The sequence below is a fragment of the Microvirga sp. 3-52 genome, assembly GCF_018383585.1.
Taxonomy (GTDB): domain Bacteria; phylum Pseudomonadota; class Alphaproteobacteria; order Rhizobiales; family Beijerinckiaceae; genus Microvirga.
Window position 1 is genome coordinate 1 of record NZ_JAHAMK010000025.1, and the last position, 57,671, is coordinate 57,671.

Annotated in this window: 50 protein-coding genes and 1 pseudogene (1 of these 51 running past the window's edge); 23 read left to right on the forward strand and 28 right to left on the reverse strand. The window is 63.6% G+C overall.

Going from position 1 to position 57,671, the window contains the following annotated elements; translation table 11 throughout:
- The first annotated feature begins 340 nt into the window (after positions 1-340).
- From KHP60_RS17630 to KHP60_RS17655, 6 genes and pseudogenes are all read left to right on the forward strand, one after another.
- Positions 341-1,692 (forward strand): annotated as a pseudogene (locus KHP60_RS17630) (transposase).
- Positions 1,693-2,024: 332 nt separating this feature from the next.
- Positions 2,025-2,231: a hypothetical protein gene (locus tag KHP60_RS17635; protein ID WP_213565641.1), complete on the forward strand. Its 207-nt coding sequence runs from the start codon at positions 2,025-2,027 to the stop codon at positions 2,229-2,231.
- Between the two features lie 725 nt (positions 2,232-2,956).
- Positions 2,957-3,586: a nitrile hydratase subunit alpha gene (gene nthA / locus KHP60_RS17640; protein WP_213565642.1), complete on the forward strand. Its 630-nt coding sequence runs from the start codon at positions 2,957-2,959 to the stop codon at positions 3,584-3,586.
- Complete coding sequence (nthB, locus tag KHP60_RS17645; RefSeq protein WP_213565643.1) at positions 3,583-4,242, forward strand: nitrile hydratase subunit beta; 660 nt, start codon at positions 3,583-3,585, stop codon at positions 4,240-4,242. The genes nthA and nthB overlap by 4 nt, the downstream gene beginning before the upstream one ends.
- Positions 4,211-4,612, forward strand: coding sequence for a nitrile hydratase accessory protein (locus KHP60_RS17650; protein ID WP_213565693.1), 402 nt, complete (start codon positions 4,211-4,213; stop codon positions 4,610-4,612). Before nthB ends, KHP60_RS17650 begins: the two co-directional genes overlap by 32 nt.
- Positions 4,613-4,735: 123 nt before the next feature.
- A complete protein-coding gene (locus KHP60_RS17655; protein WP_213565644.1) occupies positions 4,736-5,653 on the forward strand; it encodes an arginase family protein in 918 nt (305 codons plus the stop codon).
- 435 nt (positions 5,654-6,088) lie between these two features.
- Here the strand turns inward: KHP60_RS17655 and KHP60_RS17660 are convergent, their stop codons facing one another.
- The 10 genes from KHP60_RS17660 to KHP60_RS17705 form a co-directional block, all read right to left on the reverse strand.
- On the reverse strand, positions 6,089-7,384 hold the full coding sequence (locus KHP60_RS17660; RefSeq protein ID WP_213565645.1) for a M20/M25/M40 family metallo-hydrolase: 1,296 nt from the start codon (positions 7,382-7,384) through the stop codon (positions 6,089-6,091).
- 156 nt (positions 7,385-7,540) lie between these two features.
- Positions 7,541-9,151 (reverse strand): amidohydrolase, encoded by a 1,611-nt coding sequence (locus KHP60_RS17665; RefSeq protein WP_213565646.1) that lies wholly within the window; start codon positions 9,149-9,151, stop codon positions 7,541-7,543.
- A 387-nt stretch (positions 9,152-9,538) separates the two neighbouring features.
- A complete protein-coding gene (locus tag KHP60_RS17670; protein ID WP_213565647.1) occupies positions 9,539-10,228 on the reverse strand; it encodes a PRC-barrel domain-containing protein in 690 nt (229 codons plus the stop codon).
- 538 nt (positions 10,229-10,766) lie between these two features.
- Complete coding sequence (locus KHP60_RS17675; protein ID WP_213565648.1) at positions 10,767-10,967, reverse strand: hypothetical protein; 201 nt, start codon at positions 10,965-10,967, stop codon at positions 10,767-10,769.
- 87 nt (positions 10,968-11,054) lie between these two features.
- Positions 11,055-12,572, reverse strand: a complete 1,518-nt coding sequence (locus tag KHP60_RS17680; protein ID WP_213565649.1) for a glycoside hydrolase family 43 protein — start codon at positions 12,570-12,572, stop codon at positions 11,055-11,057.
- 218 nt (positions 12,573-12,790) lie between these two features.
- Positions 12,791-13,600, reverse strand: coding sequence for an MIP/aquaporin family protein (locus KHP60_RS17685; protein ID WP_213565650.1), 810 nt, complete (start codon positions 13,598-13,600; stop codon positions 12,791-12,793).
- On the reverse strand, positions 13,590-14,906 hold the full coding sequence (locus KHP60_RS17690; RefSeq protein ID WP_213565651.1) for a family 1 glycosylhydrolase: 1,317 nt from the start codon (positions 14,904-14,906) through the stop codon (positions 13,590-13,592). Before KHP60_RS17690 ends, KHP60_RS17685 begins: the two co-directional genes overlap by 11 nt.
- A gap of 212 nt (positions 14,907-15,118) precedes the next feature.
- Complete coding sequence (locus tag KHP60_RS17695; RefSeq protein ID WP_213565652.1) at positions 15,119-15,898, reverse strand: alpha/beta fold hydrolase; 780 nt, start codon at positions 15,896-15,898, stop codon at positions 15,119-15,121.
- Between the two features lie 168 nt (positions 15,899-16,066).
- On the reverse strand, positions 16,067-16,435 hold the full coding sequence (locus tag KHP60_RS17700) for a hypothetical protein (RefSeq protein WP_213565653.1): 369 nt from the start codon (positions 16,433-16,435) through the stop codon (positions 16,067-16,069).
- 137 nt (positions 16,436-16,572) lie between these two features.
- On the reverse strand, positions 16,573-17,487 hold the full coding sequence (locus tag KHP60_RS17705) for a LysR family transcriptional regulator (RefSeq protein WP_213565694.1): 915 nt from the start codon (positions 17,485-17,487) through the stop codon (positions 16,573-16,575).
- A gap of 106 nt (positions 17,488-17,593) precedes the next feature.
- Here KHP60_RS17705 and KHP60_RS17710 point away from each other — a divergent pair, with 106 nt between their 5' ends.
- Positions 17,594-18,763, forward strand: a complete 1,170-nt coding sequence (locus tag KHP60_RS17710; protein WP_213565654.1) for a mandelate racemase/muconate lactonizing enzyme family protein — start codon at positions 17,594-17,596, stop codon at positions 18,761-18,763.
- A gap of 16 nt (positions 18,764-18,779) precedes the next feature.
- On the opposite strand, the gene KHP60_RS17715 is transcribed toward KHP60_RS17710, so the two are convergent.
- Together KHP60_RS17715 and KHP60_RS17720 are read right to left on the reverse strand one after the other, a co-directional pair.
- The gene (locus KHP60_RS17715; RefSeq protein WP_213565655.1) at positions 18,780-19,187 is read right to left on the reverse strand and encodes a cupin domain-containing protein; all 408 of its coding nucleotides are present in this window, start codon (positions 19,185-19,187) and stop codon (positions 18,780-18,782) included.
- A gap of 43 nt (positions 19,188-19,230) precedes the next feature.
- Positions 19,231-19,959: a GntR family transcriptional regulator gene (locus KHP60_RS17720; RefSeq protein ID WP_409366297.1), complete on the reverse strand. Its 729-nt coding sequence runs from the start codon at positions 19,957-19,959 to the stop codon at positions 19,231-19,233.
- 253 nt (positions 19,960-20,212) lie between these two features.
- Between KHP60_RS17720 and KHP60_RS17725 the strand changes: the two genes are divergently transcribed.
- The 4 genes from KHP60_RS17725 (at position 20,213) to KHP60_RS17740 (ending at position 26,317) form a co-directional block, all read left to right on the forward strand.
- The gene (locus KHP60_RS17725; RefSeq protein ID WP_213565656.1) at positions 20,213-21,190 is read left to right on the forward strand and encodes a tripartite tricarboxylate transporter substrate-binding protein; all 978 of its coding nucleotides are present in this window, start codon (positions 20,213-20,215) and stop codon (positions 21,188-21,190) included.
- 74 nt (positions 21,191-21,264) lie between these two features.
- Positions 21,265-22,347, forward strand: coding sequence for a tartrate dehydrogenase (locus KHP60_RS17730; protein WP_213565657.1), 1,083 nt, complete (start codon positions 21,265-21,267; stop codon positions 22,345-22,347).
- A 65-nt stretch (positions 22,348-22,412) separates the two neighbouring features.
- Positions 22,413-23,489, forward strand: a complete 1,077-nt coding sequence (locus tag KHP60_RS17735) for a tartrate dehydrogenase (protein WP_213565658.1) — start codon at positions 22,413-22,415, stop codon at positions 23,487-23,489.
- Positions 23,490-23,893: 404 nt separating this feature from the next.
- Complete coding sequence (locus KHP60_RS17740) at positions 23,894-26,317, forward strand: penicillin acylase family protein (protein ID WP_213565659.1); 2,424 nt, start codon at positions 23,894-23,896, stop codon at positions 26,315-26,317.
- A 131-nt stretch (positions 26,318-26,448) separates the two neighbouring features.
- On the opposite strand, the gene KHP60_RS17745 is transcribed toward KHP60_RS17740, so the two are convergent.
- On the reverse strand, positions 26,449-27,648 hold the full coding sequence (locus KHP60_RS17745; RefSeq protein ID WP_213565660.1) for an aminotransferase class V-fold PLP-dependent enzyme: 1,200 nt from the start codon (positions 27,646-27,648) through the stop codon (positions 26,449-26,451).
- Positions 27,649-27,775: 127 nt separating this feature from the next.
- Here KHP60_RS17745 and KHP60_RS17750 point away from each other — a divergent pair, with 127 nt between their 5' ends.
- Positions 27,776-28,579, forward strand: coding sequence for an IclR family transcriptional regulator (locus KHP60_RS17750; protein ID WP_213565661.1), 804 nt, complete (start codon positions 27,776-27,778; stop codon positions 28,577-28,579).
- A 20-nt stretch (positions 28,580-28,599) separates the two neighbouring features.
- On the opposite strand, the gene KHP60_RS17755 is transcribed toward KHP60_RS17750, so the two are convergent.
- The 7 genes from KHP60_RS17755 to KHP60_RS17785 form a co-directional block, all read right to left on the reverse strand.
- Positions 28,600-29,088, reverse strand: coding sequence for a RidA family protein (locus KHP60_RS17755; RefSeq protein WP_213565662.1), 489 nt, complete (start codon positions 29,086-29,088; stop codon positions 28,600-28,602).
- A complete protein-coding gene (locus KHP60_RS17760) occupies positions 29,085-30,068 on the reverse strand; it encodes an ABC transporter ATP-binding protein (RefSeq protein ID WP_213565663.1) in 984 nt (327 codons plus the stop codon). Before KHP60_RS17760 ends, KHP60_RS17755 begins: the two co-directional genes overlap by 4 nt.
- Complete coding sequence (locus KHP60_RS17765; protein WP_213565664.1) at positions 30,065-31,078, reverse strand: ABC transporter ATP-binding protein; 1,014 nt, start codon at positions 31,076-31,078, stop codon at positions 30,065-30,067. Before KHP60_RS17765 ends, KHP60_RS17760 begins: the two co-directional genes overlap by 4 nt.
- Positions 31,075-32,298 carry an amidohydrolase/deacetylase family metallohydrolase gene (locus KHP60_RS17770; protein ID WP_213565665.1) on the reverse strand — a complete coding sequence of 408 codons (1,224 nt, stop codon included), beginning with the start codon at positions 32,296-32,298 and terminating at the stop codon, positions 31,075-31,077. Before KHP60_RS17770 ends, KHP60_RS17765 begins: the two co-directional genes overlap by 4 nt.
- A gap of 4 nt (positions 32,299-32,302) precedes the next feature.
- Entirely contained in the window at positions 32,303-33,166 is an 864-nt protein-coding gene (locus tag KHP60_RS17775) for an ABC transporter permease (protein ID WP_213565666.1), read from the reverse strand.
- Positions 33,166-34,107: an ABC transporter permease gene (locus KHP60_RS17780; RefSeq protein WP_213565667.1), complete on the reverse strand. Its 942-nt coding sequence runs from the start codon at positions 34,105-34,107 to the stop codon at positions 33,166-33,168. Before KHP60_RS17780 ends, KHP60_RS17775 begins: the two co-directional genes overlap by 1 nt.
- 64 nt (positions 34,108-34,171) lie before the next feature.
- Positions 34,172-35,695 carry an ABC transporter substrate-binding protein gene (locus KHP60_RS17785; RefSeq protein ID WP_213565668.1) on the reverse strand — a complete coding sequence of 508 codons (1,524 nt, stop codon included), beginning with the start codon at positions 35,693-35,695 and terminating at the stop codon, positions 34,172-34,174.
- Positions 35,696-36,078: 383 nt separating this feature from the next.
- On the opposite strand from KHP60_RS17785, the gene KHP60_RS17790 reads away from it, so the two are divergent.
- Positions 36,079-36,369 (forward strand): hypothetical protein, encoded by a 291-nt coding sequence (locus KHP60_RS17790; protein ID WP_213565669.1) that lies wholly within the window; start codon positions 36,079-36,081, stop codon positions 36,367-36,369.
- Between the two features lie 272 nt (positions 36,370-36,641).
- Positions 36,642-37,028, forward strand: coding sequence for a hypothetical protein (locus tag KHP60_RS17795; RefSeq protein ID WP_213565670.1), 387 nt, complete (start codon positions 36,642-36,644; stop codon positions 37,026-37,028).
- 102 nt (positions 37,029-37,130) lie between these two features.
- On the opposite strand, the gene KHP60_RS17800 is transcribed toward KHP60_RS17795, so the two are convergent.
- A complete protein-coding gene (locus KHP60_RS17800; protein WP_213565671.1) occupies positions 37,131-38,018 on the reverse strand; it encodes an NAD(P)-dependent oxidoreductase in 888 nt (295 codons plus the stop codon).
- 616 nt (positions 38,019-38,634) lie between these two features.
- On the opposite strand from KHP60_RS17800, the gene KHP60_RS17805 reads away from it, so the two are divergent.
- The 4 genes from KHP60_RS17805 (at position 38,635) to KHP60_RS17820 (ending at position 43,421) form a co-directional block, all read left to right on the forward strand.
- On the forward strand, positions 38,635-39,954 hold the full coding sequence (locus KHP60_RS17805) for an ABC transporter substrate-binding protein (RefSeq protein ID WP_213565672.1): 1,320 nt from the start codon (positions 38,635-38,637) through the stop codon (positions 39,952-39,954).
- Between the two features lie 195 nt (positions 39,955-40,149).
- Complete coding sequence (locus tag KHP60_RS17810; protein WP_213565673.1) at positions 40,150-41,037, forward strand: carbohydrate ABC transporter permease; 888 nt, start codon at positions 40,150-40,152, stop codon at positions 41,035-41,037.
- On the forward strand, positions 41,034-41,933 hold the full coding sequence (locus KHP60_RS17815) for a carbohydrate ABC transporter permease (RefSeq protein WP_213565674.1): 900 nt from the start codon (positions 41,034-41,036) through the stop codon (positions 41,931-41,933). The genes KHP60_RS17810 and KHP60_RS17815 overlap by 4 nt, the downstream gene beginning before the upstream one ends.
- 207 nt (positions 41,934-42,140) lie before the next feature.
- Complete coding sequence (locus KHP60_RS17820) at positions 42,141-43,421, forward strand: family 1 glycosylhydrolase (protein ID WP_213565675.1); 1,281 nt, start codon at positions 42,141-42,143, stop codon at positions 43,419-43,421.
- Between the two features lie 31 nt (positions 43,422-43,452).
- Here the strand turns inward: KHP60_RS17820 and KHP60_RS17825 are convergent, their stop codons facing one another.
- The 7 genes from KHP60_RS17825 to aldA form a co-directional block, all read right to left on the reverse strand.
- Positions 43,453-45,141, reverse strand: coding sequence for a GMC family oxidoreductase (locus KHP60_RS17825; RefSeq protein ID WP_213565676.1), 1,689 nt, complete (start codon positions 45,139-45,141; stop codon positions 43,453-43,455).
- A 41-nt stretch (positions 45,142-45,182) separates the two neighbouring features.
- Positions 45,183-46,271 (reverse strand): mandelate racemase/muconate lactonizing enzyme family protein, encoded by a 1,089-nt coding sequence (locus KHP60_RS17830; RefSeq protein WP_213565677.1) that lies wholly within the window; start codon positions 46,269-46,271, stop codon positions 45,183-45,185.
- Positions 46,272-46,311: 40 nt separating this feature from the next.
- Entirely contained in the window at positions 46,312-47,289 is a 978-nt protein-coding gene (locus tag KHP60_RS17835; RefSeq protein WP_213565678.1) for an ABC transporter permease, read from the reverse strand.
- 8 nt (positions 47,290-47,297) lie between these two features.
- Positions 47,298-48,299: an ABC transporter permease gene (locus KHP60_RS17840; protein ID WP_213565679.1), complete on the reverse strand. Its 1,002-nt coding sequence runs from the start codon at positions 48,297-48,299 to the stop codon at positions 47,298-47,300.
- Positions 48,292-49,821 (reverse strand): sugar ABC transporter ATP-binding protein, encoded by a 1,530-nt coding sequence (locus KHP60_RS17845; RefSeq protein WP_213565696.1) that lies wholly within the window; start codon positions 49,819-49,821, stop codon positions 48,292-48,294. Before KHP60_RS17845 ends, KHP60_RS17840 begins: the two co-directional genes overlap by 8 nt.
- Positions 49,822-49,896: 75 nt before the next feature.
- On the reverse strand, positions 49,897-50,877 hold the full coding sequence (locus tag KHP60_RS17850; RefSeq protein WP_213565680.1) for an ABC transporter substrate-binding protein: 981 nt from the start codon (positions 50,875-50,877) through the stop codon (positions 49,897-49,899).
- Between the two features lie 74 nt (positions 50,878-50,951).
- Entirely contained in the window at positions 50,952-52,424 is a 1,473-nt protein-coding gene (aldA, locus tag KHP60_RS17855) for an aldehyde dehydrogenase (RefSeq protein WP_249688898.1), read from the reverse strand.
- A 351-nt stretch (positions 52,425-52,775) separates the two neighbouring features.
- Here aldA and KHP60_RS17860 point away from each other — a divergent pair, with 351 nt between their 5' ends.
- The 5 genes from KHP60_RS17860 to KHP60_RS17880 form a co-directional block, all read left to right on the forward strand.
- A complete protein-coding gene (locus tag KHP60_RS17860) occupies positions 52,776-53,534 on the forward strand; it encodes an FCD domain-containing protein (RefSeq protein ID WP_249688899.1) in 759 nt (252 codons plus the stop codon).
- A 533-nt stretch (positions 53,535-54,067) separates the two neighbouring features.
- Complete coding sequence (locus KHP60_RS17865) at positions 54,068-55,639, forward strand: TIGR04028 family ABC transporter substrate-binding protein (RefSeq protein ID WP_249688902.1); 1,572 nt, start codon at positions 54,068-54,070, stop codon at positions 55,637-55,639.
- An 86-nt stretch (positions 55,640-55,725) separates the two neighbouring features.
- Positions 55,726-56,670, forward strand: a complete 945-nt coding sequence (locus KHP60_RS17870; RefSeq protein ID WP_213565682.1) for an ABC transporter permease — start codon at positions 55,726-55,728, stop codon at positions 56,668-56,670.
- Complete coding sequence (locus tag KHP60_RS17875) at positions 56,667-57,578, forward strand: ABC transporter permease (RefSeq protein WP_213565683.1); 912 nt, start codon at positions 56,667-56,669, stop codon at positions 57,576-57,578. The genes KHP60_RS17870 and KHP60_RS17875 overlap by 4 nt, the downstream gene beginning before the upstream one ends.
- Positions 57,575-57,671 carry the 5' portion of an ABC transporter ATP-binding protein gene (locus tag KHP60_RS17880; protein ID WP_213565684.1) on the forward strand. 1,568 nt of this gene lie beyond the right edge of the window, so only the first 97 of its 1,665 coding nucleotides appear in the window; it begins with the start codon at positions 57,575-57,577; its stop codon lies beyond the right edge, outside the window. Before KHP60_RS17875 ends, KHP60_RS17880 begins: the two co-directional genes overlap by 4 nt.

The window sequence follows — 57,671 nt, forward strand, 5'->3', positions numbered from 1 at the left end:
CAAGCCGCCCGCCCGCAGCAAGCACGAACTCAAACGAACCGTCATCAGCCATATGCGCCGGCTGACAAAGCTGCCCGAGAGGATCCGAAGCTACTTCGGGCATCAGCCATTCCGCTATGCCGCGTAGTTCAAGTTCTCCCAAGCCAGATCAATAATAGCGGGCGGCTTCGAGCTCATTCCTCCGACGGCATTCGCTGCTCATGGCCCTTGGTGATGGTGGCAGCCCGCTGTCCTACCAGGTAACACGGTCAGCTCTTGGCAGATTTCGTTGAAAAAGTCCTCGTGATTGGCGGCGGATCGTGATTCCCTGATCGGGCATTCTCAGCCGGAGGATCGGGCCATGATGGGCGAGCGTCTCGTGATACAGGAGAGCCTGTTCTACGAGTTTCAGCTCGAGGATCATGTTCCCTGCGATCACCTGCTGCGGCGCATCGACCGCTTCCTCGACTGCTCAGAGCTGCGCCAGCACCTGGCCGGCTTCTACAGCTCCACGGGACGGCCCTCGGTTGATCCCGAGCTGATGATCGGCATGCTGCTGATCGGCTACTGCCTGGGCATCCGCTCCGAGCGACGTCTGTGCGAGGAGGTGCACCTCAATCTCGCCTACAGGTGGTTCTGCCGTCTCGGGCTGGAGGGCAAGGTGCCCGACCACTCCACCTTCTCCAAGAATCGGCACGGACGCTTTCGCGAGAGCGACCTGTTCCGTCACCTGTTCGAGGCGGTGGTGCAGCGCTGCCTGGACGGAGGGCTGGTGGGTGGCGAGGGCTTTGCGGTCGATGCCAGCCTGATCCACGCCGATGCCAACAAGCAGCGCTCCCTGGCCGGATCCGACTGGAGGGCCCAGGGCCGCACCGGGGCAGCTCCACGAGCCGTGCAGGAGTATCTCGCCACGCTCGACGAAGCCGCCTAGGGCGCGGCCACAGACGTTGAGCCGAAGTCCAGCCGCCCAGTGGACCGGTGCCCTGCGTGGCCCGGCGTTCTTTGCCTATGCCGACAACTACCTCATCGACCTCAAGGCAGCCGTGATCGTCGATGTGGAGGCCTCCCGGGCAGTGCGCCAGGCCGAGGTGGGGGCCGCCGCACCATGCTGGAGCGCACGGCTGATCGCTTTGGCCTCAAGCCCGAGCGGCTGGCGGCTGACAGCGCCTATGGTTCGGCCGAGATGTTGCATTGGCTGCTAGACGAGCAGAAGATCGCGCCGCATGTTCTCGTCATCAACAGATCCGAGCGCCAGGACGGCACCTTCTCGCGAGCAGACTTCGCCTATGACCCTGAGGCTGATGCCTACACCTGTCCTGAGGGCAAGATCCTGACGACCAGCGGCACGGTTGTGAACGAGGGTACAACGCGCATCTACCGGGGCAGCACGTTCGTTTGCGGTCCCTGTCACCTCAAGGAGCAGTGCTGTCCCAACACGCCAGCCCGCAAGATTCCGCGCAGCATCTATGAGTATGCCCGCGAGGTCGCACGTTCCTTGAGGGGCACACCGGCCTTCGAGCGGTCACGACAAGGGCCCAAACGCATCGAGATGCTGTTTGCGCCTCTCAAGCGGATCCTCAAGATGGGACGTCTGCGGCTACGCGGTCCGTGCGGCGCTCAGGATGAGTTCTGCTGACAGCCACCGCCCAGAACCTGAGGAGTCTTGCCAAGCTGATCACCCCATCAGAGCCTCAGATGACCAAAGCAGGCTGAGGAAGGGCCGGGAACGACTCGGCGTGCCCGTCGCTTCCGCAAACAAAGCTTCGCCGCCGCGTCAGACAATTTGAGCGCCGACTTTGTCGACGCAATCGGCACTTCTCGGAAGTAAGCCGAATGTCAGCTCTGGCACGGAACATCGGATGTTCCTGACAGGCGGGAGATTTCCTTGGCTGCCCGATACGGACGTTTGCTTGTCCTGGCGGCGCTTTGATTCGCTCTAGACCCACCTGCCTTGGGATCATTCGTGAACTGTGGTCTCTCGTCCCTTGAGGAGGTATGCTCATGCCCAAGTGGTGGATGAGCTCTCATTGAGGAGGCATTTTCCTATGTCAGGCCATGCAATCCACATCAAGGTTGACGGCAGGACCTATTCCGGAACCTACGCGGTCGACCGCAAGATGCTGACCGTTACAACAACGTATGGCAGGAAGTCGGCCGAGATTGCCCCCAGGATGGCGCACGAGACCCTGGCCCACCAGCTCCTTCAGGAACTGGTGCAGCAGGAGAGGTCACGCAAGGGCTCGACGCTCTGACACAAGGTGATGCCCTCCTATGCGGCGCGTCGTCCGGCACTCTGTTCTGGGCCTCCTCGGATGGGTCGGCATGCTCGTCCCGACGCTAGCAGACGAGACAGCGGCATGGGCTGCCCTCGGCCCGGTAACGGACGGCCCAACTCTTGGCACGGCTGGGTTGGACGATGAAGTAGAGGCCGACCATGGCTCCGTCCGGAATCTCCAGCCTCTTAGCCGGATCCGGCTTGAGGTTTTAAATGATCTTATGGTTCAGAGCGTGTGCCATCGATCACTTCCAAGGCCCGCTGCCAACGCGCCTCCAGATTAGGCTCTGGGTAGCTGGGGTAACGATAAAAGCCTGATAGTGGGTGATTTGAGAAGTTAGTGTCATGGCCGCACAAAGCGCAATATAACTCTGTTGGACATGAGTTTTGTGCGACTACATCGTTATAGAATGTGAGTTAGTGTTTTGCGGTGTGCACTAACTTTTAATCAGAGGGTCCTGGGTTCGAGTCCCAGCGCGCTCACCAAGTCTTCCAGAGACTTAGGTCCTATGTGGCCCTCTGGCAGGCCATGACACCAAAAGCCGGTAATCCCATAACATGCAACAGGCGCACTTTGTGTCTGCGGCTAGCCTGGTCCTCAGGGCCGATGCCTTGCAGCCGGTTCCGCGTTCCATGGCTGGCGTCGCGGTCGACCTCCGGTTAGCATGCTGTCCGTGCAGGGATCCGGGGAGAGCCGTACACATGAGCCAGCACCGTCACCACCACGATCATGACGACCATAGCCATCTCTCCGCGATCGAGCTGCGGGTGCGCGCGCTCGAGTCGCTTCTGCTCGAGAAGGGTTATGTGGATCCGGCGGCCATTGACGCCCTCGTTGAGACCTATGAGGTCAAGGTGGGACCGCGCAATGGCGCCCAGGTGGTGGCAAAAGCCTGGGCGGACCCTGCTTACCGCGAGTGGCTGCGCAACGATGCTTCGGCCGCGATAGCCGCCTTGGGGTTCATCGGCCGTCAGGGCGAGCACATGGTAGCGGTCGAGAACACGCCCGAGGAGCACAACATGGTCGTTTGCACCCTGTGCTCCTGCTATCCATGGCCGGTGCTCGGGCTGCCTCCGGTCTGGTACAAGTCCGCGCCTTATCGCTCGCGAGCCGTCCTCGACCCGCGTGGCGTCTTGGCCGAGTTCGGCGTGAACCTGCCGGAGTCGACCCGGATTCGGGTCTGGGACTCCACGGCAGAGATCCGGTACTTGGTCATTCCCATGCGCCCTGAGGGGACAGAGGACATGGGCGAGGAGGGTCTTGCGCAGCTCGTGACGCGCGATTCCATGATCGGCACCGGCATGGCCCTGCGTCCGGAGGCCGCGCGATGAACGGCGGTCAGGATCTTGGTGGGATGATGGCCTTCGGCCCGATCGCCGTTGAGCAGGATGAGCCCTGGTTCCATGCCGAGTGGGAACGACGGGCCTTCGGCCTGACCCTCGCGATGGGTGCCACTGGCAGCTGGAACATCGACATGAGCCGCCATGCCCGCGAGTCCTTGCCGCCTAGCGAGTATCTCACCTCGAGCTACTACGAGATCTGGACCAAGGGCGTCGAAAAGCTGGTGGTTGCGGCGGGCCTCGTCTCTCCGGAGGAACTGACGCGCGGCCAATCCCTTTCGGAGGCGGCGTCGATCAAGCGCATCCTCAAGGCGGCGGACGTGCCGGCCGTGCTCGCCCGGGGCGGCCCGGCAGAGCGCCCGATCGAGCAGCTTGCGCGCTTTGCCGTCGGCGACCAGGTCCGCACCCGCAACATGCATCCAAAGGGCCACACGCGTCTGCCGCGCTATGCCCGTGGGAAGATCGGGGTCGTGGAACTGATCCATGGCGCCCACGTGTTCCCGGATTCGAATGCTCGGGGCGACGGCGAGCGGCCACAGTGGCTTTACACCGTTTGCTTCTCGGGCCGGGAGCTCTGGGGTGAGGAGGCCGATGCAACTCTCACCGTGTCTATCGATGCATGGGAGAGTTATCTTGAGCCAGCATGAGGAGATTGTGCGGGCCGCGGCCGAGATCGCCCCGATCCCGCGCGGCGATGATGGAGAACCTGTTTTTCGAGAGCCTTGGGAAGCCCAGGCCTTCGCCATGACGTTAGCTCTGTACGAGCGGGGGCTGTTTACCTGGAAAGAGTGGGCTGCCGCACTCTCGGTCGCGATCAAGGGCGCCCAGGCGGCAGGGGACTGTGACGACGGTTCGACTTACTATCAGCACTGGCTGAGTGCGATCGAGCAGTTGGTCAGTGACAAGGGCATCGCAACCGAGCAGGCGCTGGCTGAGCGCCGTCGCGCATGGGACCGTGCGGCGCACGCGACGCCGCACGGCGAGCCGATCCTGCTCGAGAATGATCCGCTCCGCTGATCATCGAGGAGCGTAGGGCGTGGAGGCGGTGAAGGGCCGCCTGTGTCGCCATCAGGCTTCACCAGTGACCCAGAGCAAACCTCCACCCTTAGGCTAAATTCCAGCTAAACTTCTGTACGCACCATGCTCCGTCGAAGCATTCTCATTCGCGCCCCATCGAACCTGGGCCTGCGGCCACGCGCGCCAGGTCACGAGCCGGGAACCTGGCGGGCACCCCAGGCACTGACGGAAGCCGGCCTTGTCGATGCGCTCCTGCCGGTCCGGATCGTCGATCTCGAGCGTCCCCCCTACCGAACCATTCCCGATCCCGGGACGCTCCTTCGCAACGGCATCGCGATCCGCGAGTTCAACCTGCAGCTGGCAGAGACCGTGGCGGCTCTGAACGACGATTCCCTGGCCTTCCCGATCGTCATCGGCGGCGACTGCTCCATCCTGCTCGGAGCCCTGGCAGGACGGCGCCGGCGCGGACCGCTGTCGCTGGTTCACATCGACGGCCACAGCGACTTTCGCCATCCTGGCAACTACGATGCCTCTGCGGTTCCGGGGGCTGTGGCCGGGATGGATCTCGCCCTGGTCACCGGACGAGGAGAGCGTCTCCTGACCGAGTGGCCGCTGGTTGATGGGCCCCTGGTTCCCGATGAGCAGGTTGTGCAGATCGGCGAGCGCGAAAGCCGGAATACAGATTTCGCCTGGCCCGACATCAACGACACTGCCATAACCCGCTTCGACGTGTTTACCGTCCATGAACTCGGCATTGCGGAGGTGATAGCGCGCACGCAGGCGACGCTCCGGCAGCAACCATCGTGGGCGTTCTGGATCCACTGGGATGTCGATGTTCTCGACTGCTCCGTCATGCCGGCAGTCGACTCACCGGGATCCCCTGGGATCGCCGAGGAGGATCTCGTCCGGCTCCTGCGGGTGCTGGTGGAGGATCCGCGCTGCGCCGGGATGACAATGACCATCTTCGATCCCGACCTCGACCCCGAAGGCCGGCACGCAGCCCGGCTTGTCTCCGTGGTCCGACTGGTCTTTCAGACGTGATGCGTCGGCTCTATGGGTGAGGCGCGAGTTGCCCTGATGAGCCAGGCGGCGCAGTCACACCAACACTCGTGCGGATGGCTTTGACGGTCGAGTGATTGCGGCATGACGGAAGTCGCGAATAAGCCGTCTATATGCTTCCGGAGGAAAGAGGTCGCTGGTGAAGAGCCTCGTCCGATCTGGCCTTTGAAAGAAAGCTGACATTCGCCACGAAGCCGGGATGTGAAAGTCTGACCCTGAATCGACTTTCGCCATTCAAATCGAAATGTGCGCTTCTGCTACAACCTATCCCGACTGTTGAAGAAGAACCGGTATAGGATGCACGTGCTTCCCATGATTCCAAGACCAAGAACGGTGGCGGGGACAGCCTGCCAATGGTAAGTCTTTCGCAGTTAGCGGCGCGCTGGACCGGGTGCATGCACCCGGTCCAGCTGTCATCTACTGTGCTCCTGCGACGGCCAGAACCGTCGTGAGGACTGTCTTCTTCACGGCGTGGTTGCTTTCCAGTTCCGTGTCGATCCACTCGTCGAGGGAGTGAGACCGCTCGGACTTGCCGACACGCGGGATCGTCAGTGCCGGAATGCCCAGGCTCATCGGCATGTTGGAGTCGGTCGAGCCGCATTCATATGTCGGCTTGCTGCCATTCGCCAGGAACGCCGCCGTGGTCAGTTGAACGAGATCCGTCTTCTCGTCCGTGCGTCCCGCCGGTCGATCACCCACGAGCTTGATGTCCGCCGTGATCGTCCCCTCTTTGTTGGATCGCGCGAAGTTCTCCGTCTCCAGGGACTGATTCACGATCGCGAGAAAGCGCTTTTCGAGCCGGTCCAGCTCCTTTGCGTCCTCGGAACGCATGTCAAACTCCATCCAGACTTCGTTCGGAATGGCGTTGACCGACGTTCCCCCCTGCGTCACGCTTGCCGAATAGGTGGTCTTTGGCTTCGTCGGGGTTTGGACCTTGTAGAGTTCGACCACAGTCTGAGCCATGGCAGTCATGGGATTGACGAGACCGAAGGCACCGAAGCTGTGCCCGCCGGGGCCCTTGTAAGTCACGCGGTATCGCTTCGATCCGACACCACAGTTTGTGATTCGGGTCGTCCCACCACCGTCAAGAGAGAAGAAGTACTTGGCCTGATCCTTGTACTTTCCCTTTGTGAAGAAGTACCGGACTCCGCGTAGGTCGCCGAGGCCCTCTTCACCGACGTCTCCCAGGAATACGATGTCGCTCTTCGTTTTGATTCCAGCGGCATCCATTGCGCGCACGATGCTGAGCAGGGTGGCGAGACCACTGCTGTCGTCGCCGACGCCTGGGGCGGCCAGGCGCGTGCCGTCGCGCTTGACCTTGACGTCCGTGCCTTCCGGAAACACGGTGTCGAGGTGGGCAGAGACGACTACCAGTGGCCCGCATCCGGTTCCTATCCGCACGCCGATGGCATTGCCTTCCGCGTCGATCTCGACGTCGGTCAAGCCATGGGCCTTGAGCATCTCTGCATAGGCTTTTGACCGCTCCTGCTCCTTGAACGGCGGAGCCGGGATCTCCGTCAGCTTGATTACCTCGTCGATCCAGCGCTCGTGGTCCTTCTGAAGCGCGTCGGCGGCCATCTTGAACGACTTGCTATCCATGATGCGCTTTACGGTCTCAGTATGGGCCGGCGCGACTTCCTGCGCGACGACAGGGCCTGCCGACAACGTTCCGACGGTTAGCGCATACAGAACTGTTCTCAACACCATTTGCATGCAACCTTCCTCCTTTTTGCTTCATCTCGGCCCTATTGTGCGACGGAGCCATCTTCGGCGGTGGTATGTCCGAGTGAGGTCCTAGCGGCGGACTCCGAAGTCCGCCGCCCATTGCTTCATTGTTCCGCGCAAAGGGACCGTTGGAGCGTCGTCGTCTCAGTTCTTCGGCTTTTCCAAGACCGGGAACTTGATCCCCAGCTGATCAAGATACGTCGCGTATTTGGATGGATCGTAATAGTACTTCTGCATCTCGGGCCGGTACTGCGCCATGATGTCGGCGTTGATCTGCACCTGTGGCTTGTCCTCGGCCGAGATCGTCGGGACGTACTTCTGGTTCTTCTGCTGCTCATTCGCGAAATATTCCTTCGCCTGCACCAGCAGCTCCGGTTTCGACAGCAGGTCGACGGTGGTCATCGCGATCACCTTCGCTCCGGCAACGACGCCCTTGTGCGCGATCGGAGTGGCCATCGACATCGCATTCGACCAGTGATGACCCGGCAGGTTGGGGATGTTGGAGGGATAGTTCAACGTGATCGTCGGAACAGTCCAGGAGATGTCGCCGATATCGTCGGAGCCGCCGCTCTCGGGCTTCGCCAGCGGAGGCTCAAGCTTCTTCACTTCGGACGCAAGCCCTTCCTCCTTGCCCTTGACCGTGCGCTGCACCGCCTTGGCGAAGGCCTGCTCGTCTTCTGTCCATTGTGGCAGTCCGACCTGCTGGATGTTGGCGTAAGCCGCTTCAGCGATCGGCTTGTTGAAGTGACGTGGCGCCGCTGTGCCGATGATTTTTCGAGTGACGCTGGTGTCCGTCATCTTTGCCGCAGCCTCCGAAATCGTGTTGGCGATCTCGAAGTTCTTGCGGATGTTCTCGAAGTCCTGCTCGCGGATGAAGTACCAGACGCTGGCAACCGACGGGACGACGTTGGGCTGATCGCCACCGTCAGGGATCACATAATGGGACCGCTGTTCGGGCCGCAGATGCTCGCGGCGCATATTCCAGCCGATGTTCATGAGTTCGACGCCATCGAGCGCGCTGCGTCCGCGCCAAGGAGCTGCGGCCGAGTGGGCGGATTCGCCGCTGAATGTGTACTCGACGGACACGAGTCCCGTACCCATCGCCTGACCCCAACTGGTCTGGAGATTGTTGCCCACATGGGTGAAGAGGACGGCGTCCACCCCGTTGAACACGCCGTCACGGACCATGTATGCCTTGCCCCCGAGAAGCTCCTCAGCCACGCCCGGCCAAAGCATAAGGGTGCCTGGGATCTTCTCCCGCTCCATGATCTCCTTCAGGGCGAGCGCGGCGACCACGTTGAGCGCCTGGCCGGAGTTGTGGCCCTCGCCATGCCCGGGGGCTCCTTCGATCATGGGTTCACGATATGCAACTCCTGGCTTCTGGGACGCCTTCGGGATGCAGTCGATGTCGCTGCCGAACGCGATGACTGGGCCGCCCGAGCCCCATTTGGCCACCCAGCCGGTGGGCAGGCCCGCGACATTCCGTTGAATCGTGAAGCCGTTCTTCTCGAGGATCTCAGTGATGTGCTTTGAGGTCTCGAATTCCTGGAACGCGAGCTCGCCGAAGCTGAAGATCGAGTCGTTCATCTCCTGTGCGAGCTTTGCGCGGGCCTCGACGCCCTGGGCAACTTGCTTCTTCAACTCCGCGACACGTTCGACGAGAGCGGCATTCTGCTCGGTTGTCTGGGCGAAGACAGGCACGGTGGTCGTGAGAAGGGCGGTGAGTAGCAGACTGGGCAGCAGGCGGTGTTTCATCAAATCCTCCCGGGTCTTCCATTCGGTGCCGGCAAATCAGGCAGCGCAAGCACCATCCGATCAGATCCCGCGCGGACATGCTTTGGCGCGGAATGCAGACCTGTCATCAGATAATTACATGGCTCCTGCTGGAACTTTTTTCTGAGTTCATGAAGTCGCGCATACTCAGACCAAGCGTCGAGATGCCAAGGATCCGACGGTGCTCTCCAGATGCTGAACGCCTCTCCACCTGCGGCGGCAGAAGCAATGGAAGCCGTCAGCGACCAATCTGCTGGGAAGGAGTTTCCCAGAAGAAGTCCCGGTTCAAGCGGACGACCTGAGCATGCTTAAGAAGCGCAAGGGGCTGGCAACCGACAATAAGTCCCTGCCAGCCCTGGTTTGCCGCTCCTACTGCCGTGGTGCGTTCGGGGGCGTGTTGCCGGGAGTATTGACGTTCTGGGGCGGCGGATTGGTGTTGCCTGCGGCTCCTGTCCGATTCTGCTCGTTCGCGTAGCGGAACTCGGGTGCGTTCTGCAGGTCCGCCTTGGTCATCCTGACCATGGCCCGCGCAGGCGTGCCGGGATCGTTGACTGCACCGGTCGTAGCGCCGGCGTTGCCAGTCGGAGCGGAGCCCCCGGTCATGCCCCCCGTACCACCTGCGGCGGTGCTGCCGGTTGTCATAGGTTGACCCGCTCCGCCGGTTGCGGTGCTCGGTACCGTCGTGTCGGCGGTTCTTGCGCTACCCTGGTTGGCGTTCGCGGAGGCCTGTATCTCCTGACTGGACATCCACCGGATCTGGTCGAACGGGATGGCTACATCTTTCTGAGCGATGCCCAGGAAGCCACCGACGCCGACGACGAGGCCATGGATCTTGCCTTGGCGGTCCACCAGAACCTCATCGATGTCGCCGATCTTCTGATTGTCCGCTCCATAAACATCAATGCCCATCAACTGCAAGCCCCGCATGAGATCCGGTGGCATCTGCGTCATGACCTGACCGGATCCAGCCGGCTGGGTGGGAGCCGATGTCTGGGCTAGGGCAGCGCTGGCGATCAGCGCGGCTGTGGCAAGGCCTGCTGCGAATGGTGTCTTCCGCATGATTTCCTCCGTACGATCAAGAACACCGCAAGTGGTGCCCCGAAAGTCAACGGAAGTGCAGGGGAGGGAGTTCAGACCCATTGAGCGCCGCGTGCATTGACCGGTATCGAAATCGCGCCTGGCGTTGTCGGCGGGTCTGACGACATGGAAAAACTGGTTCAAGCATTTCAAGAAATGAGACGGCTCCTGTGAACCCCTGTCGAGATTACTGACCGTTATCGATTTCGACGGACCTGCAGACGCCCCCGATAGGGCACTGAACGACATCAGACGTTCTTACCCAGGCGGGACGGGAAACCTCCTGAAGCGCGCAGAAGCTTCCATCGCGAACGTAGCGATTGAAGGTGCTCGGTCCCGTGTGTAGCACGGCGGAGCCTCGGGAGGAGACGATCCCTCTGGCTTGAGCACAGGTCATGGTGAGAGTGATGGAACCCGATTGGGCCATGGCGCTGGTCGACAGGCACGCGAGGGCGAGGGACATAAGGATGAATTTCATTTTGCAACTTCCGCTGATCCGTCGAGTCTCCTCCCAACAACCTTACTTCCGCTCGGTTCCGGACTTGTACTTTTGGGAGCCCATGTGATCGGTCTGATGGGCGCTCGCCTGAATGAGGAGCGACAGGAACAGAACGAGCGGGAGCTGCGGATCGGGCTCGACGGTGGGGAGGCCGGGAATGGGAGCCAGCGCCCTCCCGCCGATGAGGGCGACAGCATGCGGTACGTTGAGGTGGCAGGCCATTGGAGCGAGCGCCGTCAGGCGGCGAGCAGGTCCGGCACGCCCTCGAACAATTCCATGCGGCCTTTGATGCTCATGCGCGGTCGATCATCATCGAAGCGTCACGCTCTCCTGGTCAAAGCTGATCGTCACTGCGAGCAATGCGCGAAACTTCTTGTATCCGGCCTGCCCGGGAAAGAAGGCATGCAGAAAGAGCCACGGGTTCCCGTCCGGCCCTTGGGCCACGGAGGGATGGCCAGGTCCCATCCACTCTTCCGTCGAGCGCAGAAGCGGCCCCTGCATTTTCCGATAAGGCCCCAGCGGCGAGGAAGCGACCGCAACGCCGGTTCCGTACTCCGGAGTCGAGAAATCGTTCCCGGAGTAGAACATGTAGAACCGGCCTGAATGCTCCACGATCCAGATCCCCTCGATGAGGTGCGCTTCCCAATCCTGATCGTTCTCGAGCACAACCACCTTGTTTCCGATGAGGCCGTGAGCCTGCGGGTCGAATTCCTGCGCGTAGACCGGCGTGCGCAGAGCCGCAAGAATGCCTTCGAGAGCCTGCCGTGTATCCTCAGGCAGCTCGTGTTCCAGCAGCGATCGGAGCCGCTGCCGGAATCGGGAGAAGTCCGACACGACCGCTTCGATCAAGACCTGCTGCACGAGGAAGCGCTCCATGGGTTCCAGAGTGCGCACCCACGGCCAGATCACCAGGGCAAGCGAGGCCGTTCGTTGATCGTCGGCCAGGGGAAAGAGTATCTCGACCATGCCTGCATGGTCATGCAGGAATGCGCTCAGCAGGCTTGGCCAGAGGTCGTTCGTGTCCTCTTTCCAGAACAGGAATGTCCGACCAGTGCTGTCGACGAAGAGGTGGGGATCGATCACGCCGCCGGTGATCAGAGGTGCATCGTCGCTCTCAAACGGGCCCTCTGGCCGTGATGATCGGGCCAGCCCGATCGCAAGCGAACGGCCCTTCTCGCGCGCTGCGAAGCACAAAAGGAACTGGCCCCCGGCCATATGCATCTCGGGAGCCCAATAGTCGCTGACGTTCAGGCCATCCTCGGCCCAGGAGGGCTTTTGTCCCTCCGGAAAGGCAAACCCGGACAACTCCCAGTGATCGAGGGTTCTGGAACGCAGGATCGGGAACGAGTTTGGAGCGTCATTAGAGGTCACGAAGAGATAGTACCAGTCGCCAGTGCCGGTGCGCTCGTCCGGAACTTTGGTGACGGCAGGATCGCCGTACCCGTACCAGATCTCGGGCGTGACATTGCTGTCGAGCAGAACCCGGTAGGGGGCCGAAAAGGAGGGCAGTTCTCCGCCCTTGCGGTTGCCGGGGAGGCGGGAGCCGAAGGTGTGGGAGATCCTTTCGAACAGGTCGAGGTAATCGTCTTGTTCTCGCCCGGCCAGTTCGTGCCGTAGGAACACCATCGCCCTTGCCGCGGGATCAGGACCGTTCAGCTCGAAGACTCGGCTGGCATTGCTGGTCCTGATCCGGACTTCGAAAGGGAACGGCGTAGCCGCGGGCGCCTTGAGCATGATGTCCTGCTCAGGGCTCTCAGGTCCCCCGTCTCCCATGACGTCCTCCTCTCCGCTGGCGCTCGAAGCGCACTTGGTTGTTCGGTTCCTCATCAACCAAGCTCATCCCGTGCTCCTTCCCTTAACGCCGAACCGGTGCGCTTTGCTCAAGAGCGGGTGTTGCCGCGATCAGACGCACCGAGCCGACCAGGCAAGTGGGGCGGGAAGCGGTTCTTACCAGATCCCCGCTGGGAGGTCGGATCTGGCCCGCTCCACGTCTTGGGCTGGCCAACAGCAAATATCCGTTGAGTTGGGCCATCGCTCCCTGATGATCAAATCCCAACCTGGAAATGGAACAAGCGTGCGACCGTCACGCGGGGGAGGCGGACCGCCTCGAGTCGGACGAGACCGGCGTACAGGATCGCACCAAAAGAAGGCCCCAACATATAGATCCACGGGTCTATGGGGACATTGGCCACGAGCGCCGGCCCGAATGAACGCGCCGGGTTTGCACTTGCGCCGGAGATCGGAGCCTCCAGCCACACCAACACGCAGAGGACGGCAGGCATCACGAGTGGGGTGAAACGCCGTGTGCGGGGGTGAGCGGCTGTCGTGAGAATGGCCAGAATGAGCAGAAACGTCACTGCCGCCTCGCCCAGCATGGCGGCCCAGGCGGGCACGCCGGGCCCAGGCTGCGTTGCGCCGAACGCAATGCTCTGTCCCATCGCCCCCCAGGCCAAAAGCGGCACGGCTCCGATCACGCTGCCGGCAAACTGAGCCAGCATGTAAAGAGCCGCATCGCGCCACGCCAGCTTGCCCTCCAGCCAAAACGCAAGCGTTACGGCAGGGTTGATGTGCGCTCCGCTGATCCGGCCGATGGGCGAGAGAGCAATGAGGGCGCCCACCGAGCCGAACAATCCTCCCGTCAGAAACAAGCGCAACCCTTCGCCAGGGATCAGCGTCGATCCGGGGCCGCCCTGCCCGAACATGAGGATCACGATGGACACCCCGAGCAGAACCAGAAGGGCTGTGCCGATGAACTCGGCCAAATACAGGGCAGGGTGCAGCCGGGAAAAAGGAAAAGGGTCGCCGTGCAACGGCCGGTCGCGAGCAGGCCGCGCCGGCTCACGCTCATCCCGCATGATCGGTCATCGTCGGCGATGTCGTAGCGCCATGGCGCAGGTCCTGAGCCGCTTCCTGCTGGGATGTGGCATGTGCACTGCCGTACTGACTCGGCTGAATGATCGGAAGCGTGAGGCACACGCTCTGCGTTGGCAGCACCCGGCGCCATCTCTGGATCAACAATTGATAGGCCTTGCCCACCGGTCGGATATTACGATCCAGATCGTAGAGGCCGAGCGGATTGACCCGGCCGTTGTCTTCACGCAGGGCCGTGTCCCAATCGACCTGATCCGTCAGTGAGTACCAGGTGAAGCCGACGATTGGGACGCCGCTGTTGCGGACCCGCAAGACGTTGGCCCATTCCTTCCGCAGCCAGGTTGCTGCCTCGTCACCATTCGCCCCCTGTGCCAGGTTCGTCTCGGTGTGCATGACGGGGAGGCGGTAGCGATCGTAATATTGCCGGGTGATCTCGGCGTATCCGAAGATTTCTCCTGCGGCCCAGGTCCGGCCGTCGGGCGCGACCCGATGTTCGTTCGTGACGTAGTAGTCGTTCCCCATGATGCAGTGCTGCCGCAGATGGTGGGTCAGGAAGAACTGGTACTCGTCGCGCGTCAAGCCATTGTCCAGGAGGAACTGGTACATCTCGGAGTCGACGCGGCGGCCATAATTGAGGTCAAGCGAGAGAAACCGGCGCGCATTCAGGGTCTCGGCGCCCCCGATCGCATCGGGCTCGTCGGCATGGAAATACTCGGACGACTCGCTCTGAATGAAGATCGCATCGGGGCGGTTTTCGAGAATTGCCGCCATGGCCAGGACATTCGCCTTCACGATGTGCTTGAGCGCCGTCACGAAAGCTGTGTCGGTGGCAAGCTGCTCATTCCACCAGCCGTACGCCGCCGAGAAGGTCGCGCAAATGAACATCTCGTTTACGGGCGTATAGAGTTGCACCCACGGAAACCGCTGAGCAAATGCGCTCGCATATTCGGCGAACAGGGTCGGGAAATCGGGGTTCTGAAAATTGCCGATCCAGTCGGGCACACCGAAATGGCAGAGATCGACGATGGGAACGACGTCGTGGGTCTTCAGCACGCCGAACGTCTCATCCGGAAAGCTCCAGTCGTACCGGCCGTGGCCCAGCCAGACCCGGTGGATCGGCGGGCCGTATCGCAGGTAATGGATGTCGAGTTCCTTCAAGAGCTCGAAATCCGTTCGCCAATGCTTGTAGTGGCCGCACTTCTCCATTTGGTCGACGCGGGTGCTGCCGTTCTTGATCGTCGGATAGCTGTTCTCGATGCCTGTCGCGAACATGAACCAGGGAGCTGCCATTGCGGGCCTCCAAGCAGGGCCCACCAAGCCCCTTGAGCAAAGTGGTCAGGCGGGTTCGCCTGACCTGACGCAGGATACTGGCCTTTCACGAAATCATACGTCGATTGCAGCCCAACGCAAAGGCGGGCTGCAGCGGTCGGCTGCCTCATATGGCGTACTCCGACCCGTCATCTCAGAGCGCTGAACCAATCGGCGCCTCCGGTCCGGGCGGATCATCCCGTTCCTGGTGCGGCGGCGCGCTGGGCGACGAAACTCCGGATCGCCGATGCGACATCCTGCGGGGCCTCGAGCGGGAGGAGGTGCCCGGCTCCGGCAATCTCGATGCGGGAGGCATTGGCGAGATGGGGCAAGACGTCCGTTGTGATCACGTGAGGCGGAATGACCGGGTCGTCACTCCCGCCCATCACCAGGACCGGACAGGAAACCTGCCCGGCCTGCGCCGTGATGTCTTCACGGCTGCCCTGCGCAAGCCACCAGCGCCATGCCTCAGGCGAGGTCAGCAGGTTGTCCTGGATGTAGACTGCAATGTCAGCCGCCGAGATGGTCCGCCGCGTGATCGTGCGAACGGTTTGCTCTGCCGAGGTGCGGTCACCATGCGTCGCGAGCAGGCGGGTTCGCTCCCGCTCGTCCATCGGTTCGGGCGAGGGAGGCGAGGGTGCGACGAGAACCAGACCTGCCAAACCCGAAGGCTTCATGGCTGCGCAGGCGAGCGCCAGCTTGCCTCCCATCGAGTGGCCGACGAGAACGTAGCTGTCGAGGCGACGATCCGAGATGTGCGTCGCGACCGCCTGGGCCGCCGCATGCACGCTGTAAACCGGCAGTGGCGACGAGAGGCCGAATCCGGGAATGTCGATGCGCAGGCACCGGCCGGTGCTCGCGAGATCTCCGGCAACATGGACCCAGGAATGCAGGGAGCCGGCGAAATAGTGAAGAAACACGAGTGCAGGAGTTCCGCCGCCCTGGTCCTCGTCGTGCAGGATAAGCTCGCTCATGTCGTCACCATCGCCGCTCGAGCCATCGAGCCCTCCGATCCCTCCCGTGAGACGAGGGGTGGTGGGGCTTAGGGAGAGTGAAGCACTTGCGGCGTATCGCCAATGGCTATTGCGTGGATCCGCGCCTTCGCTCTCGTCCCGGGAAGCACGGGCTGTAAAGGTTCGGTCTCACGCCTGGGGCGCGGACAGGGCCTGCTGCAGCTGAGCGGGATCGATCATCACCTTCAGGACCGTTCCACCAAAGTCCAGAACCAGAACGGGTTTGTCTCCGCTCTGTTCGATCCGTGTGCTCAGAGGCTGCACCGGCACGCTTCTGGCATGGTTCGGCCCGGAATCTCCGGAAAACGTCCTGGGCGGCTTTCCCCGGTGGGTTCGCACCATTTCGTTGAGCAGGTCCGTCACGATGGGCGTGGAATCGACCGTGCCGAGAAGGACCTCATATTCGCGGCCCGTATCGGCGCGAACCCCCAGAGCCACGATCTCGCCATCGTCCGAGACCTGGACCCGCCAGGCCGTTGAACCAATCCGCTTGACCAAAACCCATCCCTCCCAATGCACCGCCCACCCTGTGCGTCTCGGACCATCGCTCTGTCAATCCCAACGGTTCCAGTTGCGATGCAGAACGACCTCGACCTGGATCCGAGGTTCGGTGAGATGGCCGATCTCATCGGCGGCTAAACGATGTCGCTATCCTGTTTGCAGAAATGCTCCCACAGTTCATCCGCCGCATGGTTGCGGCAATCGGGTGACCTGAAAAGGCGGATCTCGACCGGGATGTCAGAACTGCTCGGCCCGGCCCGCACGAGCCGCCCGCGCGTCAAATCCTCCTCGGCCAGCCCGAGAGGAAGCCAGGCGACCCCATGTCCCTCCCGGGCCATGGTCATCAGTGTGGCGGCCAGGTGCGAGGTGAAAGCGCTCTCCGGCGTTGACGCTTCAGCGCTCCTGCTCTGGTGAGTTGCGAGGATGCGGCCCAGCCCCGAGGCGGGGCTGTAAGAAAGCAGCCGCGCCGGCCTCCCGGGACTTCCGGGAAGTGGCCAGAGGGGGAGGCCTTGTGCATCCGGCGCACAGACCGGGAGCAGGAGATCCTGTCCCACCCGGACGCTCTCGAAGCGGCTGTCGTCAAAGCGCGTCGGCACCTCCGCATGATAGTGACAGAGCAGGAAATGCACTTCGCCCCCCAGCATGATCTGCTCGCAGGCCTCCATGCTGTCGGAGATCAGGTTGAGCGTGCCGAGCGCCTCGAAGCGCATGTGCCGGCGTATCCAGCCGGGAAAGAAGGTGAAGGACAGAGCATGGGTCGCGGCAATGGACAGTGAGCCCGTCTCGCGCTCGCCCACGGTTCTCGTGGTGCGACGGGCGCGATGCAGGTCGCGCATCAAGTCGTCAGCCAAGGGCAGGAAATGAAAACCGGCCCGTGTGAGGTTGGCGCCCTGGGTGCCCCGTACGAAGAGGGGTGTTCCTATCCACTCCTCAAGAGCGCGAATGCGGCGGCTGAAGGCCGGCTGCGAGACGTTCCGGGCCTCAGCGGCCCTGGAAAAGTTCTTCTGCTCCGCCAGAGCCAGAAAATCCTCGAGCCAGTTCAGGTCCATTTCGATGCCGATCACGCATAACGTGAACCGATCTTGGCATTGGCCTATCGGCAGTGTCCAGACTTATGAAAGGTCTCCGCTCCCGCAGCATCCAGAATCAAGAGGCTTGTCCATGCGCATCATCGACGTCCGCGAGATCACCCAGCCGATCGCCTCGCCGATCCGCAATGCCTATATCGACTTCTCGAAGATGACGACGAGCCTGGTCGCCGTCGTGACCGACGTGGTGCGCGACGGTCGGCCCGTTGTCGGCTATGGATTCAACTCGAATGGCCGTTACGGTCAGGGCGGCCTTATCCGCGAGCGCTTCCGCGACAGGATCCTCGAGGCCAGCCCTGAGAGCCTCCTCGATGAGAGCGGCGCCAACCTGGATCCGCACAAGATCTGGGCCACGATGATGAAGAACGAGAAGCCCGGCGGCCATGGCGAGCGCTCGGTCGCAGTCGGCACCCTGGACATGGCGATCTGGGATGCCACGGCCAAGATCGCCGGCAAGCCGCTCTTCCGCCTGCTGGCCGAGCGTCAGGGCCGCGAGGCCAACCCGAGGGTCTTCGTCTATGCCGCCGGCGGCTACTATTATCCGGGCAAGGACGACAGCGCCCTGCGGGCCGAGATGCGCAGCTATCTCGATCGCGGCTACAATGTCGTGAAGATGAAGATCGGCGGAGCTTCCATCGCGGAGGATCAGCGCCGGATCGAGGCGGTGCTCGCCGAAATCGGCTCTCAGGCGCAACTGGCGGTCGATGCGAACGGTCGGTTCGATCTCGAGACCGGGATCGCCTATGCCAAGATGCTGCGCAACTACCCGCTGTTCTGGTACGAGGAGGTCGGCGATCCCCTCGACTATGCCCTCCAGGCCGCGCTCTCCGAGTTCTATCCCGGCCCGATGGCGACCGGCGAGAACCTGTTCTCGCATCAGGATGCCCGCAATCTTCTGCGCTACGGCGGCATGCGGCCGGATCGTGACTGGCTGCAGTTCGACTGCGCGCTGTCCTACGGCTTGGTGGAGTACCTGCGCACCCTCGACGTGCTTGAGCAGTTCGGCTGGTCGCCCTCCCGCTGCATTCCGCATGGCGGGCATCAGATGTCGCTGAACATCGCCGCTGGGCTCGGCCTCGGTGGCAACGAGAGCTATCCCGACCTGTTCCAGCCCTATGGCGGTTTCCCGGACAGCGTGCGGGTGGAGAACGGCCATATCGTCATGCCCGAGCTGCCCGGCATCGGGTTCGAGGGCAAGTCGGACCTGATCAAGGTCATGCGCGAGCTGGCGGAGTGACCGGCGGCTGAGCGCCTTACGTCTCTGGCGGCACGCGGTACTGCTCGTCCGTGACTTGCTCCAGCCATGTGACATGGGTGCCGTCCAGGGCCTCCTGCATGGCGATGTGGACCATGCCGGCGGTGGGCGAGGCTCCGTGCCAGTGCTTCTCACCCGGCGGAATCCATACGGTGTCGCCGGCCCTGATCTCCCTGACCGGCCCGTCCCATGTCTGCACGCGCCCGACGCCCAGGATCACATGAAGCGTCTGTCCAAGCGGGTGGGTGTGCCATGCGGTTCGAGCGCCTGGCTCGAAGGTGACACGGTTCGCCCGGATGCGGGCCGGCGGCGGGGCATCGACGATCGGGTCTTGCCAGACGGTCCCGGTGAAGGCGTCGGCGGAAGCCTGCTTCGTGGGGAACGTCCCTGCGACATGGATCTCCATGAATTCCTCTCCTCAATATGGTGGTGGGCGCCGAGCCGATCCGTCACAGATGCTTGATGCCGAAGCTCTCGATCAGCGGAAGCAATTCGTCCCGGGCATGGATACGATGTTGGCGGGCATGCTGGTGAGCCTGGGCCACTTGGCCCTTCCGGACCGCCTCGGCGATGCTCCTGTGGGCGGCGGCCGATCCGGTGGGCCGGGGCCGGAGCTTGAGCGTGAGCATTCGGGCCCGGTGGGCCTGGTCCGTGATGGTCTGGGCGATCCTGCGGATGCGGCTGTTGCCGCAGCGCTCGACGAGGATGCGATGGAACTGGTCATCGGCGATCGCCCAGCCGTGGAGATCGTTCTCCGCAAGAGCCCGCTCCATGCGGGCGGTCGCTTCTTCGAGTTCATCGGCGATCTGACGTCGGATTTCGTAGGGCATGGCGGCCAGAAGCTCTGCGGCTCTCGCCTCTATCGCGATGACGACGTCGTAGATCTCCCGAATGTCCTCGGGGGCGAGGGGGCAGACCTGGACGCCCCGCTTGGAGAGCACACGGACGAGCCCGTCCTCCTGAAGCCGGATGATGGCCTCGTGGACCGGTGTCCGGCTCATGCCGAGCCGCAGGGCAATTTCCTGCTCCGAGCCTTGATAGCCGGGAGGGAAGACATTGTCGCGGATGGCCTCCTTCAACGCCCGATAGGCGTCCTCGACCAGCGAAGGCTTCCTCGTCGTCTCCTGTGCCGTGCGCAGCTGCATCTTGTCCACCGTGCATCCCTCCCGCTTCATCATGCCTCTCCTGGCGCTTCCATACAAGGATAAATGGATGGTTGACAAAGCTGGGAATGGGGTGCAGCGTTCTTGCATGCCAACTTCCATGGAAGCTGCGGAACGACGGACGCGGCAAGCCGAGCGCTCACGAGAAGCGGGGGCATTCAGGAGGCAAAAGCACACGGCCCGAGGTACATCCGCCAAGGACCAAGCTCCGCTGATAGGCGAATGGTAGCGATTGCCGACAACCAAGACTCAAGGGAAGGAAACGCAAATGAAGAAAGCTCTCTTCGCTCTCGCTGCGGCCATTGGCTTCGTCGCGACGGCTGCACAGGCACAGGGCACCTATCCGACGCGGCCCATCACCCTGGTGGTTCCGTTCGCCGCCGGTGGCACGACCGACGTGGTGGCGCGCCTCATGGCCGACCACATGAGCCGCACGCTAGGGCAGCAGCTCGTGGTCGAAAACGTCACCGGGGCAGGCGGCACCGTCGGTGTGACCCGCGTGTCCAAGTCCGAGCCGGATGGCTATACGATCCTCATGGGCAATCTCGGTACGCAGGCGGCAAGCGTCGGTCTCTATCCCAAGCTGGCCTACGATCCGCGCACCGACTTCGAGCCGATCATGAACTCGGCGGCAACGCCGATGCTCGTGGTCGCGAAGAAGGATCTGCCGGTCAAGGACTTCAAGGAATTCATCGCCTACCTCAAGGCCAACGCCCCCAAGATGAACTACGGCTCCGGCGGCGTCGGCTCGACCTCGCACCTGACCTGCCTGTTCATGGAATCCCTCCTGGGCGTGAAGCCGCAGCACGTGCCGTTCCGCGGCTCGGGTCCGGCCTTGAACGCGCTCCTCGGCGGCCAAGTCGACTATGTGTGCGACCAGACGGTCGCCATCGTGCCGACGGTGCAGGCGAAAGAAGCCAACGGTCTGGTCGTCGCGGTGCAGAACCGCCTCCCGGTCGTCCCGGACGTCCCGACATCGGCCGAGCAGGGCCTGCCGCAGTTCCAGGCCACCGGGTGGAACGCGCTCTTCGCCCCGAAGGGAACGCCCAGGGACATCGTCACGAAACTGAATGTGGCCGCCAGGGCGGCGCTGAAGGACGAGACCACGCGCAAGCGCCTCCTCGACCTCGGGGCCGAGCTCCCGGACGATGCGGGCCAGACGCCCGAGGCTCTCGCTAAGCTCGTGAGTTCCGAAATTGACAAATGGGTTCCGGTCATCAAGGCCTCAGGCGTGACCGGACAGTAACAACCAAGGACCGATGCGGGTCGCTCCGGCACCTGCATCCGTCGGCGCAATCATGAAGGACGAACGGGTTTCACATGGCATCGGATCAAAAGAGGCAGTATCGGCTGGCAGTCATTCCGGGCGATGGCATCGGCAAGGAAACGACCCCCGAGGGCGTGCGGGTTCTTGAGGCCGCCGCCAAGAAGTTCGGCTTCGCCCTGCAGCTCGATCACTTCGACTTCTCCTCCTACGACTACTACGCCAAGCACGGCCGCATGCTGCCGGAGGATTGGAAGGCGCAGATCGGCTCTCACGATGCCATCTTCTTCGGCGCCGTCGGCTGGCCGGAGAAGATCCCGGACCACGTCTCCCTGTGGGGCTCGCTGCTGCAGTTCCGCCGCGAGTTCGACCAGTACATCAACCTGCGGCCGGTGCGCCTGATGCCGGGCGTGCCGACACCGCTCGCCAACCGCAAGCCCGGCGACATCGACTTCTGGGTCGTGCGCGAGAACACCGAGGGCGAGTATTCGTCCATCGGCGGCAGGATGTTCCCCGGCACGGAGCGCGAGGTGGTCATCCAGGAAACCGTCATGACGCGCATCGGCGTCGACCGCGTGCTGCAATTCGCCTTCGACCTCGCGCAGAAGCGGCCCAAGAAGCACCTGACCTCGGCCACGAAGTCGAACGGGATCTCGATCACGATGCCGTACTGGGACGAGCGCGTGGAGGAGATGGCCAGGAACTACCCGGACGTGAAGTGGGACAAGTACCACATCGACATTCTCACGGCCCATTTCGTCCTACATCCCGACTGGTTCGACGTGGTCGTCGCGTCGAACCTCTTCGGCGACATCCTGTCCGATCTCGGCCCGGCCTGCACGGGCACCATCGGCATTGCGCCCTCGGGCAACATCAACCCGAACAGTGATTTCCCTTCGCTCTTCGAGCCGGTTCACGGTTCGGCGCCCGACATCGCCGGGCAGGGGATCGCAAATCCCATCGGGCAGATCTGGGCCGGCGCCATGATGCTGGAGCATCTGGGCGAAGCGGAAGCGGCAGCCGCCATCGTCCAGGCCATTGAGGATGTGTTGAGCGAGCGGACCCTGCGCACCCGCGATCTCGGCGGGAATGCCGGAACCGAGACCACGGGCAAGGCCGTGGCCGACGCGCTCGGCTGATCAGGAAAAGTGATGAATCGATCCTCGGTCGCCGCCGCCGGCGGCCGCACAAACCAGGTGCAGTCATGAACAGCTACAAGATCGCGGCCATTCCCGGCGATGGAATCGGCAAGGAAGTCATCGCGGCCGGCGTCGAGGTTCTCCAGGCTTTGGCGGCCCGAGACGGTGGCTTCAAGCTCGATTTCGAGACGTTCGACTGGGGGTCGGACTATTACAAGAAGCATGGGGTCATGATGCCGGAAGACGGCCGCGCCAGGCTCCAGAAATTCGATGCGATCTATTTCGGGGCTGTCGGCGCTCCGGACGTTCCCGATCATGTCACCTTGTGGGGCTTGCGCCTCGCGATCTGTCAGCCCTTCGACCAGTATGCGAACGTCCGCCCGACCCGCATCCTGCCGGGCATCGAGGGACCTCTTCGCAACGTGGCGGCGAAGGATCTCGACTGGGTGATCGTGCGCGAGAATTCCGAGGGCGAATATGCGGGGCAGGGCGGTCGCTCGCACCGCGGCCTCCCCGAGGAGGTGGCGACGGAGGTTTCGATCTTCACCCGCGCGGGCGTCACCCGCATCATGCGATTTGCCTTCGAGGTGGCGCGCTCGCGCCCGCGCAAGCTTCTCACGGTGGTGACGAAGTCCAATGCGCAGCGCCATGGCATGGTCATGTGGGATGAGATTGCGGCGGAAGTGGCGGCGAATTATCCCGATGTGACCTGGGACAAGATGCTGGTCGATGCCATGACCATGCGCATGACCCTGAAGCCGCAGAGCCTCGACACCATCGTGGCGACCAACCTGCACGCCGACATCCTGTCCGATCTCGCGGCGGCATTGGCGGGTTCACTCGGCATCGCGCCCACGGCGAACCTCAATCCGGAGCGCAGATTTCCGTCGATGTTCGAGCCCATCCATGGCTCCGCCTTCGACATTACGGGAAAAGGCATCGCCAATCCTGTCGGAACTTTCTGGACGGCCACGATGATGCTCGAGCATCTTGGTGAGAAGCGGGCGGCCGAGCGCCTGATGCGCGCCATCGAGCGAGTGACCGCCGATCCGTCGCTGCATACGCCGGATCTCGGCGGCTCGGCGACGACCCGGCAGGTTACGGATGCCGTCATTGGCGCCATTCACGGCGACAACGCATAAGAGCGCGGGCGCTCCCGACCCGTGCAACCGACGGAGCCGAGCAGGGCGTACGCTCACCTTCGTGAGAGCGCCTTGCACGGGTCGGGTTCCAGCATTGCTCGCATGACCGCGGCCGTGCGCCGCGAGGGACACGCGTCCTCGAACGCATCTCTGACGCCCATTGCAACGCTTGCGATGCCCATCCAGTCGGTCTGACGTTCCACGACTATCGTCGTTCGGGAGTTCGCAGAACTAGTGCCGCAGCCGCGGGCGGCAAGCTCCCTCATCCTGATACCTGCCTCGTCAGAAACGCAATTGTCCGTTGCACGGCAAAAGGCCGAGCATCGGATTCGATTGATTCCCGAACGCCACTCCAATCCTGGAGAACAGGGGAACGATCGGTTTCGCTCACGGAGGAAAACTCGATGAGGGCTTTGACCAGAACCGCACGCCTGATGCCTTATGTTGGCGCGCTGCTCGCAAGTACCGCCATTCCGGCTTTCGCCGACATGTCGAGTGCAGTTCGGACCGCGACGCAGCAGGTGAAGGGGCTGCAGGCTCCCGCCGAAATCATCGTCGATCATTGGGGCATCCCGCACATCTACACGGCAAACCAGCACGATGCCTTCTTCATGCAGGGCTACAACGCGGCACGCGACAGGCTCTGGCAGATCGACCTGTGGCGCAAGCGTGGCCTGGGTCTGCTGGCGAAGGATTTCGGCCCGGATTACGTGGATCAGGACCGGGCCGCTCGCATGTTCCTCTATCGTGGCGACATGGACAAGGAATGGGCCTCCTACGGGCCCAAGGCCAAAACCTACACGGAAGCCTTCGTCGAGGGCGTGAATGCGTTCGTGCAGGAGGTCCGGGACGGCACCCGTCCGGCTCCGGCGGAGTTCAAGATCGCCGGAACGCAGCCGGACATGTGGAAGCCCGAGGATGTGGTTCGCATCCGCAGCCATGGCCTGACCCGCAACGTGGTGTCCGAAGTCCGGAGGGCACAGGTCGCGTGTGCAGCCGGTCTCGATGCCGATCGCCTGCGCACCAAGTTCGAGCCGGAATGGCAAACATCGGTCCCTGCGGGTCTCGACCCGTGCTCGATCCCCAAGGATGTCCTGAAGGATTATGAGCTCGGCACGAAGGATGTCTCATTCGCGCCACCGCAGAAGAAAGCCTCTCTGGACACGCATGAGGACTTTCTCAACGAGACGATGGCCAATATCGACAGGATCGGATCCAACAACTGGGTTGTCGCAGGCTCCCGCACGGCCACCGGCCGGCCGATCCTGGCAAATGATCCGCATCGCGCCCACGGCGTGCCGTCCCTGCGCTATATCGTGCACCTGAATGCGCCCGGGATGTCGGTCATCGGAGCGGGCGAGCCGGCGCTGCCGGGCATCTCCATCGGACATAACGGGAAGATCGCATTCGGCCTGACAATCTTCGGGATCGACCAGGAAGACCTTTACGTCTACGAACTGAATCCGAGCAACCTCAGCCAGTACAAGTTCCGCGACGGCTGGGAGGACATGAAGGTCGTGCGGGAGACGATCGAGGTCAAAGGCGAGCAGCCGCGCAGCGTCGAACTGCTCTTCACGCGCCACGGACCCGTGCTGTCGAGGGACGATGCGAAGCAGCGGGCATTTGCCATGCGCTCGGTCTGGTTCGATCCCGGCACTTCCGCTTATTTCGGCTCGTCGGACTACATGACGGCTCAGAACTGGAACGGATTCCTGGAGGCCATGAACCGCTGGGGAGCTCCCTCCGAGAACCAGGTCTACGCTGATACCGATGGCAATATCGGCTGGGTTCCGGGTGGGCTGACGCCGAAGCGCGTCAGCTATGACGGCCTGATGCCCGTGCCTGGCGATGGCCGTTACGAGTGGGAGGGCTTCATCCCCATGTCCGACCTCCCGAAGGAGTTCAATCCGTCTCAGGGCTTCTTCGCGACCGCCAACCAGAACAACCTTCCTCCCGGCTATCCGGTGAACGAACGCAGGATCGGCTTCGATCAATGGGCGGATCCCGCGCGGTTCCAGCGCATCACGGAGGTGCTTCAGGCAAAGCCGAAATTCACGTTGGCCGATGCCATGGACCTGCAGAACGACGATACGAGCATGCTCGGCCGCAGGCTCATCGTGCTGCTCAAGCCTCTTCGTTCGGAAGATCCGAGGCAACGGGCTGCTCTCGAGCTGCTGCAGAACTGGGACGCTAAAGAAACTGCCGGCAGCGCCGGGGCTGCGCTCTTCGAGGTCTGGACCAGCAAGCATCTGGGCCGAGCAACGATTGCCGCAACGACGCCGGAATCGGCTCGCGCCATCATCGGCAACGGCAGTCTCTCGGCCATTGTCGATTATCTGGAGAAACCCGACCAGGCTCTCGGTGCCGATCAGGCTGCGGCACGGGACAAGATCCTGCTCACGAGCCTGTCCGCTGCAGCGGATGAGGTCGGCAAGCTGCTGGGCGAGGACATGGCGCAGTGGAAGTGGGGCAACCTGCATCAGGCCGAGTTCAACCATGCCCTGAAGCCTCTCGCCGACAAGGCGACGCAGGCGCAGATGACCGTCGGGCCGCTCGTGATGGGCGGCGGCAACAACGTGCCTCATGCGGCGGGCTACAGCCTGTCCACGTTCAAAGTGACGTCCGGTGCCTCATTCCGCATGGTGCTCGATGTCGGCAACTGGGACGCCAGCCGCGCGATCAACACGCCCGGCCAATCCGGCAATCCCTACAGCCCGCACTATCGCGATCTCGCATCGCTCTGGGCGACGGGCGATTACGTGCCGCTGCTCTATTCCCGGGAGGCGGTGGAAAGGGTTGCGAGCGAGCGCTTTCAGCTGACCCCTTGAGCCCGATCGCGAGGGACAAGGTTTCCTGTAAGGAGCAAGGTTTCCTGTAAGGAGAAGGACCGGCCAATGGCCGGTCCTTTTCTATGGACCGATCGATTGGAGCGGAACCAGAGGTCCGCACGATGCGCTCGTCAGTCGGGCCAGCGCATGATGGCCTGGGAGGACCGGTTGCGCCGCGCCTCGAGCGGCGTTGCAATGATCTCGTTGGATTGCCGGGCCTTCTCCAATTCCTCGACGAGCCGCTCGGCGACGAGTGTTTCCTGTCCGGGATGAAGATTGCACGGGTCGAGATAGAAATAGCCGTGCTCGACTTCGTGATCGCGGACGATGATCGGTGTGCGCCCGGACGCGAGGGCGTCGGCAAGGTCCCAGGCCGTGATGTGGGCGCCCTTGGGATCGATGGCGACCTTGAGACGATCGAGGGGATTGTTGGTCGGGTCCGCTTCGCGGACCGGCGTCACGCCGGGACGGCCGGACAGCCTCTGCTCCCACAGTTCCAGATACCGCGTCTCGCGTTCGCGGACCGCCCCATGGTCCCGCTTCTCCCAGGCTTCCAGTGCCGCGATGGTGCCGAGTATGCCTTCCTTGCCGATCTTCATGCCGCGGCCGATGCCCATGTTCTGCATGTAGGTCGCACGCACGAGCTCGGTGCGGCCGGCCACGATGCCGCCGGTCAGGCCGCCGAGGAACTTGTGGGAGGAGTAGAGCGCGATGTCGGCGCCGGTGGCCAGGAACCCCGTCAGATCGTATTCCGACGCGGCATCGACGATCACCGGCACGCCGCGCGCGTGGCAGATCTCGACGAATTCCTTGAGCGGGATCAGGCCGTACTGCACCGTATGGTGCGACACGACGTAAACCGCGACGGCCGTGCGCTCGTTGATGGCGCCGTCGAGCTGATAGCCATAGGCCGAGGTGGCCTGACCCACCGGCACGACCTTCGCGCCCGCGAGGCGGATGCCCTGCTCGACGGGCGCGCCGTAGCTGACCATGTGACCGGTCATGAGCAGCACTTCGTTCTTGAGGCCGTCCGAGGCGGGGAGCCGCTCGACGGCGGCAAGATCGCAACCGGTCATCGCGCCCGCGACGGCAAGCGTAATTCCCGCCGAACAGGACGCCGTCACGAAACCGGCCTCGGTGCCGCAGAGGCGCGCGATCACGCGGCTCGCCTTCTTCTGGAGATCCCCGATCTCGACGAATTGCGGAAGGATCGCCGAGACGGCGGCGACCGCTTCGGGCACGACGATGGATGCGCCGAGGGAAGTCATGGTGCCCGATACGTTGATGATGGGGCGAAGGCCGAGGTCGAGGCGGATGTCTGTCTGGGTCATGGGGCTGTTTGTCTCTATGTTTTATGTTGCCGGAATGGCGTATATTCCATTATTGGGGAAGCGCGTGACGGGGTGCTGCCAGTCGTGACGGTGGGCCGCAATTTCTGAAGATCCGGGAGAAGATCCAGTGGACACCAAGTTTCCTGAGGCCGCGAGCGCCTCCCCCGAGAAGCGCAGCCGTGGCGCGCGCGTCAGCGGCATCGATCGCGCCTTGCAGATCCTGGATTTCCTTCAGGCGGAGATGAAGCCGGCCGGCGCCTATGCGGTGGCGAAGGCCGTCGGCGCGCCTCTCTCGACGGTCTACGTGATCATCGAGGATCTGGTCGAGAAGCGGCTTCTGCAGCGGCGCAGCGACGGCACGGTCTGGCTCGGGCCGCGCCTCTATCATTACGGTTTGGCCTATGCCGAATCCCTCGACTTCCTGAACGTCGCCACGCACGAGATGCAGGACCTGTGCCGGGAGGTGGAGGAAACCATCCAGATCTGCGGGCGCGATGGCGACCACATGGTCGTCATGGCCATGGCGGACGGGCCCGGGCATTTTCGCGTCGCGTCGAAGGTCGGCTCGCGCGTGCCGCTGAACTGGACGGCCTCGGGACGCCTTCTCCTCGGCCATCTTCCCGACAAGGAACGGCTGGAGATCTTCAGGCATGCCGCGAAGGGATCGCCCACAGGGCGTGCCGATACGAATCCGGAGGCGCTTTCCAAAGCCTCCGCGACCGCCCTGCGGGAGCGCCTGTCGATCCAGATCAACGAGTCGGATTTCTCCGTCGCCTGCATCGCGTCGCCGATCTGCCAGCCGTCCGGCGAGTGCGTCGCGACGATTTCCATCGTGCTGCCGGAGCATCGGGTCGTGCAGGATCGTGACCGCTACACCAATGCGGTCGGCAGGGCGGCCGAGAGGATCGAGGCAACGTTGGGCTGGCGCTGATCCGGGCATGGCGAAGCGCCTCATTCCGCGAGAGCGATGATGGCTTCGATCTCGACCGTGATGTTGTTGGGCAGAGACCCGAAGCCGACGGCGGAACGGGCGTGGCGCCCGGCGTCTCCGAACACCGCCATCATGAGATCGGAGCATCCGTTGATCACCCTCGGGTGTTCGCCGAAGTCGGAAGCCGCGTTCACCATGCCGAGGAGCTTCACGATGCGTTTCACGCGCGACAGGTCGCCCAGGGCATCCTGCATGACGGCGAGCAGATTGATGCCCGTCAGCTTGGCGTGTTCGTAGGCTTCGTCCGGGTCGACGTCGATGCCAACCTTGCCGGTGTGAAGATACCCGTTTGCTTCCTGCGGTCCCTGGCCGGACAGGAACAGAAGGTTGCCTTCCTGGACATGCGTCACGAAATTGGCAATCGGGCTTGGCGGTCGGGGCAGCGCGATGCCCAGTTCCTTCAGGCGCTCGTAAGGGTTCGACGCGGTCGGATATTGAACTTCGTTCACAATGTCAGTCCTTGAGAAATCACTTCGGAGTCGCCGTGGCGGATGCAGGCGACGTGATGGTTCGAGCCGATATCCTCCAAAGGCGGAACGATCTCGGCGCAGGCCTCGACGGCGTAACGGCAGCGTGTTCGGAAGACGCAACCGGACGGCGGATTGAGGGGGCTGGGAATATCGCCTTTCAGAACGATCCGCTGTCGGCTCGCGGTCGGGTCCGGCACCGGGGCTGCCGAGAGAAGCGCCTGCGTATAGGGGTGGCGCGGCATGGCATAGATCTCGCGGCTAGGCCCGCGCTCCATGACACGCCCGAGATACATCACCACGACCTCGTCGCAGAGATACTCCACCACCGACAGGTCGTGAGCGATGAACAGCATCGTCAGGCCGAAATCCTGCTGCAGATCCTGGATCAGGTTCAGGACCTGAGCCTGGACCGATACATCGAGAGCCGAGACCGGCTCATCCGCCACGATGAAGTCGGGCTCGACCGCCAGGGCCCGGGCGATGCCGATGCGCTGACGCTGGCCGCCCGAGAATTCATGCGGGAAGCGCCGCGCCGCTTCGGGATTGAGACCCACTCTGTGGAGCAGTTCCGCGATCCGGCCCCGCCGGGCGCTGCCCTTGACGGGCCGATGGATATCCAGCGCCTCACCGATGATCTGATCGACGCGAAGGCGGGGATTGAGGCTCGAATAGGGGTCCTGGAAGATGATCTGCAGCCGGCTGCGGTAAGCCCTCATCTCCCGCTCCGACAAGGTCCGCAGATCGACCCCGTCGAAAACGATCCGGCCCTCGTTCGGCTCGACGAGGCGAAGCGTGCAGCGGCCCGCGGTGGTCTTGCCCGATCCGGATTCTCCCACGAGGCCCACGATGGTGCCGCGCTTCACTTCGAAGCTGACGCCGTCGACGGCCTTGACCGTGCCGCTGCGGGTCTGGAACTGCTTGGTGAGCCCCTGGACACTCAGAAGGGTTTCGGTGCTCATAGGTCCTCATGCCTCCAGCATCGGCTGAGATGGGAGGGGCCTGCCGCCATCAGCGGCGGCGCCTCATCGCAAAGCGGGATGCGATACGGGCAGCGGGGGGCGAAGCTGCATCCCGGCGGCAGCGCCGTGACCGGGGGCACATTGCCCGGGATCGGATTGAGCCGCCGCCTCTCCCCGGCGGCGCCGCGATCTCGCGATGCGTTCGGGATGCAGGCCAGAAGTCCGCGCGTATAGGGATGTTTCTGATGCCTGAAGAGGCCGTCGACCGGGCTCTTCTCGACCACGCGGCCGGTATACATGACCACGACGTCGTGAGCGATCTCCGCCACCACGCCGAGATTGTGCGTGACGAACAGGATGCTCATGCCGATCTCGCGCTGCAGCCTGCGGAGCAGATCGAGGATCTGGGCCTGAATGGTCACGTCGAGGGCGGTGGTCGGCTCGTCGGCGATCAGAAGGTTGGGATTGCAGGACAGGGCCAGTGCGATCATCACGCGCTGGCGCATGCCGCCCGACATCTGATGCGGGTACTCGTCCAGCCTGCGGTCGGCCGCCGGAATCTCGACCAGATCCAGCATCCGCTTGGCCTGCCGACGGGCCTCGGCGGTCGAGAGCGGCTCGTGAAGCCTGATCATCTCCACGATCTGATCGCCCACCGTGTAAAGAGGGTTGAGGCTCGTCATCGGCTCCTGAAAGATCATGGCGATCTCCCGGCCGCGGATCGCCCGCATCTTCCGCTCCGGCAGGGCCGCGATGTCGATCACCTGGCCCTGGCTCGTGCGGTAGAGGATGTTTCCTGCGACGATCCGGCCCGGGGACGACAGAAGACGCATGATCGACAGGCTGGTGACGGATTTTCCGGAGCCGGATTCACCGACGACCGCGACCGTTTCTCCGCGCCTCACGTCGAAGCTCACGCCATCGACCGACTTGGCGACGCGGCTGCCGAGTTCGAAGTGAGTGTGCAGGTCCGAGACCCTGAGCACGGTATCGTCGGGCAGCTCCGTCATCGGGCGTTGATCCACCCGCAATGCGGACAGGCGGAACTTTCCAGGGCGGACTTTCCGGGAGGGACGTAGCGACTGGCCTTGACGGCATCCCGTCCGAGGATGGTCCAGACTGGCTCGATCAGGCGCGGCAGGTGCGCGTCGTAGCCCATGGAATCGACGATCCGAAGGTCGCTGTCGTTGACCTCGAACACCGTAAACTCGGCCCGCGTGCCGGGGGAGAGAAGATTCTCGGTCGGAAGACCGATCACTTCCATCGGCGCCCGTGTCGAAGCGTCGATGACCGCCTCGAACGGCATCCCGACCGAGAGAAGCTTCGACATGGTCGTGCCCATGTCCCAGACGGGATTGTCGAGGGAGCGCGCGTGCAGGTCGGTCGAGATCGAGAACGGCAGGAGGCCGCGCTGAATGGCGAGTTCGGCCACCTTGAACGAGAACGAGGCGCCGCCATGGCCCACGTCGAGGCGGACGCCGTCCCTGGCGCAGCGTTCCGCGAGCTGGAACAGGTCCTCGTCCTCCATGATGTTCGCCGCGGCCTTGCCGTTGAAGCAGTGGGTCACCACGTCGCCGGGGCCCAGGATCTCGAGAACCTCGTCGAAGACCGGGGGCGGTTCGCCCACATGCACCATCAGCGGGAGCTTCAGGATCTTGGCGACCTTCTTGGCGATCTTCACGGGCGTGATGCCCCAGGCGCCGACGATCACGCCGCTCGCCCGCACCTTGATGCCGATGATGATGTCGCGGTTGGCTTCGACGCAGGCGATGGTGCGGTCGATGTCGATGGACCGCATGTCGATCAGTTCGCTGACGCGGTTGCAGGCGACGAGGCCGATCGAGCCGATATTGAGGAAGGCCTTGATGCGCTCCCTGGCCGGCTCGATGATGTACTCGCGGAAACCGTGGAAATTGGCCTCGCCGGCCGAGCCGGCGTCCACGATGGTCGTGACGCCCCGCTCGATGCCGCAGACCTGCGGCTTGATGGAAATGTCGGTTCCTCCGTGCCAGACGTGAGCATGGAGATCGACCCATCCGGGCGAGACGTAAGCGCCTTTGGCATCGATGCGGCGGGCGCCGTCCGGCCCCTGGAGCGAGCTGCCGACGCCGGCGATCCTTCCGTCTCCGCCGATGAGGATGTCCGTTGCCTCCTGCGGCACGCCGCGGCCGAAACCGACCGGCTTCACGCCCGAGATCAGAAGGGGCGACGCGTCTTCGTGGGAAGTCATGAGATCAGAGATCCTTTCTCAGGCGCGGATCGAGAAGATCCCGGAAGCCGTCGCCGACCATTTGAAGGGAAAGAACGGACAGGATGATCGCGATGCCGGGAAACAGCGTCATCCAGTCGGCCTGTCCGATATACTGCCGCCCGGCCGCGATCATCGTTCCCCAGGTCGGCACCTCGGGACTGACTCCGAGGCCCAGGAAGGACAGTCCGGCTTCCGCCAGCATGGCATAGGCGAAGATGAAGGTGCCCTGCACGAGAATGGGAGACACGAGGTTGCGCAGCACATGTCGCGACATGATGCGCCAGGTCGGCACCCCGAGGGCACGGGCCGCCTCGACATAGGGCAGTTCACGGATCACCAGCGTCGAGGCGCGCACGATGCGCGCGAGGCGCGGCGTATAGACGATTCCGAGAGCCACGATGACGGTGACGAGGGACGGACCGAGGGCAGCGACGAGCGCGATCGCCAGGAGAATGTCCGGGAAGGCCATCATGGCGTCGATGATGCGGGCGATCGGCATGTCGAGACGGCGGAAGAAGCCCGCCACCAGACCGAGCGTCACGCCGAAAACGGCGGCGAAAGTCACGACCGAGGCGCCCACGAGCAGCGAGAGCCGGCCCGCGTAGATGGTACGGCTGAACACGTCCCGGCCGAACTCATCGGTTCCGAACCAGTAGATGCCGCTCGGCGGCTTGAGCCGGTTCACCACGGAGAGGCGGCTTGGCGAATAGGGGGCGATCAGCGGCGCCAGGATCGCCAGTGCGGCGACGATCACGAGGATCAGAACACCGACCATGACGGTTTTGCGGGTCACCAGCCGCGAGACGAAACTCGCTTCGATGACGGCAGGGGAGCTGACCGCGGCCATCAGTAACGCACCCGTGGGTCGATGAGCAGGTAGAGCATGTCGATGAAAAAGTTGATGAGAACATAAAGCGCCGCCACGATCAGGAGTGCGCCCTGGATGACCGGGTAATCGCGCCGCAACACGGCCGAGACGACCAGGTTGCCGACACCGGGAAGGCCGAACACGGTTTCCGTCACGACGGCGCCGGATACGAGAAGCGCGGCCGTCAGGCCGATCACCGTCAGAACCGGAATGAGCGCGTTCTTGAAGGCATGTTTCATGACGACCCGGAACTCGCCCATCCCCTTGGAGCGCGCGGTGCGGACGTAATCGTCGTTCAGAACATCGAGCATGCTCGCCCGCGTGAAACGGAGGATCAGGGCCGACGACACGATGCCGAGAGAGAACGCGGGAAGAACGAGATGGGACAGCCGCGTGCCGAGCCCGGCCCCGGGCCCGCCATATCCCGAGACCGGAAAGATTCCGAGGCGCACGGCGAAGAACTGGATCAGCAGCAGGCCGAGCCAGAAGCTCGGAACGGACGCCGCGAGCATGGCCAGGGTCGTGGAAGCCTGATCAAAGAGCGAACCGCGCCAGTAAGCCGACAGGATTCCGACCGGAATGGCGATCAGCGCCGCGATGAGAATGGAAAACACCGTCAGAAAGAAGGTCGGCTCGGCGCGGTCCGCCAATGCGGACAGGACGGGACGGTTCAGGAAGATGGATTCGCCCAGATCTCCTTGCAGAAGCTGCCCGAAGAAGATGCCGTATTGCACGATGAGCGGTTGATCGAGGCCGAGGCGCGTGCGCAGCGCTGCGACGTCCTGAGCCGTCGCGTCCGGCCCGAGCATCACGGCGGCGGGATCGCCGGGGGCGATGCGCACGATGATGAACACGATCGTGACGACCACGAACATCACGGCCAGCATGCCGAGCAAACGTTGAAGGATGTAGCGGCTCATGCGTCGATCTGCAAAGAGGGATGTCGGGGGAGCGCCTAGAGGAGCGCTCCCCAGCTTGCTGTGCTTACTTCTTCACCGACACGTTCCAGAAGTAAGGCCAGGGCGCCGGCACGACACCTTCCAGCTTGGGAGACTGCGCCGACAGGGCGTTGAAGTCGCCGATCTTGATGCTGGGGGTTTCGTCGTAGATCACCTTCTGAACCTCGGCCCAGAGGGCAGGGCGCTTCGCCGGATCGCTCTCCGTATTGAAGGCATCGACCGCCTTCTTGCGGGCGGGCGTCGACCACCAGCCCGGAGAGCTCTCGGACAACTGGCCGATGAGGGCTGGCTCGGGCAGGAACGGGCTGTGGGTGATGTAGATGTCCCACAGGGCCGGATCGCCGCGCCGCTGGGTCAGCGTCGCCCAGTCGACCACCTGCAGATCGACCGTGAAGCCGGCCTGCTTCAGGTACTCTGCCGCCACCTGCGCCATTTTGTAGTGGAACTCGTATTGGCGGCTGGTGAGGATGCGCAGCGGCGCGCCGCTGTAATCGGCTTTCTTCAGGAGCGCCTTCGCCTTGTCCGGATCGGCGACGTTGTATCTGCCTTCGACACCGGCATCCGTGTTCCAGACATAGCCCTTGGGATACATGGCTCCGTCGAGCGAGTAGAACTCGGGATTGCCGAATGCCGCGGCGAGCATGTCCTCCATGCTCAGGGCGAGGCGCACGGCCATGCGGGCGTCGTTGTTGGTCATCACGCCCTGCTTCGTGTTCATCACGAAGACAGGCCAGCCGAACGGCTTGAGGATGACCGGCTTCGACGTCTGGAGGTTCTTGATCCGGTCATAGGATTCGACCGGGAGGGAATCCACATAGTCGAACTGTCCCGAAATCGCGCCTTCGACCCGGGTGTTGGGATCCGGAACCGGCACGAAGCGGATCTCGTCGAGGATCGGCTTGCGTGCGCCGCCATAGCCGTTGCCGGTGCCGTCGAGAGGCTTGTAGGAATCGTTGCGAACGAGCTGGATGTATTGATCCGGCTTGCGCTCCTTCAGCTTGTAGGGGCCCGTGCCGACCGGCTCTTTCATCGGGACGTCCATCTTCTCCGACGGCATGATCACCGCGGCGGAATTGTTGAAGGACAGAAGCGCCAGGAGAGGAGCGTAGGGCGTCTTCAAGGTGAGGCGCACGGTCGACGGATCGACAGCTTCCAGCTTGTCGACGTTTCCGGCGAGCTGCTTGCCGCGCGACCCCTGCTCCATCCAGCGCTTGAGAGAGGCGACGACGTCTTCGGACGTCATGTCCGAGCCGTCATGGAATTTGATGCCCTGACGCAGCTTGATCGTGTAGATCTTGCCGCCCTCGGTGACCTCGGGAAGCGATGCAGCCAGGAGGGGCGTGACCTTCCAGTCCTTGTCGAAGGTGAACAGCGTCTCGAAAAAATGCTGAGTGACGATCCCGACCAGATCCGCCGTGGAGACCATGGGATCAAGTGTCGGCGGCTCGCCGATCGTCGCCACATTGATGACCCCGCCGCCCGACTGAGCGAGAACCGGGCCCGATGCAAGTATCGCCAAGCCGGATAGAAGTGCTTCTCTGATCCTCATGTTTCCCTCTTGCTCTATAATTATAGATTATTTGCTCTAGTTATGTCATAGTGAGCGCGCAAAGTTCCAAGGTCAATAGGGATGAAGTGACATGGCCTTCCCTGGACCTCGCCGGCGTTCTGCGGGGCGATGCTCATTGCCGTTGCACCGTGTCACAATCATGCCTGGAAGAGCGCAGCCTGGGTGCCTGCGCCCGCAGGCTTGATCCCGGCATCCCGTCCGTCAGGCCGGGTGCGAAGAAAACAAAGAATTTCGCAAGAATTTCGAATGTGTGACGCGCTTCACAGCGACGGCGGCCGAAGTGGTTCAAAGTCCATTCATCGCCAACAGAGAGAGCATCTCAGGCGGTCTTGAGAGCAACGCCAACTTGAAGAGGTAATACAATGGAAAACTTCCAGGTCTCCGAAAACGACATCTTCCAGGACGCCTTCAACACCGCTTTCGGCGGCAACGCGACCTCGGCCCAGGTGGCCAGCATTGCCGACCCCGATAAGCTCCTCGATGCCGGCAGCAGCTGGTTCGGCGGCGGCAACGAGCAGCTGTCCTTCAACGACATCGATCAGGTCGCGACCAACACGGCCCTCGGCGGCAACGCCACCTCGGCCCAGGTGGCTTCGATCTCGGACGGCGACACGCTCGTCGATACCGGCCACGACTTCCCCGTCTACTACTAACCCTTGCCTCCCGGAGCGCCACAGGCGACAAGCCGTGGCGCTCCGCTCCAGCCCTCTCAGCTCCCTGGGAGGGCTTTTTGCTTGTGTCGAGCACGGTTGCGTCGCGTAATCCGTCGAGCCTCTTTCGACAGTTTCCTGTCGATGAAGGCGACGTCCGGCTGTGAAGCAACTCACAGCCCCGGCCCTGAAAGTCGTGCAAGGTTCACCGATCGCCAACTGAGAGAGCAGCTCGGGCGGTCTTGAGAGCAACGCCAACTTGAAGAGGTCATTTCATGCCGAATTTTCAGATTTCCGTAAACGAGATAACCCAAGCAGCGGCCAATACGGGCGTGGGCGCCAACGCGACCTCGGCTCAGGCGGCCGGCATCCACGATCCCGATGCGATCTTCGATACCGGAGGCAGCTGGGACTGGTCTTCCGGCTCGCCGGAGATCAATGTCCAGCTCGACACCAACATCGTCAACCAGACGGCGGTCAACACGGCATTCGACGGCGATGCGACGTCGGCGCAGGCCGCCGGCATCAACGATCCCGACGCTCTGGTGGATTCCGGCAGCTATGACAGCTCCGCCGACTTCAACTTCCAGATCTCCACCAACCTGATCAACCAGACGGCGGTCAACACGGCCATCGACACCGACAGCCTGTTCCCCTTCTGACCCTCAGCCCTCCTGGAGCGTCGTGGGCCGCGGGCCTGTGACGCTCCTTTCCTCACCGCATCGCACGCCCGACCTCGCGCCGGCACGGCCTGGCGGCGTCTGCTATTGGATTCCGTTCAAGGCACGATAGGAGCGGATGACCTGACTGTCGTCCTCATGGCCGTCTCCGCGTCCCGAGGTTGCAAGGAACATCTGATGGGCCGCCGCGGCCAGGGGAAGCGCCGCCTTCGTGTCCCGGCCCGCATCGAGAACGATGCCCAGGTCCTTCACGAAGATGTCGACGGCGCTGGCGACCTCAGGGGCCGGCTGCAGCATGCGCTGTCCTCGATCCTTCAGCATCCAGCTCGAGGCGGCGGACCCGCTCAAGATCTGCAGCAGGATATCGAGATCGACGCCGACCTTCGAAGCCAGGGCGAAAGCCTCCGCGACGACGGCGATGTGCACGCCGCAGAGGAGCTGGTTGACGGTCTTGACCATGGCGCCCTGGCCCGGGCGCTCGCCGACATGGAAAACCTTGTCGCCCAGCGCGTCGAAGAGCGGCTTGACGGCCTCGAAGGTGTCGCGGGACCCGGCGGCCATGATCGTCAGCGTGGCTGCCTTGGCGCCCGCGACGCCGCCCGACACGGGAGCGTCGATCAGACGCCTTCCGGCCCGTCGCACCCGCTCCTCGATGGCTTCCACCGCTGCAGGAGGGCAGGTTGCCATCAGCGCGACCACGCCGTTCTCGCGCAGCTTCTCCAAAGCGCCGCCTTCGAAGAGCACGGACTCGGCCTGGGCCGCGTTCACCACCATCAATATCAGGACATCCGCGCCGCTTGCCGCTTCACCCGCACTTCCCGCGCTCTTTCCTCCGGAAGCCTCGAGCGCGCTGAGGGCATTGGTGTTCAGGTCGAACCCGGTGACCGGGAACCCCTTCGTCAGGAGATTCGACGCCATCGGTAGTCCCATGGCGCCAAGGCCGACAAATGCAACGCGGATCATTTCGTTCATCCCTTGCGGTCGTGATTATCGATACTGTGCCGGCCTGATCGTCAGAGCGAGTGTCGTGTCCGACTCATGCTTTAAGTAGGACGGCCCACGGGCCAGTAAATCACCGCGGACTTCCCGGTAACGGTCAGGCTCGTTGACCTATGTGCCGCGACCATGGACCCGCTGTGAGGGCCGTCGACGTCACTGCTTGATATGAAGCGGTTCTTCCTAGAATATCCTGTCCAACAACATCCGAAGCCTGCGTCAGACGGGCCGGGAATGAACGGGGCCGGGAGGAAGCGTATGCCTGGATGCGAGCGCGCGGCTTGGGCGTTCCAGAGGTCGGCCGCCGATCCGGATGAAATTGTCCGGGCTCATGATGCTGCGGACAGGTCCTTGTCCGGCCAGCGCGAAGCGGCAGTTCCATGAGTTCCTGCCCATGAGTTCCCGCGAGATCCGAGCCGCGGCATCCGCCTTGGAAGCGTCCCGCGAGCTCATCCCTGTCACATTCGATCCGGCTCTCGACGGCGCCGACCCTTGGAGGACATGGCCGGCGATCGGTTGACTTCAACGGCGCGGCTCACCCGGGAAGGCCGCGCATGTCACCAGAGATCCCGGATCATGGAGGAAGCGAACGATGACCCTGTCTAGACGTGATCTGCTTCTTGGAACGGCGGGCCTCGCCGCAGGTGCGGCGGGAGCCCAGCTTCTGAATGCCGGGCCGGCTTTCGCGCAGGCAGCCGCCCCGCAGTACAAGCCAGAGCAGGGCGCCACCTTGCGCGTGCTGCGCTGGACGCCCTTCGTGAAGGGGGACGAGGATTCCTGGCTCGCCAATACGAAGAAGTTCACCGAGGCGACGGGCGTCGAGGTGCGTGTCGACAAGGAAAGCTGGGAGGACATCCGCCCCAAGGCGGCCGTCGCGGCCAATGTCGGTTCGGGCCCGGACGTCATGCTCGTCTGGTTCGACGATCCGTTCCAGTATCCGGACAAGCTCCTCGACGTCACCGACATCGGCAACAGCTTCGCCAGCAAATACGGCGGGTATTATCCGGGTCCCGAAGGCTACGCCAAGCAGGGCGACAAGTTCATCGCGCTTCCCCTCGCGGCGATCGGCAACGGCATCCTCTACCGGGACAGCATGGTCAAGCAGGCGGGCTTCTCGAAATTCCCGGAGAAGAGCGACGAGTTTCTCGAATTGTGCAAGGCCCTCAAGGCCAAGAGCAAGCCGGCCGGATTCGCGCTCGGAAAGGCCGTCGGCGACGGCAACAACTTCGCCCACTGGATCGTCTGGAGCCATGGCGGCAGGATGGTCGACGAGGGCGGGAAGGTCGTCATCAACTCGCCGGAGACCATCAAGGCGCTGCAATATGCCCGCGAGCTCTATCAGACCTTCATCCCGGGCACGGAAAGCTGGCTCGACATCAACAACAACCGGGTCTTCCTGGCAGGCGACGTCTCGGTGACGGCGAACGGCGTCTCGCTCTACTACTCGGCCAAGAACGATCCGAAGATGGCGGAGCTGGCGCAGGACATCCGCTCGACGACCATGCCGATCGGGCCCGTCGGCCAGTCCGTGGAGCTGCACCAGACCACCTCGGCGGTGATCTTCAGGTACACGAAGTTCCCGAACGCGGCGCGCGCCTACCTGCAGTTCATGCTCGACAAGCCGCAGATGGATGCCTGGATCACCGGATCGAGCGCCTATTGCTGCCCGCCCTTGAAGGGCCTGATCGACAATCCCGTCTGGACGTCGGATCCGGTGCACGAACCCTACAAGCGTGCCTCTTCGACCTTGCGTCCCAACGGTTACGCGGGCCCGCTCGGCTACCCCTCCGCCGCCACGATGGCGGATTACGTCATGGTCGACATGGTGGCCGAGGCTGCCACGGGACAGCGCACGCCTGAGGAAGCCGCCAAGCGCGCGGAGCAGCGGGCCAACCGCTACTACCGCGTCTGACAACCTGAAGGGGCGGTGCGCGTGCACCGCCCCTTGTCCTGTGTTGACGATCCCGGAGGTGCTCCATGGTCGATGCCGCCCTTACCCGCGCCGGCGCGACGGCTGCGACCGCACGTACGCCCCTGATGCAGAGCAAGCTCTTTCTCGGCCTGCTCTTCATGCTGCCGGCCGCCATATTCCTTCTGGTCTTTCTNGATGCAGAGCAAGCTCTTTCTCGGCCTGCTCTTCATGCTGCCGGCCGCCATATTCCTTCTGGTCTTTCTCTCCTATCCGCTCGGCCTCGGCGTCTGGCTCGGGTTCACCGACACGCGCATCGGCCGCACGGGCGTCTTCGTCGGGCTGGAGAACTACCAGCTCCTCTGGGAGGACAGCATCTTCTGGCTCTCGGTCTTCAACACGATCCTGTATACGGTGGCGGCCTCGATCCTGAAGTTCATGCTGGGCCTCTGGCTCGCCCTTCTCCTCAATGAACATCTGCCCCTCAAGGCCATCATCCGCGCCGTCGTTCTTCTGCCCTGGGTGGTGCCGACGGTTCTTTCGGCGATCGCCTTCTGGTGGATCTACGACACCCAGTTCTCGATCATCTCCTGGGCGCTCCTGGAGCTCGGTTGGATCTCCTCGCCCATCAACTTCCTGGGCGATCCGAACAATGCCCGCGCGACGGTGATCCTCACCAATGTCTGGCGCGGCATTCCCTTCGTGGCGATCACCTTGCTGGCGGGGCTTCAGACGATCTCGCCGTCGCTCCATGAAGCGGCGACCCTCGACGGTGCGACCTCCTGGCAGCGGTTCCGCTTCATCACCCTGCCCATGCTCTCGCCCCTGATTGCCGTGGTGATGACCTTCTCGGTCCTGTTCACCTTCACGGATTTCCAGCTCATCTACGTGCTGACGCGCGGCGGTCCTCTCAACGCGACCCACCTGATGGCGACCCTGAGCTTCCAGAGGGCCATTCCCGGCGGTCAGCTGGGCGAGGGCGCGGCCATCGCCGTTGCGATGGTGCCGTTCCTTCTCGCGGCCATTCTCTTCAGTTATTTCGGGCTGCAGCGCCGGCGCTGGCAGCAGGGAGGAAGCGACGCATGACCTCTGGCGCCAGACCTGTCGATCCTGCTGCCGCCGACGACAGCGTCGGTATGAGCTATCTCAACCGTACGCCGCAGAGATTGCTCACGGTGTACCTGCCCTTGGGCGTCTTCGTGTTCGTCCTCCTGTTTCCTTTCTACTGGATGACGATCACGGCCCTGAAGCCCAACGAGGAGCTCAACAACTTCCGTGACTACAATCCGTTCTGGCCCTCCAGTCCGACACTGGAGAACATTCGCTATCTTCTGTTCGAAACGTCCTATCCCGGCTGGCTCGTCAACACGATGGTGGTGGCGATAGGATCGACGTGCCTGTCGCTCGTGGCATCGGTGTTTGCGGCCTATGCCATCGAGCGCATCCGCTTTCCGGGTTCGCGCTGGACGGGCCTGGGGATTTTCCTGGCCTATCTGGTGCCGCCCTCGATCCTGTTCATTCCGCTGGCGGTCATGATCTTCAAGTTTGGGATCTACGACACGAAGCTCGCCCTGATCTTCACCTATCCGACCTTCCTGATCCCCTTCTGCACTTGGCTGCTGATGGGTTACTTCCGCTCCATTCCTTACGAGCTGGAAGAATGCGCTCTCGTCGATGGGGCGTCGCGCTGGCAGATCCTGACGCGGATCATGCTGCCGCTGGCGGTCCCGGGCCTCATCTCGGCGGGCATCTTCGCGTTCACCCTCTCGTGGAACGAATTCATCTACGCGCTCACCTTCATCCAGTCCTCGGAAAACAAGACCGTGCCCGTGGGCGTGCTGACCGAGCTCGTGCGCGGCGACGTTTACGAATGGGGAGCCCTCATGGCGGGCGCGCTCCTGGGGTCGCTGCCGGTCGTGCTGCTCTACTCGTTCTTCGTGGACTATTACGTGTCTTCGATGACAGGTGCGGTGAAGGAATAAGTGACGATAAACGACCGGCGAAAAAAGTGCTTCGGCCCGGTGACTGGGCCGGAGCAGACGGCGCTGAAGGGTGGGAGTTCGTCGGAGACTGATCCACAGGTCATCTGCCTTGAGGTGGGGGGCAACACCCTCCAGCAGGTTCTGCATATTCCCTATGAGAGAGGGAGGCCTACATAGTCGTGTGCCGCTGCCCATGAGGATACTTTCTTGAACACCTTGTCCCCGTCGGGAAGTCCAGCACGAGCCTCTGTCGAGGCTGGCATCTTCCCAACCTTCTTCCTGTCAGGTTTCGAGTGCTCCACCTTCATCTGGAAGGATCAGGGCCGTCGCAATCTCGTGGCCGAAACGCAGCACCACAAGCATGTGGAGGAAGATTATGCCTTCCTGCGCTCGCTCGGCATCGCGGTCGCACGGCAAGGCATCCCCTGGCCTTTCGTGGACAGGGGCGGGACTTACGATTTCTCGGGGCTCGATCCCTTCGTCGAGGCCATGAACCGCCAACAGATCCTGCCCATCTGGGATCTGTGCCATTACGGCTATCCTGACGACGTCGATCCTTTCGCTCCCGAATTCGCGGACCGGTTCGCTGCTTACGCGAGAGCGGCGGCGGAATACGTGACGCCGCGCATTCGCGGGCCGCATTTCTTCACGCCGATCAACGAGATCACCTTCTTCGCCTTCATGGGCGGCGAGTGGGGCTGGACGGCGCCGTTCGGCAAGACGGACGAGCAGCGTCAGAAGCTGCGTCTCGCCCTCTGCCGGGCCGATATCGCGGCGGTCAAGGCGATCCGAGAGGTCGATCCGCAGGCGCGCATGGTGCACATCGATCCGCTCATCCTCGTGGTCGCGCCCAAAGATCGGCCGGACCTTCAGGACGAGGCGGACCGCGAGACCTTCGAGGACACCTTCTATGCCTGGGACGTGATCGCCGGACTGCGCCACCCGGAACTCGGCGGCTCCCCGGACGTGCTCGATATCGTCGGGGTCAACTGCTACTCGTTCGGTCAGATGGAATATCGGGAGAATGGCCCCCATGCTTCGCTCGAACCTCATGACGAGCGAATCCGGCCGCTGGGCGATCTCCTCACATACGCTTGGGAGCGCTACCGCCGTCCGATGATCGTGGGCGAGACGAGCGGCCTGCGCGAAGGCCGTCCGGACTGGCTCTGCGACATCGTCGAGGAGTCCCTCGCGGCCGTCCGCAAAGGGATCGATCTGCATGGGGTGTGCTTGTTCCCGGCCGTCGACATGCCCGACTGGCACACCGGCGAATGGCTGCACAACGGCCTGTGCGATCTGGTCGAGGAGAACGGCACACTGAAGCGGGTGCCGTTCCAGCCTTACATCGACGAGCTGAGGCGGTGGCAGATGCGCCTGAACCGGGTGACGGAACTCGACGAGGATCCGTTCAGCGATCCGGTCGATCTCTCCGACATCAGGAAGGCCGCCGATGAGATGAAGATGACCTCGGACAAGGATTGGTGCTGAGGTCAACGAACCACCGGTTTCGCCGCGGTGATCAGCCCAGGGTGGCTACGCTCATGTCTCCCTGCTCCGACAGTCGGGGGCCGAATTGCGACGTGCTGACGGTCGGCCGGCCAGTGATGAATTCTGCGCAGCGGCTTCCGAGCATCATCGCGGGCGCATTCGTGTTGCCCGCATTGATGGTGGGCATGGCCGACAGATCGCAGACCCGCAGGTTCTCGATACCACGGACGCGGAGGCTGGAATCGAGGACGGCCATGGGGTCGCTCGCCGTGCCCATCCGGCAGGTTCCACTCGGATGGTAGTTCGTTTTCACGAAGCGCCGGCAATGCTTCATGATGGCCTCGTCGCTGAGATCGTTCGGGTCGGGGATCGAGACGCGCTCGATCCGTTCCGCCAATGGACTGGTCTGGAAGGCACGGATGAAGTAGCGCTGGCCGTCGATCATGGTCCGCGCGTCATCGGGGTGGCTCAGCAGGTTGGGCGAGACGAGGGGCATATCCTCCGGATCGCCCGAGCGCAGGCGGACATAGCCGCGGGATTTCGGTTTCACCACGACCGTGGTGATCGTCAGCCCATAGGTGTCCTCGACCAGCCCGAGCGTGTCCCGGTCGAGATAGATGATCGGCACGCAGAAGGCCTGGATCGTCGGTTCCGCATCCGGATCCCTGGGATTGACGAAAGCCCCGGCTTCGACGCCGGCCGAGAGGATCGGTCCTGAACCGAACAGCCGGAAATGAAGGCCGTTGAGGAGCATCCGCCATCCGACGCCCTGCTTGTAGTAGCCATAGGGCCCGTTGGCTTTCGCGATGAGGGGCACCTCCGGGTGGTCGATCAGGTTCTCTCCGATGCCCGGTAGGTCGGCAATGCAGGCGATCCCGTGCTCCCGCAGCTGATCGGCCGGGCCGATGCCCGACAGCATGAGGAGCTGCGGCGTGACGAGGGCCCCGGACGCGACGATCACCTCGCCGTCCGCATGAACCCGATGGTCGACACCCTTTGCGTCACGATAGGTGACGCCGACCGCGCGGCCGTTCTCGATCTCGATCCTGCGCACCCGCGACTGAAGGCGGATGACGAGGTTCGGGTTGTCCGCCAGCGGCGCCAGGAAGGCATAGGCCGCGCTGCTCCTTCGGCCGCGCCGGTTCATGAACTGGTAGAAGCCGACGCCCCGCTGCTTCGACCCGTTGAAGTCCGGGTTGAACGGTTCTCCGAGGGCCTGGATGGCCTGCACGAACCATCGGGACATGTCGTTGATGTGGCCGGGATCCGAGACCAGCAGCGGACCGTCAGCGCCATGGAGCTCATTGTAGAACCTGTTGTTGCCCTCCATGGTGCGGAAGTGGGGCAGCACGTCGGACCAGCTCCAGCCGGGGTAGTCGTTTTCCCCGCGCAGCATCTCGTGCCACTCGTCGTAGTCCGAGGGGCGCCCGCGCATGTAGACCTGCGCGTTGACCGACGAGCCGCCGCCGAGAACGTTGGCCTGAGGGATGTCGTGCACGCGGCCATCCAGATGGTCCTGCGGAACCGTGTGGTGATACCGCATGTATTTGCTGCCGTTGATCATCTTGAAGATGCCGGGCGGCATGTCCAGGAGCGGATGGCGATGGGAGTAACCGCCCTCGAGCAACAGCACGCGCCTGCCTTCGTTGACAAGCCGCGCGGCCGCGACGGAACCGGAGGAGCCGCCGCCGACGATGATATGGTCGAAACGCTCGTTCATGGATGCACCTGCTTCGCTATCGGCCGATGACGGTCGGTGTCTCAGGCCCTGATCGTGTCGAGACCCTTCCAATCGAAGGCGATGCCGTGGCCAGGACGATCCGGCGCCAGCGCGAAACCATCTTGGATCTTGAGCGGTTCGGCGATGTAGCGCTCGAGCCCAAAGCCGTGGGCTTCGAGATAGGAGCGGTTCGGGCAGGCTGCGAGCAGATGAACGGTCACGTCGTGAGCGCCGTGGCTGGTGACCGGAAGATTGAAGGCCTCCGCCAGATGGGCGATTTTCATGAACGGCGTGACGCCGCCGCAATTGGTGACGTCGGGCTCGGGATAGGTCACCCCGCCGCCGGCCACGTAGAGCTTGAACTCCCAGAGCGTGCGCAGGTTTTCACCCGCGGCGATCGGCAATCCGCCCTCGCGCACGATGCGGGCGTGGCCTGCGGGATCGTCCGGGATGGTCGGCTCCTCGAGCCAGGTGAGGTCGTAGGGCTGCAGGGCCCGCGCCGCGCGGATCGCGCCATCGACGCTCCACTTCATGTTGGCGTCCGCCATCAGCGGGAAGCCGGCGCCGAGATGCTCGCGCATCGCCTTCACCCGCTCCACATCCTCGAACAGGTTGGCGCGGCCGACCTTCATCTTGATGGCGCGGAAGCCCTTGGCGAGATTGTCGTCCGTCTGGCGCAGCAGCTTGTCGAGGGGCAGGTCGAGATCGATGCCGCCCGCATAGCACGGCACCTTGGCGTCGAAGCCGCCGAGCGCCTTCCAGAGGGGGAGGTTGGCGCGCTTGGCCTTGAGGTCCCACAGGGCCATGTCGAAGGCGGAGAGCGCCAGGACCGTCGGCCCGCCACGGCCGCCGTAATGGAGCGCCCACCACGCCTTGTGCCAGAGGCGCTCGATTTCATCGGCCTCTTCGCCGTCCATGATCTCGGGGAGCTCGCGCGCCAGGATCGTGTCGATGGCGGCACCGTTGCGTCCCACCGTGAAGGTGTAGCCGACGCCCTCGGCTCCATCGGCATCGCGAAGGCGCACCGTGTTCAGCTCGAAGGCGCGCATCTCGCCGTGCATGGAATCGGTCAGAACGGTCGGCAGCGGGATGCGGTAGAAGCCGGGTTCGATGGAGGTGATCCGGGGCATGGTTATCCTTCGTTTGCTCGATGATCGAATGCGTGACCCGTTACGAGGCCATCTCTTCGTTGCGCATGCTCAACCTCGCCTGGATGGCGACGACGAGCAGCAGGAACGCGCCCCGGATGACGGATTGCCAATAGGCCGAGAGGCTGATCCAGCCGAGGCCATTCTCGAAATTCAGGATGTTGAAGATCAGCCCGAGCAGGAGCACGCCCGCGAGCGTCGAGCCGACGGAGCCGAGACCGCCCGTGAGGAGCGTGCCGCCGACCACGACCGCCGCGATGGCGAAGAGCTCCCAGCCGACCCCTTCGATGGGCTGGCCCGCGCCGAACTGCGCCGCGAGGATCACGCCCGCGAGACCCGCGAGGCCGCCGCTCGCCAGATAGACGAGCGCCTTCACCCGATTCGCCGGAAGGCCCATGAGGCGCGCCGCATCCTCGTTGCCGCCGATCGCCAGAACGGTGCGCCCGAAGGACGTCAGGTTGAGGACGAGCGAGCCGACGAGATAGGCGACCAGCGCGATCCAGGCCGGAACGGGAAAGCCGAGGAGGTCGCCCTGGCCGAGCTCGGTGAAGCCCGATTCATAGGACACGGAGACGGATTGATTGCCGGCGAGCAGCAGCGCACAGCCGCTCGCCGCCAACATCGTGGCCAGGGTGGTGATGAAGGGCAGGATGTTGAGCCGCGTGATGATGAAGGCGTTGCAGGCGCCGACCGCCAACCCGGCGGCCAGTCCGCCGAGCAGCCCCGGCAGGACGCCGTAGGGAGACAGCAGGGCGGCCACGACGCTGCCGAGCGCGGCGGTCGAGCCCACCGAGAGATCGATGCCGCCGGTGATGATGACGAAGCACGTCCCGAGCGCGACCAGCGCGAACATGCTGTTGTAGCGCAGGACCGAGAGCACGTTGAACGCGCCGAGGAAGTTCTCGTAGCGCACCCAGCCGAACAGGATCAGGGCGACAAGCGCCAGGAGGACGCCGTAGCGCCCGATGCCCTGGAAGAGTTTGAGCGTGGTGGGGTTCATCGACGACCTCAGCGATGGCTCTGCCGCTGTAGCCAGACGGCCAGCACGATGATGACGGCCTTCGCCACCAGGGCCGCCGCATCCGGCACGCCGTTGGCGAGCAGCGTATAGCGGACGAGCTGGATGATGAGCGCGCCGACCAACGTGCCCGTCACCGTCGCCCGGCCGCCGGTGAGAAGCGTGCCGCCCACGGCCACGGCCGCGATGGCGTCGAGCTCCATGCCTAGGCCGACGAGATTGGCGTCCGCGGCAGAGTTGCGGGCGATGACGATGAGACCCGCGATCCCGGACAGAAGGCCGCTGATGAGATAGACCCGCTGCTTCACCGAGACCACGGGAATGCCCGCGAGCCTCGCGGCCTTCTCGTTGCCGCCGATGGCGAGGATCTGCCGGCCGAACACGGTGCGTCTGAGCATCCAGGCCGCGGCCGCGACGATGACGACCATCAGGATCGCCTGGAAGGGGATGCCGAACACGCGCCCGAGGCCGATGAACTGGAAGCTCGGCAGGTTGAACACCTGCAGGTTGCCGTTGGTGAAAACCTGGGCGATGCCGCGCCCTGCGATGAACAGCACGAGGGTCGCAATGATCGGCTGGATTCTCAGGCGCGTCACCAGCCAGCCGTTGAACCAGCCCAGCGCCGCCGCGACGAGAACGGGCACCACGAATGCCAGCGCGATGCCGACGGCCGGGTGGGGCAGGGGGAAGAGCTTGCCGAGGAAGATCAGCGGCGCCAGCGCTCCGGCGATGGCCATGAGCGCGCCGACGGACAGATCGATGCCGCCGGTGGCGATCACGAGGGTCATCCCGACGGCGACGATCACGATGGTGCAGACCTGCGTGAGGTTGACGTTGAGGGTCTGCCAGGTGGCGAAGTTCGGGGTAATGGCGAGATTGACCAGGATGAGAAGCGCCAGGGCGATCCAGGCGCCGTAGCGCGTCAGCGCGAGCCTGATGTCGAAACGAGGCGCCCCTTGCGCGGGAGGAAGGGTGGTGGCGGATTCAGCCATGGGCCTTCTCCCGGGCATCCTCGTGGCCATGGGCCATGGCGGCCATGACGCTCTGCTCGTTCACGGAATCTCCCTTCAGTTCGGCGGCCGTATAGCCGTCGCGGAGCACGAAGATGCGGCTGGCCGCCTCCACGACCTCCTCCAACTCCGAGGAGATCATGAGAACGCCGAGGCCCTGACCGGCGAGCTCCCGGATCAGGCTCAGGATCTCGGCCTTGGCCCCGACGTCGATCCCGCGGGTGGGTTCGTCGAGGATGAGCAGTTTGGGATTCATGCACAGCCAGCGGGCGAGCAGCACCTTCTGCTGGTTGCCGCCCGACAGCTCGCGGATGCGCTGTTCGGGTCCGGCACAGCGGATGCCGAGGCGCTTGATGAAGCGGTCGACGATCTCATGGCTGCGGCCCTCGTCCACGATGCCGCGCCGGGCGAGCTGCGGCATGAGCGCGAGCGTCAGGTTCTCGCGCACGGACATGTCGGGAATGATGCCCTCGAGCTTGCGATCCTCCGAGCAGAAACCCATGCCGGCCTGGATCGCATCCGACGGGGCCGCAATCCCGTTCGCGCTTCCGGCGAAGGTGACGGTGCCGGCGTCCGGCTTGTCGGCTCCGAACACGGCGCGCACGGATTCCGTCCGACCGGCCCCGAGAAGCCCGGCGAGACCCGCGATTTCGCCGGGCCGCACCTCGAAGCTGACATCGCGAACCTTGCGACTGACGGCAAGGTTTTCGACTTTCAGGACCGGCTCGCGCGCTTCGCTCTCGAGGTCGCCCGCATTGTGTTTGTCGTGCAGAACCTGGGTCAGCTCCCGTCCGAGCATGGCGGTGACGAGATCGAGCCGCGACAGCTCCGCCAGAGGAGCCACCTGCACGGTGCGCCCGTCGCGCATGATGGTGACGCGATCGCAGACGGCGTAGAGCTCGTCGAGCTTGTGGCTGACGAAGATGACGGACACGCCGGCCGCCTTGAGCTGGCGGATGACGCCGAACAGCACCTCGACCTCGCGTTCGTCGAGCGATGACGTGGGCTCGTCCATGATGACGAGCCTGGCCTCGAAGCCGATCGCTCGGGCGATGGCGACCATCTGCTGCACGGCCGTCGGATAGGCCATGAGCGGACGATGCACGTCGATGTCGATGTTGAACCGGGCCAGGAGCGCGCGGGCCTCCGCGTGCATGGCAGGCCAGTCGAGGAAACCGAAGCGCCGCTTCTCGCGACCCAGACAGATGTTCTCCGTCACGGACCGGTAGGGCACCAGGTTGATCTCCTGGTAGATCGTGCTGATGCCGGCGCGCTGCGCCTCCTGCGGCGAGGAGAATTCCGCCGGCCTTCCGTCGAACAGGACCTCGCCCGCATCCTTCCTGTAATAGCCGGTCAGGATCTTGATCATCGTCGACTTGCCTGCGCCGTTCTGGCCGATGAGGGCATGGACTTCGCCCTTCTCCACCACGAGTTCCGCCGCGCGCAGGGCCGGTATTCCGGCGAAACGCTTGTCGATGCCGTGCATGGTGAGAAGCGGCGCCATGAAAGGTCCGTCGATCTGTTCGGCCAAGCGAAGAAGGGCGCTGTCCGTCGACATGACAGGCAGCGCCCTTCGCGTTCAGTATGCGTCGGCGATGAGCTGGGTCGCGTTCGACTTGTCGAAGAAGCGGTCGGTGTTGATCACCCACGGCTCGATCTGCTCGCCTTTGGCATAGCGAGCCAGGGTCTCGAAGGCCTTCGGTCCGAACTTCGGATTGCACTCGACGGTGGCCAGCATCTTGCCGTCGATGATGGCCTGGAGCGCATCGCGGGTGCCGTCGACGGAGACGACGATCACGTCCTTGCCGGGCTTCTTGCCGGCCGCCTCGAGTGCCGCGATCGCCCCGATGGCCATCTCGTCGTTGTGGGCGTAGATGGCCGTTGCATCGGGGTGCGCTTGCAGCAGCGTTTCGGCAACCTGCCGGCCCTTGTCGCGGGCAAAGTCGCCGGACTGGGATGCGACGATCTTCATGCCGGAATGGGCCTTGATGTAATCCTCGAAGCCCTTGCGGCGGTCATTGGCCGGCGAGGAGCCGGTGGTGCCCTCGAGCTGGATGATCTTGGCGTTGCCGTTCATGGCCTTGGTCAGGGCCTCGGCCGCGCGCTTGCCTTCGTCGACGAAGTCGGAGCCGATGAACGTGACGTAGTCACGACCGGCCTTGGCGAGGCTCTGATCGACGTTGCGGTCGAGAAGCACCACCGGAATGCCGGCCTTCTTGGCCGCCATGACGGCGGGAATCAGGGGCTTCTCCTCGCGCGGGGCGAGGAAGATCAGGTCGACGCCCTGGGCTATCATCGAGTTGACGTCGGCCACCTGCTTGGCGGCGGAACCGGCCGCGTCCGTGTAGACCAGTTGATGACCGAGCTTGGCGGCCTCGGCCTTCATGCTCTCCGTCTGCGCGATGCGCCACGGATTGTTCGACTCGGTCTGCGCGAAACCGACCTTGTACTTCTCTTTCTGCTTCAGCTTGGGCAACTCCTGCGCCGAAGCGCCGCCCAGGCCGAGTCCGATGGCAGCGACACCCGTCGCGAGCGCAAGGAAAGTCCTTCTCAGCATCATCTTCCTCCATGAAGTTCTCATGCCCCTTGACGGGGTTCTTGAGGGATTGCCGCAGCTCTTACGGCTGCGGGTCGTCACCAACGGACATAGGTCGTCTGCTTGCGCAGATATCCGTCGAAACCGTATTTGCCGTCCTCGCCGCCGAGGCCGGAGTGCTTCCAGCCCGTATGGAAGCCTTGAACGAGCTCGCCGCAGGGGCGGTTGACGTAGAGTTCGCCAAAGGCGAGCTCCCGCGAGAGCCGCATGACCCGGCGCAGATCGTTGGTGTAGACATAGGCCGAGAGGCCGTAGCTGCTGTCGTTGGCGAAGCTCAGCGCCTGCTCGAAGCTGTCGACCGTCATGACGGGCGCGACCGGGCCGAAGATTTCCCGCTGCATGACCGACGCCTTGTTGGTGTCGACCCGCAGCACCGTCGGCTCGAACCAATGGCCGCGGGAGAAATCGCCTTCCGTGAGGCGGTGTCCGCCCGCAAGCACCTCGGCACCGGCCGCGATGGCGTCGTTCACGATCTCCTCGACCTTGTCGACCTCGGGCCGGTTCACCTTCGGGCCCATGTCGGGATTTGTCATGGGGTCGGCGAGACGCATCTGCTTCACCCGGGACACGAACTTGTCGAGGAAGGGCTCTGCAATGCTCCGATGCAGATACATGCGTTCGTTGCAGGTGCAGATCTGCCCGCAATTGGTGAACCGTGAGACGATCGCGGCTTCCACCGCCGCCTCGATGTCGGCATCGTCGAGAACGATGAAAGGCGCCTTGCCACCGAGCTCCAGGCGCACGACCTTCAGTTCATGCGCGCCCGCGGCATAGATTTCACGACCGGCGCGGACGCTGCCCGTCATGGTGATCATGGCGCTCAGGGGCGAGCGCACCAGCGCATCGCCGACTGTGCGCCCGTCGCCCGTCACCACGTTGAGTACGCCCTTCGGAATTCCGACCTCATGGGCGAGGCGGGCGATCTCGAGGGCCGACAGGGGCGTGGATTCGTGGCCCTTGACGACCATCGTGTTGCCCGCCACGAGGGCAGGGCCGATCTTGCGCGCCGCCAGGGCTGCCGGATAGTTCCATGCCGTGAGGCCGACGACCACGCCGAACGGAACACGGCGGATCCAGACTTCCTCGTTCTGGAAATCGGACGGGAGAATATCGCCCTCGATGCGCCGCGCGCTTTCGGCCGCGAAGGTCAGAAACGTGATGACGGCGTCAATCTCGCCTTCAGCCTGATTCAAGGGCTTGCCCTGCTCCAGCACGACAACCCGGGCGAGATGCGCCTTCTCCCGCTTCACGGCTGCGGCGAGATCGTTGACGTAACCGGCGCGCACGATCGGCGGCAGGGCTGCCCATGCGGGCTGCGCGCGTCGCGCCGCCTCCAGGGCGGCTACCGCGTCCTCCGCCGTTCCGGCGGGAACGGTTGCGAAAACGACCTCGTTGGCGGGGTTCTCGACATCCGACCGGTCGGCGGATCGTCCGTCCGTCCAGGCCCCGTCGATGTACATCTGGTAATGGGTCACGTCCTCAGCGCGGGTAGCCTGGAGCGAGCCGGTCATCGGGCGCCCTCGCAAGATCCCAGACGGGAAGGCTGCGGATCGGAGTTCGACAGCGGAGTGGCTTGGAATGGCGTCACCAGTCTCTCTCCCTGAATGCTCGATCTGAGCATCTCGAAACAAACACCGTTTACCGGCTTATTTGGTTCGACCGAAATCAGGATGGTCGGACAGCCGATAGCTGTCAAGTGTCATCATTTTCCGGTTTCCGGGCTGCGATGAGCCGTGTTTTGCCGTCAATTCTCATGCATCCTAAGCACTTGGCTTGTGATCCGTTGGATTTTGGTCCGACCATATGGTATAGGTTGGCTGCCCGTCGATCGGCTGTGGTTCGTTCCGGACAGGTTCTCGATCTTGAACGACGAAGAGGTGACCATGGACCTGAGCGAGAAGCTGGATGGCCACGGAGCAGCCGGGACGGCAGGGCGCCGGTCCGATGCCGTGGCAGCCGAACTGGCGCGGATGATCCAGACAGGAGATCTGCAGGAGGGCGAGCGCCTGCCGGCCGAGCGCGAGCTGATGCAGCGCTACGGCGTGAGCCGGACCGCCGTGCGTGAGGCGATCGTTTCGCTGGCCAATCGCGGCTTCATCGAAACCCGCCTCGGCCACCGGCCGATCGTACGGAAGGCCGATTACGAAATCGCCGTCGACCGGGTCGGAAATCTCGTCGGTCATCTCATGGTCGACCGGGAGGGCGTCTGGAATCTGTTCGAAACGCGGATCTTCATTGAAGGCGGGCTTGCGCGCTGGACCGCCAAGCATGCGCGACCTGTCGATCTCGAGGAACTTCGGTCAGCCCTCGAGAGCAATCGCCAGGCGATCGGTGATCCACTCCTGTTCGACGAGACGGATGCTGCCTTCCACGCGGTTCTTTACCGGGCGCCGGGAAACCCGATCTATCCGGCCATTCACAAGGCTTATGTGGAATGGCTCACCCAGCACTGGCGCTCGATGAAGCGTGGCGCGGGAATCGACCAGATGAATCATGCGGGCCATGTGGCGATCTTCGAGGCGATCGTGGCGCGCGATCCCGACGATGCCGAGGAATCCATGCGGCGGCACCTCGTTGCCGCCTGGGAATTCGTCCGTTCGACGTTTCCAACGGACAGATAAGGGACGCCTGCGGACTCGTCGAAGGTGGACTTGCATCACGTGCGATGCGGGCGCGCGTGCCGTCCTATCGCCGCGAGATCGGCCCGGTCGAAGAAGCGCTCAGTGTCCGCCGAGGCGCGGATGACCGGCAGAGGGCCCGAGGCAGATCGGAACGACACGACTCTGGCGCCGGCAATCCCCATCGAGCTCCGTGAGGCACGTTCTCTATAACGAACAAATCTGCGTGCCAAGGGATGAATACCGGCCGGAATCTGACCCGTTTGAAGGAGCATGCCTGCACAATCTAGAACAAATTTCTCCCATCCGAGCCGAAAAGAGAAGGTTCTGCTCGTCCGGGCCGTTCTAAAAAAAGAACGTTCCAATTGCTTTTCCGGACGCTTCCCCGCGATAATCCATCAGTCGTTCGGCTCGATGGCCGGCCGTGCAGGGGATGTATCGTGACACACAAATCTCGCTTCAGCAGCAAAGTCGGCCTCACGGCCCTGGTCGGAGCCACGGTTCTGGCGGGCTCCTCCCTATGGAGCAGCGGCGCGATGGCGGCGGGACCGGAAGGGGCGCCCGCGAAGGGCGGCACGCTGGTCTATCTCGAGCAGCAGCCCCACACCAACCTCTACCCGCCGGCCGGCGGGTTCTATCCCAACGGCGGGATCCTCAACCAGATCACCGACAAGCTGACCTATCAGAATCCCAAGACGCTCGAGATCGAGCCCTGGATCGCCGAGTCGTGGACGGTAAACGCCGACGCGACGGAGTACACCTTCAAGATCCGCAAGGGCGTGACCTTCTCCGACGGAACGCCGCTCGATGCCGCCGCCGTGGCCAAAAACTACGACACGTTCGGCCGCGGCAACAAGGAGCTGAAGCTGCCGATCTCCGAGGTCATCAACAATTACGAGCGCAGCGAGGTCATCGATCCGCAGACGGTGAAGTTCACTTTCAGGAAACCGTCGCCGGGCTTCCTGCAGGGCACGTCCGTGATCGGCTCCGGCCTCGTGTCGCTGAAGACCCTCGCGCTGCCCTACGAAGCCTTGGGCGACGCCACGAAGATCATCGGCTCGGGCCCGTTCGTCGTCGCCAGCGAAACGCTCGGACGCGAGCTCACGCTGAAGGCGCGCCCCGACTACAACTGGGGTCCGACCAAACTCGAGCACCAGGGCCGCGCCTATCTCGACGAGATCAAGTACATCGTCACGCCGGAAGACAGCGTGCGCATCGGCGCTCTGGTGGCCGGGCAGGCCGACGTCATCCGCCAGATCCAGGCCTATGACGAGAAGCAGGTCGAGGATGAAGGATATCTGATCTACACACCCTCGACCCGCGGCGTGAACAACAGCGTCGTGTTCCGTCCCGACAATCCGCTCGTGTCGGACGTTCGGGTCCGTCGCGGGCTGCTGCACGCCACCAACACGGACGAGATCGTCTCGACCCTGTTCTCGGCCCATTACCCGAAGGCAAGCTCGATCATCGCCAGGACGGCGCTCGGCTATGTCGATCTCTCGTCGAAGCTGTCCTACGACATCGAGAAGGCGACGCAGCTGCTCGATGACGCGGGCTGGAAGGTCGGCGCGAACGGTCGGCGCCAGAAGGACGGCAGGACGCTCGAACTGTCGGCCTACGAGTCCCTGCCGCAGCCGCAGAACAAGGAGACGCTGCAACTCGTCGCGCAGCAATGGGAGAAGATCGGCGTGAAGCTGAACGTGCTGACCGCCGACTCGGGCAGCGCCATCGTGAACAACCTCGATCCTGCCAAGGCGCCGGTCTCGCCCGCCATGGTCGGCCGCGCCGATCCCGACGTGATCAAGAGCCAGTACTACCCGACCAACCGCAACGTTCTGCTGCAGAAGGGCGGAAACAGCGACAAGGTGCAGTCCTTCGTCGACGAGAGGCTGAACGCGCTCCTGGATCAGCTCGCCTCCGAGCCGGATCGCGCCAAGCGCCTCGCGGTTGCCGGCGACGTCCAGAACTACGTGATCGATCAGGCCTACGCCATCCCGATCTTCGAGGAGCCGCAGGCCTTTGCCGCCGCTCCTTACGTGAAGGGCGTGGCCTTCGAGGCGGTCGGCCGTCCCAGCTTCTACAGCACCTGGCTGGCACCCCGCCGCTAAAAATACCTCTACGTCGGTCGGGTGTCGCAGACGAACGACATCCGGCCGGCCTCTCGGCTCTTCTCGGTTCTAGGACTGGATCTCTCATGTCGCGATACGTGATTGGAAGGATCGGGCAGGCGGCCCTCGTGCTCTGGGCCGCCTTCACCGTTTCATTCGTCCTGCTGCAGGCCCTGCCGGGCGATGCCATCCTCATCAAGTTCCTCAATCCCGAACTCGGCCTGGGTCCGGAGCAGATCGCGGAGATCCGCGCGTCCTATGCGGCCGACAGCCCGCTCTGGATGCAGTATTTCACGACCGCCACGAATTTCCTGACCGGCCATTTCGGCTATTCCATTCACGCGGGCGTCCCCGTCGGGGACCTGCTTCTCGCCAACCTGCCTCCGACCCTGTGGCTTGCGACACTCGGCTTTCTGCTGTCGCTCGTCCTCGCGGTGACGCTGGCCGCCCTTTCGGCCCTGTCTCCCTTCTCCTGGCTGCGCTCCTTCATCCAGTCGATTCCGGCTCTCTTCATTTCCACGCCCGTGTTCTGGCTCGGCATCCTGCTGATCCAGGTCTTCTCGTTCCAGCTCAGGCTCATCCCGGTCATCAACCCCGGCCCCTGGGAGGCGCTGATCCTTCCCGTCGTGACATTGGCCGTTCCGATCTCCGCGCCGCTCGCCCAGATCCTGATGCGCAACATCGATCACGTGCTCACGGAACCCTTCGTCGCGGTCGCCCGCGCCAAGGGAGCTTCTCATCGGTGGGTGTTGTCAAAGCATGTGGCGAAGAACGCCGTTCTGCCGACGCTCACCATCGGCGGCATCCTGTTCGGCGAGCTGCTCGCGGGTGCGGTCGTCACGGAGGCGGTGTTCGGCCTCAACGGCATCGGCGGGCTGACGCAGCGGTCCGTCGGCGATCAGGACATCGCGGTTCTCCAGGCCATCGTCGTGTTCTCGGCCACCGCCTTCGTGCTCATCAACCTCACGGTGGACCTGCTCTACCCCGTCTTCGACCCACGCCTGAGAGTGAGACAAGGAGCTCTCGCATGACCGGCCTGAACACGATCGGACGCAGCCTGCTGCGCGACGATGCGGATATCCTCGAAAGCTCCTCGCCAGGATCGACGCGGGTCTCGTCGAATGCGCAGCGGCTGAAGAGCATCAGGAGCATCCAGCCCGGTCTGGTGCTGGCCTGGTTCGTCATGGCCGTCGTCGTGCTCTGGGCGCTGTTTCCGCAATGGTTCACGGGCTACAGCCCCACGGCCGGAGTCGCGCGCCAGCAGCTTCGCGCGCCCAGCGCCGAACATTGGCTCGGCACCGATGCGCTGGGACGTGACGTGCTGGCCCGCATCATCTACGGCGCCGGCAACTCGCTCTCGGGCGCCTTCGTGGCTGTCGGCGTCGGCCTCCTGGTGGGAACCACGCTCGGCATCGTCGCGGGCTCGGCCCGCGGCCGCATCGACGGAGCCATCATGCGCGGCGTCGACGTGCTGCTGTCGATCCCGCAGCTTCTTCTGTCGCTCAGCATCGTGATCCTCCTCGGCTTCGGCATCGTGAATGCCGCCATCGCGGTCGGCGTCACGTCGATCGCCAGCTTCGCGCGGCTTGCCCGTTCCGAGGTGGTGAGGGTCCGTGCCAGCGATTACGTCGAGGCGGCCTTCGGGAGCGGCGGAACGTTCACCCGCGTGCTGCTGCGCCACATCCTGCCGAATTCCCTGACCTCGGTGATTGCCTTTGCGGCCCTGCAGCTCGGCTGGGCCATTCTCACCATCTCCACCCTGGGCTTTCTCGGCTACGGCGCACCGCCGCCGACGCCGGAATGGGGCCTGCTGATCGCCGAAGGACGGAACTACCTCGCGCGGGCCTGGTGGCTGACGACCGTTCCCGGCATCGTGGTGATCCTGGTCGTCCTGTCGGCGAACCGCATCAGCCAGTCTTTCGGAAAGGCCAGGGCATGAGCACGGTCATCACCTTCAAGCCCGTGTCGACCGCCCATTCGAACGCGCCGGTTCTCGAGATCGGCCATCTCGCCGTCGGCTATCGCGGCAGCG

Excerpts from the sequence above, each read along its gene's own strand:
- KHP60_RS17635 (WP_213565641.1), top strand. The coding sequence starts at position 2,025 with ATGTCAGGCCATGCAATCCACATCAAGGTTGACGGCAGGACCTATTCC.
- nthA (WP_213565642.1), top strand. The coding sequence starts at position 2,957 with ATGAGCCAGCACCGTCACCACCACGATCATGACGACCATAGCCATCTC.
- nthB (WP_213565643.1), top strand. The coding sequence starts at position 3,583 with ATGAACGGCGGTCAGGATCTTGGTGGGATGATGGCCTTCGGCCCGATC.
- KHP60_RS17650 (WP_213565693.1), top strand. The coding sequence starts at position 4,211 with ATGCATGGGAGAGTTATCTTGAGCCAGCATGAGGAGATTGTGCGGGCC.
- KHP60_RS17655 (WP_213565644.1), top strand. The coding sequence starts at position 4,736 with ATGCTCCGTCGAAGCATTCTCATTCGCGCCCCATCGAACCTGGGCCTG.
- KHP60_RS17660 (WP_213565645.1), bottom strand. The coding sequence starts at position 7,384 with ATGCAAATGGTGTTGAGAACAGTTCTGTATGCGCTAACCGTCGGAACG.
- KHP60_RS17665 (WP_213565646.1), bottom strand. The coding sequence starts at position 9,151 with ATGAAACACCGCCTGCTGCCCAGTCTGCTACTCACCGCCCTTCTCACG.
- KHP60_RS17670 (WP_213565647.1), bottom strand. The coding sequence starts at position 10,228 with ATGCGGAAGACACCATTCGCAGCAGGCCTTGCCACAGCCGCGCTGATC.
- KHP60_RS17675 (WP_213565648.1), bottom strand. The coding sequence starts at position 10,967 with ATGGCCTGCCACCTCAACGTACCGCATGCTGTCGCCCTCATCGGCGGG.
- KHP60_RS17680 (WP_213565649.1), bottom strand. The coding sequence starts at position 12,572 with ATGAGGAACCGAACAACCAAGTGCGCTTCGAGCGCCAGCGGAGAGGAG.
- KHP60_RS17685 (WP_213565650.1), bottom strand. The coding sequence starts at position 13,600 with ATGCGGGATGAGCGTGAGCCGGCGCGGCCTGCTCGCGACCGGCCGTTG.
- KHP60_RS17690 (WP_213565651.1), bottom strand. The coding sequence starts at position 14,906 with ATGGCAGCTCCCTGGTTCATGTTCGCGACAGGCATCGAGAACAGCTAT.
- KHP60_RS17695 (WP_213565652.1), bottom strand. The coding sequence starts at position 15,898 with ATGAGCGAGCTTATCCTGCACGACGAGGACCAGGGCGGCGGAACTCCT.
- KHP60_RS17705 (WP_213565694.1), bottom strand. The coding sequence starts at position 17,487 with ATGGACCTGAACTGGCTCGAGGATTTTCTGGCTCTGGCGGAGCAGAAG.
- KHP60_RS17715 (WP_213565655.1), bottom strand. The coding sequence starts at position 19,187 with ATGGAGATCCATGTCGCAGGGACGTTCCCCACGAAGCAGGCTTCCGCC.
- KHP60_RS17720 (WP_409366297.1), bottom strand. The coding sequence starts at position 19,959 with ATGATGAAGCGGGAGGGATGCACGGTGGACAAGATGCAGCTGCGCACG.
- KHP60_RS17725 (WP_213565656.1), top strand. The coding sequence starts at position 20,213 with ATGAAGAAAGCTCTCTTCGCTCTCGCTGCGGCCATTGGCTTCGTCGCG.
- KHP60_RS17730 (WP_213565657.1), top strand. The coding sequence starts at position 21,265 with ATGGCATCGGATCAAAAGAGGCAGTATCGGCTGGCAGTCATTCCGGGC.
- KHP60_RS17735 (WP_213565658.1), top strand. The coding sequence starts at position 22,413 with ATGAACAGCTACAAGATCGCGGCCATTCCCGGCGATGGAATCGGCAAG.
- KHP60_RS17740 (WP_213565659.1), top strand. The coding sequence starts at position 23,894 with ATGAGGGCTTTGACCAGAACCGCACGCCTGATGCCTTATGTTGGCGCG.
- KHP60_RS17745 (WP_213565660.1), bottom strand. The coding sequence starts at position 27,648 with ATGACCCAGACAGACATCCGCCTCGACCTCGGCCTTCGCCCCATCATC.
- KHP60_RS17760 (WP_213565663.1), bottom strand. The coding sequence starts at position 30,068 with ATGAGCACCGAAACCCTTCTGAGTGTCCAGGGGCTCACCAAGCAGTTC.
- KHP60_RS17765 (WP_213565664.1), bottom strand. The coding sequence starts at position 31,078 with ATGACGGAGCTGCCCGACGATACCGTGCTCAGGGTCTCGGACCTGCAC.
- KHP60_RS17770 (WP_213565665.1), bottom strand. The coding sequence starts at position 32,298 with ATGACTTCCCACGAAGACGCGTCGCCCCTTCTGATCTCGGGCGTGAAG.
- KHP60_RS17775 (WP_213565666.1), bottom strand. The coding sequence starts at position 33,166 with ATGGCCGCGGTCAGCTCCCCTGCCGTCATCGAAGCGAGTTTCGTCTCG.
- KHP60_RS17780 (WP_213565667.1), bottom strand. The coding sequence starts at position 34,107 with ATGAGCCGCTACATCCTTCAACGTTTGCTCGGCATGCTGGCCGTGATG.
- KHP60_RS17785 (WP_213565668.1), bottom strand. The coding sequence starts at position 35,695 with ATGAGGATCAGAGAAGCACTTCTATCCGGCTTGGCGATACTTGCATCG.
- KHP60_RS17790 (WP_213565669.1), top strand. The coding sequence starts at position 36,079 with ATGGAAAACTTCCAGGTCTCCGAAAACGACATCTTCCAGGACGCCTTC.
- KHP60_RS17795 (WP_213565670.1), top strand. The coding sequence starts at position 36,642 with ATGCCGAATTTTCAGATTTCCGTAAACGAGATAACCCAAGCAGCGGCC.
- KHP60_RS17800 (WP_213565671.1), bottom strand. The coding sequence starts at position 38,018 with ATGAACGAAATGATCCGCGTTGCATTTGTCGGCCTTGGCGCCATGGGA.
- KHP60_RS17805 (WP_213565672.1), top strand. The coding sequence starts at position 38,635 with ATGACCCTGTCTAGACGTGATCTGCTTCTTGGAACGGCGGGCCTCGCC.
- KHP60_RS17810 (WP_213565673.1), top strand. The coding sequence starts at position 40,150 with ATGCAGAGCAAGCTCTTTCTCGGCCTGCTCTTCATGCTGCCGGCCGCC.
- KHP60_RS17815 (WP_213565674.1), top strand. The coding sequence starts at position 41,034 with ATGACCTCTGGCGCCAGACCTGTCGATCCTGCTGCCGCCGACGACAGC.
- KHP60_RS17825 (WP_213565676.1), bottom strand. The coding sequence starts at position 45,141 with ATGAACGAGCGTTTCGACCATATCATCGTCGGCGGCGGCTCCTCCGGT.
- KHP60_RS17830 (WP_213565677.1), bottom strand. The coding sequence starts at position 46,271 with ATGCCCCGGATCACCTCCATCGAACCCGGCTTCTACCGCATCCCGCTG.
- KHP60_RS17835 (WP_213565678.1), bottom strand. The coding sequence starts at position 47,289 with ATGAACCCCACCACGCTCAAACTCTTCCAGGGCATCGGGCGCTACGGC.
- KHP60_RS17840 (WP_213565679.1), bottom strand. The coding sequence starts at position 48,299 with ATGGCTGAATCCGCCACCACCCTTCCTCCCGCGCAAGGGGCGCCTCGT.
- KHP60_RS17845 (WP_213565696.1), bottom strand. The coding sequence starts at position 49,821 with ATGGCGCCGCTTCTCACCATGCACGGCATCGACAAGCGTTTCGCCGGA.
- KHP60_RS17850 (WP_213565680.1), bottom strand. The coding sequence starts at position 50,877 with ATGATGCTGAGAAGGACTTTCCTTGCGCTCGCGACGGGTGTCGCTGCC.
- aldA (WP_249688898.1), bottom strand. The coding sequence starts at position 52,424 with ATGACCGGCTCGCTCCAGGCTACCCGCGCTGAGGACGTGACCCATTAC.
- KHP60_RS17865 (WP_249688902.1), top strand. The coding sequence starts at position 54,068 with ATGGCGGCGGGACCGGAAGGGGCGCCCGCGAAGGGCGGCACGCTGGTC.
- KHP60_RS17870 (WP_213565682.1), top strand. The coding sequence starts at position 55,726 with ATGTCGCGATACGTGATTGGAAGGATCGGGCAGGCGGCCCTCGTGCTC.
- KHP60_RS17875 (WP_213565683.1), top strand. The coding sequence starts at position 56,667 with ATGACCGGCCTGAACACGATCGGACGCAGCCTGCTGCGCGACGATGCG.